Source organism: Vibrio aquaticus, assembly GCF_003970385.1.
Taxonomy (GTDB): Bacteria; Pseudomonadota; Gammaproteobacteria; order Enterobacterales; family Vibrionaceae; genus Vibrio; species Vibrio aquaticus.
Window position 1 is genome coordinate 1 of the sequence record NZ_RXZH01000013.1, and the last position, 57671, is coordinate 57671.

General features: G+C 46.1%; 57 protein-coding genes and 4 tRNA genes (1 of these 61 running past the window's edge). 20 read left to right on the top strand and 41 right to left on the bottom strand.

Translation table 11 applies throughout. The features are described from left to right. The 5 genes from EJ063_RS18415 to EJ063_RS18435 form a co-directional block, all read right to left on the bottom strand. Window positions 1-149: GTP-binding protein (locus EJ063_RS18415; RefSeq protein ID WP_238382785.1), on the bottom strand; the 149-nt coding region annotated here is incomplete at its 3' end. Window positions 150-287: 138 nt separating this feature from the next. Then, a tRNA-Thr gene (locus tag EJ063_RS18420) sits at window positions 288-363 on the bottom strand. A gap of 12 nt (window positions 364-375) precedes the next feature. After that, a tRNA-Gly gene (locus EJ063_RS18425) sits at window positions 376-450 on the bottom strand. Between the two features lie 35 nt (window positions 451-485). Continuing rightward, window positions 486-570, bottom strand: a tRNA-Tyr gene (locus EJ063_RS18430). A 45-nt stretch (window positions 571-615) separates the two neighbouring features. Further along, window positions 616-691, bottom strand: a tRNA-Thr gene (locus EJ063_RS18435). Between the two features lie 205 nt (window positions 692-896). Between EJ063_RS18435 and coaA the strand changes: the two genes are divergently transcribed. Next, entirely contained in the window at window positions 897-1820 is a 924-nt protein-coding gene (coaA, locus tag EJ063_RS18440) for a type I pantothenate kinase (RefSeq protein WP_126575771.1), read from the top strand. A gap of 50 nt (window positions 1821-1870) precedes the next feature. Here the strand turns inward: coaA and EJ063_RS18445 are convergent, their stop codons facing one another. Then, complete coding sequence (locus EJ063_RS18445; RefSeq protein WP_126575831.1) at window positions 1871-2296, bottom strand: DUF805 domain-containing protein; 426 nt, start codon at window positions 2294-2296, stop codon at window positions 1871-1873. Window positions 2297-2340: 44 nt separating this feature from the next. Then, complete coding sequence (locus tag EJ063_RS18450) at window positions 2341-2688, bottom strand: 5-carboxymethyl-2-hydroxymuconate Delta-isomerase (protein WP_126575772.1); 348 nt, start codon at window positions 2686-2688, stop codon at window positions 2341-2343. 270 nt (window positions 2689-2958) lie between these two features. On the opposite strand from EJ063_RS18450, the gene tpiA reads away from it, so the two are divergent. Together tpiA and EJ063_RS18460 are read left to right on the top strand one after the other, a co-directional pair. After that, a complete protein-coding gene (tpiA, locus tag EJ063_RS18455) occupies window positions 2959-3729 on the top strand; it encodes a triose-phosphate isomerase (protein ID WP_126575773.1) in 771 nt (256 codons plus the stop codon). A gap of 219 nt (window positions 3730-3948) precedes the next feature. Next, the gene (locus tag EJ063_RS18460; RefSeq protein ID WP_208640377.1) at window positions 3949-5295 is read left to right on the top strand and encodes an MATE family efflux transporter; all 1347 of its coding nucleotides are present in this window, start codon (window positions 3949-3951) and stop codon (window positions 5293-5295) included. Window positions 5296-5344: 49 nt separating this feature from the next. Here EJ063_RS18460 and rraA read toward each other — a convergent pair whose 3' ends face one another. From rraA to efp, 3 genes are all read right to left on the bottom strand, one after another. Continuing rightward, window positions 5345-5866 carry a ribonuclease E activity regulator RraA gene (gene rraA, locus EJ063_RS18465; protein ID WP_126575774.1) on the bottom strand — a complete coding sequence of 174 codons (522 nt, stop codon included), beginning with the start codon at window positions 5864-5866 and terminating at the stop codon, window positions 5345-5347. Window positions 5867-5942: 76 nt separating this feature from the next. Then, a complete protein-coding gene (locus EJ063_RS18470) occupies window positions 5943-6860 on the bottom strand; it encodes a 1,4-dihydroxy-2-naphthoate polyprenyltransferase (RefSeq protein ID WP_126575775.1) in 918 nt (305 codons plus the stop codon). Between the two features lie 117 nt (window positions 6861-6977). Then, window positions 6978-7544 carry an elongation factor P gene (gene efp / locus EJ063_RS18475; protein WP_126575776.1) on the bottom strand — a complete coding sequence of 189 codons (567 nt, stop codon included), beginning with the start codon at window positions 7542-7544 and terminating at the stop codon, window positions 6978-6980. Window positions 7545-7576: 32 nt separating this feature from the next. Between efp and epmB the strand changes: the two genes are divergently transcribed. The 3 genes from epmB (at window position 7577) to EJ063_RS18490 (ending at window position 10679) form a co-directional block, all read left to right on the top strand. After that, window positions 7577-8599 (top strand): EF-P beta-lysylation protein EpmB, encoded by a 1023-nt coding sequence (gene epmB / locus EJ063_RS18480; protein WP_126575777.1) that lies wholly within the window; start codon window positions 7577-7579, stop codon window positions 8597-8599. 87 nt (window positions 8600-8686) lie between these two features. Then, complete coding sequence (locus EJ063_RS18485) at window positions 8687-9181, top strand: MgtC/SapB family protein (RefSeq protein ID WP_126575778.1); 495 nt, start codon at window positions 8687-8689, stop codon at window positions 9179-9181. A gap of 172 nt (window positions 9182-9353) precedes the next feature. After that, complete coding sequence (locus EJ063_RS18490; RefSeq protein ID WP_126575779.1) at window positions 9354-10679, top strand: anaerobic C4-dicarboxylate transporter; 1326 nt, start codon at window positions 9354-9356, stop codon at window positions 10677-10679. Window positions 10680-10766: 87 nt separating this feature from the next. On the opposite strand, the gene pfkA is transcribed toward EJ063_RS18490, so the two are convergent. The 3 genes from pfkA to EJ063_RS18505 all read right to left on the bottom strand — a co-directional run bounded on the left by pfkA (window position 10767) and on the right by EJ063_RS18505 (window position 13523). Beyond that, the gene (gene pfkA, locus EJ063_RS18495) at window positions 10767-11729 is read right to left on the bottom strand and encodes a 6-phosphofructokinase (protein ID WP_126575780.1); all 963 of its coding nucleotides are present in this window, start codon (window positions 11727-11729) and stop codon (window positions 10767-10769) included. Between the two features lie 272 nt (window positions 11730-12001). Further along, entirely contained in the window at window positions 12002-12910 is a 909-nt protein-coding gene (gene fieF / locus EJ063_RS18500; RefSeq protein WP_126575781.1) for a CDF family cation-efflux transporter FieF, read from the bottom strand. A gap of 112 nt (window positions 12911-13022) precedes the next feature. Further along, a complete protein-coding gene (locus tag EJ063_RS18505) occupies window positions 13023-13523 on the bottom strand; it encodes a CpxP family protein (RefSeq protein ID WP_126575782.1) in 501 nt (166 codons plus the stop codon). A 188-nt stretch (window positions 13524-13711) separates the two neighbouring features. Here EJ063_RS18505 and EJ063_RS18510 point away from each other — a divergent pair, with 188 nt between their 5' ends. The 4 genes from EJ063_RS18510 (at window position 13712) to trmL (ending at window position 17057) form a co-directional block, all read left to right on the top strand. Next, window positions 13712-14407, top strand: coding sequence for a response regulator (locus tag EJ063_RS18510; RefSeq protein ID WP_126575783.1), 696 nt, complete (start codon window positions 13712-13714; stop codon window positions 14405-14407). Further along, a complete protein-coding gene (cpxA, locus tag EJ063_RS18515) occupies window positions 14407-15792 on the top strand; it encodes an envelope stress sensor histidine kinase CpxA (RefSeq protein WP_126575784.1) in 1386 nt (461 codons plus the stop codon). The genes EJ063_RS18510 and cpxA overlap by 1 nt, the downstream gene beginning before the upstream one ends. 73 nt (window positions 15793-15865) lie before the next feature. Beyond that, window positions 15866-16483 (top strand): superoxide dismutase, encoded by a 618-nt coding sequence (locus tag EJ063_RS18520; protein ID WP_126575785.1) that lies wholly within the window; start codon window positions 15866-15868, stop codon window positions 16481-16483. 97 nt (window positions 16484-16580) lie between these two features. Then, complete coding sequence (gene trmL, locus EJ063_RS18525; protein ID WP_126575786.1) at window positions 16581-17057, top strand: tRNA (uridine(34)/cytosine(34)/5-carboxymethylaminomethyluridine(34)-2'-O)-methyltransferase TrmL; 477 nt, start codon at window positions 16581-16583, stop codon at window positions 17055-17057. A 220-nt stretch (window positions 17058-17277) separates the two neighbouring features. On the opposite strand, the gene trpS is transcribed toward trmL, so the two are convergent. The 12 genes from trpS to pilM form a co-directional block, all read right to left on the bottom strand. Further along, window positions 17278-18315 carry a tryptophan--tRNA ligase gene (trpS, locus tag EJ063_RS18530; RefSeq protein WP_126575787.1) on the bottom strand — a complete coding sequence of 346 codons (1038 nt, stop codon included), beginning with the start codon at window positions 18313-18315 and terminating at the stop codon, window positions 17278-17280. A 125-nt stretch (window positions 18316-18440) separates the two neighbouring features. After that, on the bottom strand, window positions 18441-19127 hold the full coding sequence (locus EJ063_RS18535; RefSeq protein WP_126575788.1) for a phosphoglycolate phosphatase: 687 nt from the start codon (window positions 19125-19127) through the stop codon (window positions 18441-18443). A gap of 4 nt (window positions 19128-19131) precedes the next feature. Continuing rightward, window positions 19132-19803 carry a ribulose-phosphate 3-epimerase gene (rpe, locus tag EJ063_RS18540; protein ID WP_126575789.1) on the bottom strand — a complete coding sequence of 224 codons (672 nt, stop codon included), beginning with the start codon at window positions 19801-19803 and terminating at the stop codon, window positions 19132-19134. A gap of 105 nt (window positions 19804-19908) precedes the next feature. Beyond that, window positions 19909-20736 carry a Dam family site-specific DNA-(adenine-N6)-methyltransferase gene (locus EJ063_RS18545; protein ID WP_126575790.1) on the bottom strand — a complete coding sequence of 276 codons (828 nt, stop codon included), beginning with the start codon at window positions 20734-20736 and terminating at the stop codon, window positions 19909-19911. Window positions 20737-20829: 93 nt separating this feature from the next. Next, window positions 20830-22338, bottom strand: coding sequence for an SPOR domain-containing protein (locus EJ063_RS18550; protein WP_126575791.1), 1509 nt, complete (start codon window positions 22336-22338; stop codon window positions 20830-20832). 80 nt (window positions 22339-22418) lie between these two features. Next, window positions 22419-23507: a 3-dehydroquinate synthase gene (gene aroB, locus EJ063_RS18555; protein WP_126575792.1), complete on the bottom strand. Its 1089-nt coding sequence runs from the start codon at window positions 23505-23507 to the stop codon at window positions 22419-22421. Between the two features lie 25 nt (window positions 23508-23532). Beyond that, window positions 23533-24051 carry a shikimate kinase AroK gene (aroK, locus tag EJ063_RS18560; RefSeq protein ID WP_126575793.1) on the bottom strand — a complete coding sequence of 173 codons (519 nt, stop codon included), beginning with the start codon at window positions 24049-24051 and terminating at the stop codon, window positions 23533-23535. A 177-nt stretch (window positions 24052-24228) separates the two neighbouring features. Further along, entirely contained in the window at window positions 24229-25842 is a 1614-nt protein-coding gene (locus EJ063_RS18565; protein ID WP_439333294.1) for a type IV pilus secretin PilQ, read from the bottom strand. Between the two features lie 99 nt (window positions 25843-25941). Further along, the gene (locus EJ063_RS18570; RefSeq protein ID WP_126575795.1) at window positions 25942-26457 is read right to left on the bottom strand and encodes a pilus assembly protein PilP; all 516 of its coding nucleotides are present in this window, start codon (window positions 26455-26457) and stop codon (window positions 25942-25944) included. Continuing rightward, window positions 26447-27037, bottom strand: a complete 591-nt coding sequence (locus EJ063_RS18575) for a type IV pilus inner membrane component PilO (protein WP_126575796.1) — start codon at window positions 27035-27037, stop codon at window positions 26447-26449. The genes EJ063_RS18570 and EJ063_RS18575 overlap by 11 nt, the downstream gene beginning before the upstream one ends. A 2-nt stretch (window positions 27038-27039) precedes the next feature. After that, a complete protein-coding gene (locus tag EJ063_RS18580; protein WP_126575797.1) occupies window positions 27040-27606 on the bottom strand; it encodes a PilN domain-containing protein in 567 nt (188 codons plus the stop codon). Beyond that, on the bottom strand, window positions 27596-28588 hold the full coding sequence (gene pilM / locus EJ063_RS18585) for a type IV pilus assembly protein PilM (protein WP_126575798.1): 993 nt from the start codon (window positions 28586-28588) through the stop codon (window positions 27596-27598). Before pilM ends, EJ063_RS18580 begins: the two co-directional genes overlap by 11 nt. 138 nt (window positions 28589-28726) lie before the next feature. Between pilM and EJ063_RS18590 the strand changes: the two genes are divergently transcribed. Further along, the gene (locus tag EJ063_RS18590) at window positions 28727-31246 is read left to right on the top strand and encodes a penicillin-binding protein 1A (protein ID WP_126575799.1); all 2520 of its coding nucleotides are present in this window, start codon (window positions 28727-28729) and stop codon (window positions 31244-31246) included. Between the two features lie 76 nt (window positions 31247-31322). Here the strand turns inward: EJ063_RS18590 and oxyR are convergent, their stop codons facing one another. After that, window positions 31323-32219 (bottom strand): DNA-binding transcriptional regulator OxyR, encoded by an 897-nt coding sequence (gene oxyR, locus EJ063_RS18595; RefSeq protein WP_126575800.1) that lies wholly within the window; start codon window positions 32217-32219, stop codon window positions 31323-31325. A 160-nt stretch (window positions 32220-32379) separates the two neighbouring features. Between oxyR and EJ063_RS18600 the strand changes: the two genes are divergently transcribed. Then, the gene (locus EJ063_RS18600) at window positions 32380-33108 is read left to right on the top strand and encodes a glutathione peroxidase (protein WP_126575801.1); all 729 of its coding nucleotides are present in this window, start codon (window positions 32380-32382) and stop codon (window positions 33106-33108) included. Window positions 33109-33176: 68 nt separating this feature from the next. On the opposite strand, the gene EJ063_RS18605 is transcribed toward EJ063_RS18600, so the two are convergent. Then, window positions 33177-33524: a RidA family protein gene (locus EJ063_RS18605; protein ID WP_126575802.1), complete on the bottom strand. Its 348-nt coding sequence runs from the start codon at window positions 33522-33524 to the stop codon at window positions 33177-33179. 65 nt (window positions 33525-33589) lie between these two features. Here EJ063_RS18605 and EJ063_RS18610 point away from each other — a divergent pair, with 65 nt between their 5' ends. Next, entirely contained in the window at window positions 33590-33847 is a 258-nt protein-coding gene (locus EJ063_RS18610) for a DUF3624 domain-containing protein (protein ID WP_126575803.1), read from the top strand. A 156-nt stretch (window positions 33848-34003) separates the two neighbouring features. Here EJ063_RS18610 and argH read toward each other — a convergent pair whose 3' ends face one another. The 4 genes from argH to argC all read right to left on the bottom strand — a co-directional run bounded on the left by argH (window position 34004) and on the right by argC (window position 39273). Further along, complete coding sequence (argH, locus tag EJ063_RS18615; protein WP_126575804.1) at window positions 34004-35878, bottom strand: argininosuccinate lyase; 1875 nt, start codon at window positions 35876-35878, stop codon at window positions 34004-34006. 247 nt (window positions 35879-36125) lie between these two features. Further along, window positions 36126-37340 carry an argininosuccinate synthase gene (locus tag EJ063_RS18620; RefSeq protein WP_126575805.1) on the bottom strand — a complete coding sequence of 405 codons (1215 nt, stop codon included), beginning with the start codon at window positions 37338-37340 and terminating at the stop codon, window positions 36126-36128. A 114-nt stretch (window positions 37341-37454) separates the two neighbouring features. Then, window positions 37455-38246, bottom strand: coding sequence for an acetylglutamate kinase (argB, locus tag EJ063_RS18625; protein ID WP_126575806.1), 792 nt, complete (start codon window positions 38244-38246; stop codon window positions 37455-37457). A 22-nt stretch (window positions 38247-38268) separates the two neighbouring features. After that, on the bottom strand, window positions 38269-39273 hold the full coding sequence (gene argC / locus EJ063_RS18630) for an N-acetyl-gamma-glutamyl-phosphate reductase (protein WP_126575807.1): 1005 nt from the start codon (window positions 39271-39273) through the stop codon (window positions 38269-38271). A 152-nt stretch (window positions 39274-39425) separates the two neighbouring features. On the opposite strand from argC, the gene argE reads away from it, so the two are divergent. From argE to EJ063_RS18645, 3 genes are all read left to right on the top strand, one after another. Beyond that, entirely contained in the window at window positions 39426-40562 is a 1137-nt protein-coding gene (gene argE, locus EJ063_RS18635) for an acetylornithine deacetylase (RefSeq protein WP_126575808.1), read from the top strand. Window positions 40563-40913: 351 nt separating this feature from the next. Next, a complete protein-coding gene (gene ppc / locus EJ063_RS18640; RefSeq protein ID WP_126575809.1) occupies window positions 40914-43547 on the top strand; it encodes a phosphoenolpyruvate carboxylase in 2634 nt (877 codons plus the stop codon). A 421-nt stretch (window positions 43548-43968) separates the two neighbouring features. Then, window positions 43969-44508, top strand: a complete 540-nt coding sequence (locus EJ063_RS18645) for a PadR family transcriptional regulator (RefSeq protein ID WP_126575810.1) — start codon at window positions 43969-43971, stop codon at window positions 44506-44508. A gap of 186 nt (window positions 44509-44694) precedes the next feature. Here the strand turns inward: EJ063_RS18645 and cysE are convergent, their stop codons facing one another. From cysE to epmA, 5 genes are all read right to left on the bottom strand, one after another. Then, window positions 44695-45516, bottom strand: a complete 822-nt coding sequence (gene cysE / locus EJ063_RS18650; RefSeq protein ID WP_126575811.1) for a serine O-acetyltransferase — start codon at window positions 45514-45516, stop codon at window positions 44695-44697. A gap of 62 nt (window positions 45517-45578) precedes the next feature. Then, on the bottom strand, window positions 45579-46610 hold the full coding sequence (gene gpsA, locus EJ063_RS18655) for an NAD(P)H-dependent glycerol-3-phosphate dehydrogenase (protein WP_126575812.1): 1032 nt from the start codon (window positions 46608-46610) through the stop codon (window positions 45579-45581). 172 nt (window positions 46611-46782) lie between these two features. Further along, window positions 46783-47250, bottom strand: a complete 468-nt coding sequence (gene secB, locus EJ063_RS18660; RefSeq protein ID WP_126575813.1) for a protein-export chaperone SecB — start codon at window positions 47248-47250, stop codon at window positions 46783-46785. A gap of 158 nt (window positions 47251-47408) precedes the next feature. Beyond that, window positions 47409-47843: a rhodanese-like domain-containing protein gene (locus EJ063_RS18665; RefSeq protein WP_126575814.1), complete on the bottom strand. Its 435-nt coding sequence runs from the start codon at window positions 47841-47843 to the stop codon at window positions 47409-47411. Between the two features lie 288 nt (window positions 47844-48131). Then, window positions 48132-49103 carry an elongation factor P--(R)-beta-lysine ligase gene (gene epmA, locus EJ063_RS18670; protein ID WP_126575815.1) on the bottom strand — a complete coding sequence of 324 codons (972 nt, stop codon included), beginning with the start codon at window positions 49101-49103 and terminating at the stop codon, window positions 48132-48134. A 415-nt stretch (window positions 49104-49518) separates the two neighbouring features. Between epmA and frdA the strand changes: the two genes are divergently transcribed. Genes frdA through frdD form a run of 4 tightly spaced genes read left to right on the top strand, consistent with a single transcriptional unit; the run spans window position 49519 to window position 52875 of the window. Further along, window positions 49519-51336, top strand: coding sequence for a fumarate reductase (quinol) flavoprotein subunit (gene frdA / locus EJ063_RS18675; protein ID WP_126575816.1), 1818 nt, complete (start codon window positions 49519-49521; stop codon window positions 51334-51336). Then, on the top strand, window positions 51336-52100 hold the full coding sequence (locus tag EJ063_RS18680; RefSeq protein WP_126575817.1) for a succinate dehydrogenase/fumarate reductase iron-sulfur subunit: 765 nt from the start codon (window positions 51336-51338) through the stop codon (window positions 52098-52100). Before frdA ends, EJ063_RS18680 begins: the two co-directional genes overlap by 1 nt. A gap of 1 nt (window position 52101) precedes the next feature. Further along, on the top strand, window positions 52102-52485 hold the full coding sequence (gene frdC, locus EJ063_RS18685; RefSeq protein ID WP_126575818.1) for a fumarate reductase subunit FrdC: 384 nt from the start codon (window positions 52102-52104) through the stop codon (window positions 52483-52485). 12 nt (window positions 52486-52497) lie between these two features. Next, window positions 52498-52875 (top strand): fumarate reductase subunit FrdD, encoded by a 378-nt coding sequence (frdD, locus tag EJ063_RS18690; protein ID WP_126575819.1) that lies wholly within the window; start codon window positions 52498-52500, stop codon window positions 52873-52875. Between the two features lie 63 nt (window positions 52876-52938). On the opposite strand, the gene hslU is transcribed toward frdD, so the two are convergent. The 5 genes from hslU to priA form a co-directional block, all read right to left on the bottom strand. Then, the gene (gene hslU / locus EJ063_RS18695) at window positions 52939-54273 is read right to left on the bottom strand and encodes an ATP-dependent protease ATPase subunit HslU (RefSeq protein WP_126575820.1); all 1335 of its coding nucleotides are present in this window, start codon (window positions 54271-54273) and stop codon (window positions 52939-52941) included. Window positions 54274-54324: 51 nt separating this feature from the next. Beyond that, window positions 54325-54867, bottom strand: a complete 543-nt coding sequence (gene hslV, locus EJ063_RS18700; RefSeq protein WP_126575821.1) for an ATP-dependent protease subunit HslV — start codon at window positions 54865-54867, stop codon at window positions 54325-54327. 128 nt (window positions 54868-54995) lie between these two features. Beyond that, entirely contained in the window at window positions 54996-55544 is a 549-nt protein-coding gene (gene ftsN / locus EJ063_RS18705; protein ID WP_126575822.1) for a cell division protein FtsN, read from the bottom strand. 114 nt (window positions 55545-55658) lie between these two features. Continuing rightward, a complete protein-coding gene (gene cytR, locus EJ063_RS18710) occupies window positions 55659-56666 on the bottom strand; it encodes a DNA-binding transcriptional regulator CytR (protein WP_126575823.1) in 1008 nt (335 codons plus the stop codon). Between the two features lie 351 nt (window positions 56667-57017). Further along, window positions 57018-57671 carry the final stretch of a primosomal protein N' gene (gene priA, locus EJ063_RS18715; RefSeq protein ID WP_126575824.1) on the bottom strand. It continues 1548 nt past the right edge of the window, so only the last 654 of its 2202 coding nucleotides appear in the window; the start codon falls outside the window, past its right edge; it ends in the stop codon at window positions 57018-57020.

Genomic DNA, 57671 nt, shown 5'->3' on the forward strand with positions numbered 1-57671 from the left:
ATAGATGCGAAGTCTTTCGCAACACCGCCGTACACTTTTGCAAGTGTAGTACAGATAGCAGCAGTTAGAGTTGTTTTACCGTGGTCAACGTGGCCGATAGTACCAACGTTAACGTGCGGTTTAGTACGTTCAAATTTTTCTTTAGACATGAGTTGTCCCTCTAGGTACGGATTTAGGTGGCTTTGATGACCACGCAACCAAAAAAGTATTGGTGATATAGTTACCTTCAATCACTAAACGTAGTTTAGTCGACAGAAAGTATCAAAAGGAAAAGTGTGCTTGAGAGCTGGTGCTGATACCCAGAGTCGAACTGGGGACCTCATCCTTACCAAGGATGCGCTCTACCGCCTGAGCTATATCAGCATCACTATTGAGTGGAGCGGGCAGCGGGAATCGAACCCGCATCATCAGCTTGGAAGGCTGAGGTAATAGCCATTATACGATGCCCGCAACACGTAACTCTGTGAGCTATTTCCTTAAGAATATGGTGGAGGGGGACGGATTCGAACCATCGAAGGCAGTGCCAGCAGATTTACAGTCTGATCCCTTTGGCCACTCGGGAACCCCTCCAAATTACTTCCACTTTCGTCATCATTGCCCTAGGCAAGGTGAAAATGGTGCCGACTACCGGAATCGAACTGGTGACCTACTGATTACAAGTCAGTTGCTCTACCTACTGAGCTAAGTCGGCATAAGTGGTGCGCATTCTATTGAATGATTTTCTGCCTTGCAATAGTAAAACTAAAAAAAAATCAGTTTTCCCTAACTTTAAGCTCGTTTGATGAAAATTCACGCAATTCCATTTATAAAAAGCACGAATGTCGTATAGGTCATTTGCAATATCCGTCCGTTGTTGTATTTTCCCACCTCTATCGTAAAACCAAGTTAGGATGACTATGACCCCGTATCTCTCTTTTAATCGTCAACAATGGGCTGAATTGCGTAATTCCGTGCCAATGACGTTATCCGAGACCGATCTGGTCGAGTTGCAAGGCGTAAACGAAAGCCTAACGATGGAAGAAGTCGAAGAGATCTACTTGCCACTTGCTCGTTTACTCAACCTTTATATAGCCGCAAGACAAAACCGCAATTCGGTCTTGAATAACTTTTTGGGCAACCAAGAAACCGCACCGCCGTTTATTATCGGCATTGCGGGCAGCGTTGCAGTGGGTAAAAGTACGACAGCACGACTGCTTAAAGCGTTGCTCTCTCGTTGGGACAACCACCCTAAAGTTGAATTGGTCACCACTGACGGCTTTTTGTATCCGAAGAAGGTACTTGATGAGCGTAATATCATGCACCGCAAAGGCTTTCCTGAGTCTTATGATATTAAACGTTTGGTGCAGTTTGTCTCTGATGTGAAAGCGGCAAAGCCTAATTTAGAGGTTCCGGTCTATTCCCACATTACTTACGACATCACAGAAGAAGTAAAAACCGTAGATAGGCCCGATGTACTAATTATCGAAGGTTTGAATGTTTTACAAAGTGGTATGGACTACCCTCACGATCCTCACCGTGTGTTTGTCTCCGATTTTCTAGACTTCTCTTTATATGTCGATGCAGAAAGCAATGTCATCGAGCAATGGTATGTCGATCGCTTTTTAAAATTCCGTCAAGGAGCGTTTACCAAGCCGGGATCTTACTTCAGTCACTACACACAACTAAATGAAACCCAAGCTATCGATAAAGCTCATAGCATTTGGCAGTCGATTAATGGCGTAAACTTGGATGCGAACATTTTGCCAACGAAAGGGCGAGCTCACTTAATTTTGAAGAAAGGGCAAAGTCACCGAGTGGAAGAAGTGTTACTCAGGAAGTAGTGAGAAGAGAACAAAAGTTAAGGGTTGGTATAAATACCAACCCTTTTTATTTATTTCGGCTCCGGGCCGTACTGGTTCTGACCTGACGTTCCTTTTAAGAAACCACATTCCACCAGAATCCATGCGCCACATAGTAACGCAGCAAACGAGCTCACGGCCTGAAGCATTGTCGTATCCGTTGCCAGTGACGGGTCACCAACAGGAACCGTCATACGACCAATCACCAAAGGAACATTCAAAAGTAGCCACCAGCTCGATTTGCCTCTATCGTGCCAACGTTTAGCTGTGATCGCTAAATCAGGGATCAACACCACGATCAAAAAGACCGGAAGGATGAGGTGAGCCAGCGATGGAAACAAAACGTTCATCCCCAGCGCAAAACCGACAATCATCAAATAATAAACAGCATTCCAGATCCAATAGGTTTTTCGCCCTATTCGCCCTTGGAACGAAAACAACAGCTCTTTCATCGACATCTTAACATTACCTAAAACATGGTTACTTTTAAAAATAGAGACCGTTAATTCACGACCTTTTGAAAACATTCGGTGTCCATATCACGCATATTAACGGTTAGACTGCGGACATGACTTGCTTGTTGTTGTAGCTCCGCCATCAGTTGACGAGAGAGATCGCGTTTTTGCTCATCCGTTCGCCCAGCTAACAGCTCAAAACTAATGTGGATAAAGTCGACACTGTCACTCTCATCACCAATTAACCAATTATGAACTCGTATTGCGCGCGATTTTACGGAGCCTACATCAAACAAGCCCGATTGTAGCGCGACTTGATGTAAGTCTTCTAATAGTCCTTGCACGTTCACGCGTTCATCAACAGAGTTGGAGTATTCCATTACTAGGTTCGGCATAGTGTCCTCAGATGTAAGTGAGTTTCAGATTGAAGAAAAATCAATTCTCACTATTAACAAGTTCTATGCTGAATTCCGAGAGGATTACCCTCAATCTGCTCAATAGATCACTGATAAGCCCAATAATAACGGGAGATCTGTGCAGTGACTGCTCCAACCAATCCATCATATCCGGATAAGACATGACGGTAATCATGATCTGGTCAATTTTATCTGTTATATTCTTACGAAGATTTTTTACATTAACTGATTAAATACGGAGATATTCCTATGCGTCGTCCTGTAGTGATGGGTAACTGGAAACTTAACGGTAGCAAAGCAATGGTAACTGAGCTGCTAACTGGTCTTAATGCTGAACTTGAAGGCGTTGAAGGTGTTGACGTAGCAGTAGCTCCACCAGCACTTTACATCGATCTAGCGGAGCGTCTAATCGCTGAAGGCGGTAACAAGATCATCCTAGGTGCACAGAACACTGACCTAAACAACAGCGGTGCATTCACTGGCGACATGTCTCCAGAAATGCTGAAAGATTTCGGTGCAACTCACATCATCATCGGTCACTCTGAGCGTCGTGAATACCACAACGAATCAGACGAGTTTGTTGCTAAGAAATTCAAGTTCCTACAAGAGAACGGCCTGAAGCCCGTTTTCTGTATCGGTGAATCTGACGCTCAAAACGAAGCGGGCGAAACTGAAGCAGTATGTGCACGTCAAATCAACGCAGTTATCGACACTTACGGTGTTGAAGCTCTAAACGGCGCAATCATCGCTTACGAACCAATCTGGGCTATCGGTACTGGTAAAGCAGCAACAGCTGAAGATGCACAACGCATCCACGCTTCTATCCGTGCAATGATCGCTGAAAAAGATGCAGCAATAGCTGAGCAAGTAATCATCCAATACGGTGGTTCTGTTAAGCCTGAAAACGCTGAAGCTTACTTCGCACAACCAGACATCGATGGTGCTCTAGTTGGCGGCGCAGCTCTTAACGCAGCTGGTTTTGCGGCTATCGCTAAAGCAGCAGCTAAAGCAAAAGCATAATTTTTTCATCTTAGTTATCGTTGTAGCGTTGTTGACTGCTCTCACTCACCCCATCACATAGGAGACCTATGCTCAGGGGCTTCGTTCGCTAGTCGCCTAGCTACAACTTCTACTAATCGAAAAATATCACAGATTAAGGTCAGCTTCGGCTGGCCTTTTTTGTGTCTGGAACTTCAATCGAGTATTCTACGCACTTCCTCACCAACACAGTTGTATCGCATGCAGGATAAACACGGCCTTTTAACTGGCTCGATCCCCACTGTTTTACGTCAAATGACCGTTCCGATGACGTTCGGCATGGTCGCTATATTGATGTTTAACCTAGTGGATACGTTCTTTATCTCTCTGCTGGGTACCGAAGCGTTAGCTGCGGTGAGCTATACCTTCCCCGTCACCTTTGCGGTCAATTGCATCACAATGGGCATCGGCATGGGGCTATCGACCAATATTGGCCGACTGCTTGGTCAAGGCCATTCAAAAGACGCGGCACGCTTTTCCACTCACGGGCTTATTCTTGCAGTACTTTTGGTTATTAGCGCCTCAGCGATAGGCTTGCTTACCATAGAGCCATTGTTTTTATTTCTCGGTGCTGATGAAGCCCTGTTACCGCTTATTCATCAATACATGGACATTTGGTATCTCACCATCCCATTACTGGTGATTCCAATGGCAGGCAATGCTGCGATTCGAGCCACGGGTGACACCAAAACGCCAGCAAAAATCATGATGCTCGCAGGCCTTATTAATGGCATTCTCGACCCACTACTGATCTTTGGTTATGGCCCTTTCCCAGAGCTTGGTATTCAAGGGGCAGCTATCGCCAGTGCCTTTAGTTGGTTCGGTGCTCTGATGGGGTCACTGTATGTGTTAGCCAAACGAGAGAAGTTACTCGCTCTGCCCTGCCTTCGCACTCTCACCACTGACTGGCAACAAATACTGAAAATAGGCACTCCCGCTGCGCTTTCCAACGCGCTCACTCCCCTTTCAGGCGCACTTCTGATGATGATGCTATCCAGTCATGGGACAGCAGCCGTTGCTGCCTATGGTGCAGCGCAACGAGTCGAGTCCATTTTAATCTTGGTATTGATGTCCCTAACCTCCACACTCACACCGTTTATCGCGCAAAACATGGGAGCAAATAACCCGAATCGCAGTTTTTCCGGCCTGTTTCTGAGTATGCGTTTCTCGATGGTATTTCAGCTGGGGGTCTTTATTGCGATGGTGCCATTGAGCATTCCTTTAGCGGCCCTCTTCTCTCAGGAACAAAGTGTTAAGGATCTGCTGTGGCATTACTTATTGGTGGTGCCATTCAGCTATGGTTTCCAAGGCGTAATGATGATGTTAGTGTCTGGATTAAACGCACTGCATCAGCCTTTAAAAGCCTTTCAATGGAGCTTTATGCGTTTGTTTCTCTTTACGTTGCCATGCGCCTGGCTAGGTAGCCAACTCTACGATATTGAAGGGCTATTTATTGGTATTGCGGTGGGGAATATCTTAGGTGGCACATTAGGGTACCTCTATGCCCTGAGGCTAAGAAAGCAGTATCTTGAGCTAAACGAGCAATGACGCGTCGCAAATAGCAAAACACCGACATCTCTGTCGGTGTTTTTAAATTCTACTCGGTAATCACGATTTCTTCTTCGTCCACTTCTAAATCAACGTCTAGTGGCTCTTGAGAAAGAATAACTCCGGTATTGTCTGCATAAAGGTAGTCTTCAGGGAGGAAAGTCACACCGCCGAAGTTCACCGGCACATCCACTTCACCAATACCTTGTGACGTTGCTCCGACGGGAATTGAAGCCAACGCTTGAATACCAATGCTCATGTCTTCTAGTTCATCAACTTCACGAACGCAGCCATAGGCAACAATGCCTTCCCATTCGTTCTCTTCGGCCAATGTAGCGAGTTCAGCATCAATCAAAGCGCGTCTTAGTGAGCCGCCTCCATCAATCAACAGCACTCGGCCTAGGCCATCTTGTTCCAAGATTTCGCGGATAAGACCATTGTCTTCGAAACACTTTACAGTGGTGACTTGGCCGGCAAAGGAAGCGCTACCGCCAAAGTTACTGAACATGGGTTCAACCACATCCACTTGCTCTAAGTAGATGTCACATAAGGCAGAAGTGTTGTATTCCATAGTATTCCTTCCTATACCGTAGGTCTCTTCAATCGAGTATAAAGGCTGAGTAAGTCATTGCAATGACATGCATCATTTAACTGACCAGAGTTTGAGCTATAACCACACCAGCAAACAACAGGTTAGTCACCATTGAACATTTTACAATGACGGGCATCATTGGCGCGATTTGAGCCGGCTTATCTGCGAGCCATACTGCTCGGCCATGTTTGTATGTCACAAGTAAACTCAGCAAAAATGGCAAGCTGATCCAGACTGGTGAAGGCTGATGAATGAGATACACAGCAAACGCGAGGACAGCACCAGACAGTAAGAAAAAGTGGTACTGCTTAGCACGCTTTTGCCCAAGGCGAACAGCCACGGTTTTCTTACCACACACGGCATCATTTTCAATGTCACGCATGTTGTTGATGTTCAATACCGCCACCGCTAATAAACCACATCCGATGGCCGGTAAAATTAATTGCGGAGCGACAATACCAGTATGCAAAAAGTAAGTACCTGCAACGCCTAATAAACCAAAGAAGATAAACACAGAGATGTCCCCAAGGCCAACATAACCGTAAGGCTTATTGCCCACGGTATAGGCGATCGCAGCAATGATGGCCAATACGCCTAAGCCAATAAAGGCCAAAATACTTTGTAGACTCTCAAGCGCATACATCACTAGAATCAGACCCGACGCCATGGTCAAAACCACGTTAATGATCATAGCTCGCTTCATATCTTTCTGCGTCACTGCTCCAGACTGGATTGCACGCATCGGCCCTAGGCGATTTTCGTTGTCAGTGCCTTTAACCGCATCACCATAATCATTGGCTAAGTTCGACAATATTTGTAGTAGCGTTGCGGTTAAGAATGCCAGCAAAGCAACAACAAACGAGAACTGATGGGTAGAGTACGCCAACACACTACCGGTTAAGATAGAGACCAATGCCAATGGCAAAGTTTTAGGGCGAGCGGCATCAAGCCAAATTCTAAGAGACTGTTTCATGGATAGTAGTGTAGTTACCTATGGCCAAAGTAAAATTGTGGCACATCAATACATGCAGTGAAAAACAAAAAAAGGCCACCGAAGTGACCTTTTTCCAAAACTTGACATAAATCGAGCTTATTTCACACGACCTACGTATTCACCAGTACGAGTGTCAACTTTGATCACTTCGCCAATTGAGATGAATAGAGGAACACGTACTACTGCGCCAGTAGAGAGAGTTGCTGGTTTACCACCTGTACCCTGAGTGTCACCTTTTAGGCCAGGATCAGTGTCAGTAACTTCTAGCTCAACGAAGTTTGGCGGCGTAACGGCAATTGGATTATCGTTCCAAAGCGTTAGCATACATGTGTTGTTTTCTACCAACCATTTCGCATTGTCACCGACCGCTTTAGCATCTGCAGCGATCTGTTCAAATGTTTCATTGTTCATAAAGTGGTAGAATTCGCCGTCGTTATATAGATAATCTAGGTCGGTATCCATTACGTCTGCAACTTCAAAAGATTCACCAGACTTAAAGGTTTTCTCTAGCACTTTACCAGAAAGAAGTTTACGAATTTTTACGCGGTTGAATGCTTGGCCTTTACCTGGCTTAACGTATTCGTTTTCCAAGATAACGCAAGGCTCGCTATCAAGCATTAGTTTTAGACCGCCTTTAAATTCATTGGTGCTAACAGTAGCCATTTTTTCCTCTTACATTCTTAGAGCTAAATTCAATGCCGCACATCATAACCCGAAAAGTTGTTTCTGTTGAGCAAAACTGGCTCAAACAGCTAGCGAATGGGATCTCTGATCCTGCAAAATTGCTAAAGGAGCTAGAAATTGATCCTACTCCTTGGCAAAACGGGTTTGACGCTCGTAAGCTTTTTGCGCAGCGTGTGCCGCAAAGTTTTGTCGATAGAATGGAAAAAGGCAATCCCTTTGATCCGCTTTTACGTCAAGTCTTACCGCTGAGTGAAGAATTTGAAATTCACGAAGGATACTCTAACGATCCTTTAGAAGAGCAGAACAATTCGGTTCCTGGACTGCTGCACAAATACCACAATCGCGCCTTGATGATTGTGAAGGGTGGCTGTGCCATAAACTGTCGTTACTGCTTTAGGCGTCACTTCCCATACGATGACAATAAAGGTTCGAAAACGGTTTGGCAGCAAAGTTTAGACTACGTACAGACGCATCCTGAGATCGACGAGATCATTCTCTCTGGTGGCGATCCTTTAATGGCCAAAGACAGCGAGCTAACGTGGCTCATTGATCGCATTGCTGACATACCTCATGTCAAAAGACTGCGCATCCACTCAAGGCTGCCCGTCGTGATTCCCGCACGCATTACCAATGAATTAGTCGATGTATTGGATCGCACTCGGCTTCAAGCGATTTTGGTCACGCATATCAACCATGCTCAAGAGATCAATCAAGAATTGCGAGAGAGTCTAACGAAGCTAAAAAGTATTGGTGTGACTCTTTTAAATCAGGGGGTTATGCTCAAAGGGGTAAACGACAGTGTTGATGCACAAGTTGCTCTTAGCCAATCCCTTTTTGATGCTGGAGTTTTACCTTATTACCTACACGTGCTCGATAAAGTACAAGGCGCGGCGCATTTTAACATCTCCGATCAACAAGCTAAACAGATCATGGCCGGCGTGATGGAGAAAGTGTCCGGCTACCTTGTGCCTAAGTTGACGCGCGAAATTGGTGGCAGAACCAGCAAGACCCCATTAGATCTTCATCTAGAGTAAATATCAGCAAGTTAATCCTCAAGACAAAAATCTTTTGTTCGATAGCAAGGTCTATTCTATGCATACTCCGCACTTTTGGAGCTCACTATGCAACCAACTATCGAACAACTTCTCGACCTTGGTCCATTTACTTGGGCCGGTCTTCTTTGCTGCGCCATCAATGGTATTTTGGTTGGTGTTGAGCGCCAAACTCGCGGTAAACCCGTAGGTATTCGTACCTCTATTTTGGTGATATCCGGCACTTACTTTTTTATGTCGATGGCGGTATCCCTATCACCGAACACACTCGACCAAGCTCGCGTACTCGGACAGATCATTACGGGTGTCGGCTTCTTAGGGGCCGGTGTCATGATGACGCTCGATGGTAAAATTCATGGCGTGACGTCTGCTGCGGTCATCTGGGTATTAGCTGCACTCGGTATGATGATTGGGCTTGGCTACTTACAGCAATCTGTCGTCATCACTGCCTTGGTGTTAACGGTGCTGCTCGGTGTCGATAAGGCGGAGAATCGCATCAAATCATTGCGCCGCGGTGTCCACCAAAAATTTCAAAGCCGAAAAACCCCTCGTCCAAAAGCTTGAGCTATGCGGCGAAATCGACACAAGTTTATCGATACAGCGCCGCATCTTGATGAAAAACAAAGAAGCGTTCGAAAACAAAAGCATCAAGCGATATAGGCATCGCGCCTCACATTAACCCCTACCACTTTTGGGTAGTGTACAGAGAGTCTCATTACCATTGTAGGGTTTAGTTATGTTTTACGTGCATATGCTCCTGCTTCTTACGGTGATATTTATCGGTATCCGCCACGGAGGCATTGCTTTTGGTCTACTTGGAGGCTTGGGCGTTTCCGTCCTCGCCTTTGTCTTTGGTATCGCACCAGGCTCTCCACCAATCAGCGTCATGTTGATTATTCTTGCGGTGGTTGCTGCATCTGCAACTTTAGAAGCGACGGGTGGCCTGAAACTACTGGTTAAGTTCGCCGAACGTTTATTACGTAAACACCCAAGCCAAATTGTTTTCCTCGGCCCACTGTGTACCTACTCTTTAACGGTACTTGTCGGGACGGGTCACTCTGTTTATCCACTCCTACCTGTCATTTACGATGTGGCCTATAAGAAAGGCATTCGCCCAGAACGTCCAATGGCGATGGCCACGGTTGCCTCACAAATGGGCATTACAGCAAGCCCGATCGCAGCTGCAGCTGCGGTAGTGATGGCAACAGCGGCAGATAACAACTTGGATATTGGACTCGTCAATGTACTTCTCGTCACCATTCCTGCGACACTGATTGGCGTGTTAGTCGGCTGTCTATGGAGTCTGAAACGCGGTAAAGAATTGGATCAAGACCAAGCCTTTATTGAACGTTGCCAAGATCCTGAGTTTAAGGCTCAGCTGATTGATGCCAGCAGCGATGACGACGATGATCAGGCTCATGAAGGCGTCGCGAAGAAAGGGTTAACTATCTTCCTTGCTGGTATCGCTACGGTTATTTTTGTCGCGATGTTTGGTAAAGATCTGGGCCTGCTACCAGAAGGCGTGAAAATGTCAGTGGCGATTCAGTTCTTGATGCTTTCGGTTGGTGCTTTAATTCTGTTAACCACTAAGGTTGAGCCGAAGAAGATCGTCCACAGCAACGTCTTTATTGCCGGTATGACGGCCGTGATCATCATCTTCGGTATCGCTTGGATGAGTGACACCATCATTGGCTTCCATAAGCCCTACTTGATCAGCTTAGTCAGTGATCTTGTTGCCGCTCACCCATGGACCTTTGCCATTGCGATGTTCGTGGTGTCAGTATTCTTGAAAAGCCAAGCAGCAGTGCTAACCATCATGCTCCCACTGGGTTTTGCGATGGGGATTCCTGCCCCAGTGCTGATTGGTGTATTACCAGCGTGCTATGCCTACTTCTTCTTCCCGTTCTACCCAAGCGACCTTGCAGCGATTACCTTTGACCGCTCAGGGACAACGCAGATTGGTAAGTATGTACTCAACCACAGTTTCTTGTTGCCAGGTTTTATCGGTGTCATCACTGCAACAACCGTGGGTTATGTCCTCTCAACCATGCTAGTTAACTGACAAAATAAAACGAAACACGAACCAAAACGAAAAAAGCCAGTTGGGAATCCAACTGGCTTTTTATTGATATCGATTTCGCAAGCTTGCTTAGAATAGCTCTTCAGCAACTTTGAATAGATCGTTGCGAACTGGACGCTTCATGTTCTCAATCGCATCGATGATGTCATGGTGAACAAGTTGCTCTTTCTGAATACCAACACAACGACCACCTTGGCCTTCCATTAGTAGGTGAACAGCGTAGTTGCCCATGCGAGAAGCCAGAACGCGGTCAAATGCCGTTGGACGGCCACCACGTTGAATATGACCAAGAACCGTTGCACGAGTTTCACGACCTGTTGCCGTTTCAATCTCTTTTGCTAGCTCGTTCGCATCCATCATTAGCTCAGTTAGAGCGATGATCGCATGCTTCTTACCTTTCGCAATCCCATCTTGGATGTTGCTGATAAGCTTTTCTTTATCTAGGCCCGTTTCTGGAGTGATGATGTACTCACAACCACCTGCAATTGCAGACATTAGCGTTAGGTCACCACAGTGGCGGCCCATGATCTCAACAATAGAGATTCGCTGGTGAGATGATGAAGTATCACGTAGACGGTCAATCGCATCGATAACTGTGTTTAATGCTGTTAGGTAACCGATCGTGTAGTCAGTACCTGCGATATCGTTATCGATAGTGCCTGGAAGACCGATACAAGGGTAACCCATTTCAGTCAGTTTCTTAGCACCCATGTAAGAACCGTCACCGCCCACTACTACTAGTGCTTCAATGCCGTGTTTCTGTAGGTTCTCGATCGCTTTCTGGCGCACTTCCACTTCTTTGAATTCAGGGAAACGTGCAGAACCTAGGAAAGTACCGCCCTTGTTGATCACATCAGAAACGCTTGAACGATCTAGTTTCTCGATACGGTCTTCGTAAAGGCCTAGGTAGCCATCAAATACACCGTAAACTTCTAAACCTTCAGATAGTGCTGTACGTACCACGCCACGAACTGCTGCGTTCATACCTGGTGCGTCACCGCCACTAGTCAAGACACCGATCTTCTTAATCATGCTCACCCTCGATTTTTGGGAATCTTATTTCAATTTTTACGTCAGCCACTTTCAATGCCAGTCACTGACTTAATTCCTTTAACTGTGCAATATGTTACCTTTCCTAATCAGGAATACTACTTTTATTTGCACGAAATTATGTAACTTTTCTACTTATGTAAGAGTATTACAGCTTTGTGAATTCACTTAATTGATACACATCAGAATCACCGCAAAAAGTCATCTCGCTGAAAAGATAGTCAATAAGTGATGATTTGTCTCGCTCCGTGAATTTACCAATCTTGAGACTTCTGGGCTTTTTCTTCACTCAACACCACTGAGTAAGGATCTTGGTGAATCAATACATCCGATTCAGGGAAGAGTTCAAGCAGTTTAGCTTCTACTTCATCAGAGATTCGATGGGCTTCAATTAATGCCAGCTGATCTTCCAACTCTAAATGCAATTGAATAAAGCGAGTTGGCCCCGACACACGCGTTCGAAGTTGGTGCACTCCTAGAACGCCCGGTACTTTGACACACACATCTCGAATCGCACTGAGCTCATCGTCTGGCAATTTACGATCGAGCAAGGTTTGCGTTGCTTCTTGGACCATCTTGAAGGCACTGTACAAAATAAACACGCCAATCCCGACAGCAAACACCGCATCGGCCTGAGTAATACCAAACCAGCTTAAGCCTAACGCCAACATGATCGCTGCGTTCATATACAGATCAGACTGGTAATGGAGTGAGTCAGCAGCAATGGCCTGACTGCCGGTTTTCTTCACTACATGCTTTTGGAATCGCACCAGCGCAAAGGTCACAAAGATAGCAAATAGGCTGACATACACACCGTATTCTGGCGATTGGAGAGCATGAGGTCTAAAGAAACGCTCAATACCATTTAGAATCAAAAAGACCGCCGAGCCCGAGATAAACATCGCTTGTGCTAAAGCGGCTAAAGATTCGGCTTTACCATGTCCAAACGTATGCTCACGGTCAGCAGGCTGCAATGAGTATCGAACCACCACCAAGTTGACTAACGAAGCGGCGATATCAAGCATAGAGTCAATCAGCGAAGCAAGTAGACTCACGGAACCGGTTACCCACCAAGCTCCGACTTTTACCACTAATAATAAGGTCGCCACGATGGTTGCAGTCCAAGCGGCCATCGTGACTAAACGTGCGTACTCGTGTTTCATAACTCTCTGAACAATAAAACAACATAGCTTTAGTATAATGATAAAAGCATTGAATAACAGTGACACAAAAAAGGCGACCGTTTTGGTCGCCTGAGTTCATGGAGTGAAATTGTTAGTCAGCTAGTCGCTTTTGCATTTTTTCAGCGCACTTTTCAGCACGTTCAGACTGCAGCTCAACGAACTTAGTTTTCTGCTCTGGTGTTAAAACGCTCAGCATCTTGTGTTGCTTCTCTAGCATCTTCACTTTACGTTCTGTCTGCTTCTCAACCATTGCTTTCGCTAGCTCATTTGCCGCTGCTTGGTCGAAGTTATCCGCTAGTACCAACTCTTGCACTTTTGCTTTGTGCGCTTGCATCTCAGCGTGGTGAACTTCGAAGTTGTCTTTAAACTTCGCTTTCATTTCTGTCTTACCTGCTTCACGCATTTCTTTCAGCTGGTCTTTCTGAGCGTCAGTTAAATCAAGTTTACGCATAATGCCACGGTCAAAACCACCACCACATTCACCGTGGCCACCTTTTTTATGGTCCTTACCACCGAAAGCGAAGGCACTTGCAGTACCAAGAGTTAGAGGAACAACAACTGCCGCTAATACTAATTTCTTTGCTAATTTCATAATCGTACCTTTCACTTAATCTATTGGATTGTGCTGCGGTTCTCTGCAGCGCTTGAGTGTAGAATACGATCTGCTGTGTAAAGTGACGTCTAGAGAGCGTAAAGAATCGTAAAGAGCAATCTTGACGCTAAATATCGCCCCAAATTCGCAGTAAGATAACCCCATACCGACTATTTAGAGATTTAGCTATGCCACATATCTTGTTGATTGATGACGATACTGAACTGACAAGCCTATTGAAAGAGGTGCTCTCATTTGAAGGCTTTGAAGTCTCTGAAGCCAATAACGGTGAAGAGGGTTTAGAGAAACTCAGTGATGAGATCGATCTGATTCTGCTTGATGTCATGATGCCAAAGCTCAATGGAATGGAAACGTTAAAGCGCTTACGTGAAAACTGGGAAACCCCAGTGTTAATGCTGACTGCGAAAGGGGAAGAGATCGACCGAGTGATTGGTTTGGAACTCGGCGCAGATGACTACCTGCCAAAACCGTTCAGCGACCGAGAGTTGATGGCACGTATTCGCGCAATCTTACGTCGTACTCAAACGACCTCTGCACCAAAGAGCAGCAAAAACTCGGACTGTATCGAATACCAAGATATTCAGGTCTATCCGGGAAAACAGGAAGCGTACTGTCAAGGTGCTCTCATTGATCTCACCACCACGGAGTTCGCTCTGTTAACCCACTTCGTACAAAACCCAGGGGCAACGCTAACCAAAGAAGCCCTGAGTTTGGATGTACTCGGTAAGCGTTTGGCTGCGTTCGATCGCGCGATTGATATGCACGTTTCTAACCTACGTAAAAAGCTCCCTGAGCGCAGCGACGGTAAATCACGTATTAAAACGCTGCGCGGTCGTGGCTACTTACTGATTGAGGAAGATTAATGCGCTTACCTAAAATCACCAGCTTATATGGCCGTATCTTTGCCATTTTCTGGTTCACCATGTTTCTTGTCTTGGTGGCGGTATTGTCACTACCCCACCTTGATCCAAGAAAAGCGCGCGATATCCCTGCTGAGCATTACAAGCGTTTAATCGACATCACTCAGAACATTGAGAACAAATACGCCGATGCCGATAACTTAGCCAAAGTTTTATTCAAGCTAGAAGGTCCAAAGCGTTCACCAAAAGATCCTCGACCTCGTTTCTTTGTGACTGATCTTGAAGGCAATATCCTAACCACCCAGGAACGTAAGAACTACCGTATCCGAGCTCTGCAAAACTTCATCACCAGTGTTGAAGTGCCAGGGCAGCCTAAACAAAAGCTTTATGGTCACTACATGGTCGCAGGCCCGTTACCTGTCACCCTAGCAAAACAAGATTTGCTCCTCTACATCGGAGTGAAGTGGAATGAACCACCACCGTTTTTGCTGCGCATGTTTGATAAGCCATTCCAACTGCTGTTTGCGGTAATGGTGGTTAGTACACCGCTGCTACTGTGGTTAGCTTGGGCACTCAGCCAGCCTGCACGAAAGTTAGAGCGCGCGGCTAAGCGAGTGGCGAAAGGGGAATTTGAAGTCGATCCAGAACTCGAAAAAGGCACCAGTGAGTTTCGCCAAGCGGGCGCAAGCTTTAACCAAATGGTTGAGGCCGTGAATCAAATGATTTCAGGCCAGCAGCGTTTACTGTCTGACATTTCACACGAACTGCGCTCGCCACTCACTCGCTTGCGCATGGCTAACGCCTTAGCAACGCGTAAACAAGGCGAAAGTGCCGAATTGACGCGTATTGACACCGAAGCTCAGCGCTTGGAACAAATGATCGGTGAACTTCTTGAGTTATCACGCATGCAAGTTGATAGTCACTTAACGCGAGAAGAGCAACCTATGGCGAGTCTATGGGAAGCCATCTTAGCAGACGCACAATTTGAAGCAGAGCAGATGGACAAAACGCTCACCTTCAATGACATCCCTGAGCGAGTTATTTCAGGTAATCCGAAATTGCTCATGAGTGCATTAGACAACATCATCCGCAATGCCATCTACTATGGTAAGGATCAGATAGAAGTGAACTTCACTGAGTCACACCAGCAGATTATGATTTCGGTCGATGACAATGGTGAAGGCGTTCCAGAACAAGAGTTGGATGCGATTTTCCGCCCGTTCTACCGTGTCTCTACCGCGAGAGATAGACACAGTGGCGGCACCGGTCTTGGTTTAACCATTACCGAAAGTGCCATTCGACAGCACAGTGGCTCAATCGTAGCCAAGCGCAGTCAATTGGGGGGATTAAGAGTCGAGATAACACTGCCTACTGGAACAGAGAAATAACCCCACAATTAGTTAGTTGATAATAGATCTCATTATCATTTATAGTAAGTCCTTCAATTATGGAGGATTTACTATGTCTCATACTTTCCCAGAACTGCCCTACGCTTACGACTCTCTTGAGCCTTACATCGATGCGAAAACCATGGAAGTGCATTACAGCAAACACCATCGCACCTACTTTGACAAGTTCATGACCGCAGTCAAAGGCAGCGAGCTTGAAACCACCAGCTTAGTCGATATTTTTTCCGGTGTATCTCAGCACTCTCCTGCCGTTCGCAATAATGGCGGCGGTTATTACAATCACATTCTGTATTGGAATTGCATGACACCAAATGGTGGCGGAGCGCCAGAAGGCACATTGGCTGAAGCGATCGTGAAGACATTTGGCAGCTTCAAACAGTTTCAAGAGTTGTTTGCACAAGCAGCAATCAATACCTTTGGCTCTGGTTTCGCTTGGCTTATTGTCAAAGATGGAGAGCTGCACATTACCTCAACGACTAATCAAGACAACCCTTTGATGGACGTCGCTGAGGCACAAGGTGAACCGATCTTGGCTCTCGATGTTTGGGAACATGCCTATTACATCAGTTACCAAAATCGTCGCCCGGAATACATTGATGCTTGGTGGAATGTGGTGAATTGGGACGCCGTAAGTGAGAACTATGCCGTGGCTCTCGCACAAGGGAAGTAATGCCCTCGGATATAAAAACTCACAACGTCAGGCTTGGCGGTTGTTCTATGTCGCCTTATACTTTCCGGTCTAAATCCCATAGTGCAAGAATGACAGTATGTTTGATATCGCCCTTTACGAGCCAGAGATCGCCCCTAACACGGGTAACATTATCCGCCTATGTGCCAATTGCGGCGCTAACCTTCATCTAATTGAGCCACTGGGTTTTGATTTAGAAGAGAAAAAAGTGCGCCGAGCGGGCCTGGATTACCACGACCTTGCTCGTGTGACTCGTCATAAAAACTACCAAGCGTTTGTTGAGTTCCTAGAGAAAGAGCGTGGGGATTACCGCATTTTTGCCTGCACGACCAAAACGACTGGCCACCATGTGGACGCAAATTTCCAAAAAGGCGATGTCCTGCTATTTGGTCCAGAAACACGCGGGTTACCCGCAGAGCTGATTGAAAGCATGCCTATGGAGCAGCGTATTCGCATTCCAATGATGCCGGATGCGCGCAGCTTGAACCTGTCAAATGCCGTCGCAATTATTGCTTTTGAAGCTTGGCGACAAATGGGTTTTGATGGCGCTCAGTAACAAGTATCTGAATCTGAAAGGGCTGGCGTTTTCGCCAGCCCTTTTTTCTTCTGCCATCCTCAAGAGTGAGGAACGAACGAATTGGGGATCTCTTCAAGTAATCACAAACCTTAAAAGATTCCCTACTCTCTCCTTCGTCGTTCTAGGGAAGGACAAATTTAGATGTAAAAAAACGGACTCTGATGAGTCCGTTTTTTATGTTTATCGAAAACAGATAGGTCTATGGACGAGCCACAAAACCAACGGCTTCGTATGCTTTCTTCAGCGTTTCTGCTGCGCGAGCTGAGGCTTTCTCTGCACCCTGCTTCATCACTTGATCCATATAAGCGCGATCAGCGCGGATACGGTGGTATTCAGATTGAATTGGCTCAAGCATTGCAACCAAGGCTTCACCAACGTCTTTCTTAAACGGACCATACATTTCAACGCCTTGGTATTTCGCTTCAATCTCTTCGAAGCTCATGCCTGTTGCTGCTGAGTACAGACCCATTAGGTTAGAGATGCCCGCTTTGTTATCCCAGTCATGTGCGATACGTGGTGGCGTTTCTGCATCTGTCTGAGCTTTGTTGATCTTCTTGATGATTGATTTCGGCTCTTCAAGCAGAGTAATCACGTTCTTACGGTTATCGTCAGACTTAGACATCTTCTTCGTTGCATCTTGTAGGCTCATTACACGTGCATTCACAGTTGGAATATACGGCTCAGGCACCTGGAAGATTGGCTGCTCAGGCGAGTAGATATTGTTAAAGCGGTTAGCGATATCACGCGCGAGCTCTAGGTGTTGCTTCTGGTCACTACCTACTGGCACTTGATGCGCACCGTAAAGCAGAATGTCTGCAGCCATAAGCACTGGGTAATCAAACAGACCCACGTTTACGTCACCAAATTGGCTCGATGAGTCTTTTGAGTAACGTGCAGACTTGTCTTTAAACTGAGTCATACGGCCCAGCTCGCCCATTTGCGTGTAACAGTTAAGAAGCCAACCAAGTTGAGCATGCTCTGGTACGTGTGACTGAACAAATAACGTGCTCTTTTGTGGATCAACACCAACCGCGAGACAGATTGCTAATGCATCCAATGTTGCTTCATGCAACGCTTTCGGATCTTGGCGAACCGTAATCGCGTGCAGGTCTACAACACAGTATTGGCAATCGTAATCGTCTTGCATCTGCTGCCATTGACGTAGAGCACCCAGGTAGTTACCGATACTTAGTTCACCTGATGGTTGAACACCACTCAATACAATGGGCTTGCTCATGGGAATAATTCCTTTGACTTCTTATTACGAATAAATGAAAAAAACCGTGTAATCTCAGGTAGTCATTACCTCATCACACGGTTTACTCAGTGTACTCATTAACGAGTATTTTTAAAGATCTTTTATTAGGCTTCAGTACAAACTGATACGGCTTCTAACAATTCTGCGATGGTGTCAGCGACATAATCAGGGGTTGATGCCGAAATAGGTTCACCGTGGTTGTAGCCGTAAGTCAAACCGAACGAATGGCAACCCGCATTTTTCGCGGCTTTGATGTCATTGCTTGAGTCACCGACCATCATCATTTCATCAGCTTGGCAGTTGTGTTTCTCTAGCAGCCAGTTCAGCGCCATCGGGTTCGGCTTTTTCTCAGGGAAAGTATCACCACCAATCACATCAACAAAGTACTTATCAATGCCATGTTTCGCCAGCACTTCTGGTACAAACTTCGATGGCTTGTTGGTGACCAGCGCCATCGTAAAGCCCGCTTTGTGCAGCTCAGCTAGCGTCTCTTTTACCGCAGGGTAAAGATGACTAAGCTTATGACCACTTTTCTCATAGTAATCATCAAATAACACACGAGCTTTAGCATGCAATTCAGGGTCAAGATCCGGTGACAACGTTAAGCTGCGGCTCAATGCACGGCCAATTAAGATGTCTGCGCCATTGCCCACATAATCGCGTACCTGTTCTTCAGTCACTGACGGGTAACCTAACGCTTGTACTGCTTGGTCAGCAGCGACCGCTAAATCTGGCACACTGTCTAATAGCGTACCGTCTAAATCGAAAGCGATTAATTTAATATTACTCATTGAATCAGTTAACCTTTGCTAGCTCAGCGCGCATTTGGTCGAACACTTCTTTGTAATCTGGTTGGTTAAAGATTGCAGAACCTGCGACAAACATATCCGCGCCCGCTTCAGCAATCTCTTTGATGTTATCAACCTTAACACCACCGTCGATTTCTAGGCGAATGTCACGACCTGATTCGTCAATCATCTTACGTACTGCACGAAGCTTATCTAACGTGTTCGGGATGAATGATTGACCGCCAAAGCCTGGGTTCACAGACATCAGCAGAATCATGTCCACTTTGTCCATGATGTATTCAAGATGAGAGAGTGGCGTTGCAGGGTTTAGTACCACGCCCGCTTTACAACCGTGCTCTTTGATCAGTTGAAGTGTGCGGTCAACGTGCTCCGAAGCTTCAATGTGGAAAGTGATCATGGAAGCGCCAGCTTTAGCAAAGTCAGGAATGATGCGATCAACAGGCTTAACCATTAGGTGTACATCAATCGGTGCCGTGATGCCGTAGTCACGCAGTGCCTGACAGATAGGTGCGCCAAAAGTTAGGTTAGGTACGTAGTGGTTATCCATTACGTCAAAGTGAACGACATCAGCCCCTGCTGCGAGCACTTTTTCTACGTCTTCGCCTAGGCGAGCCATATCCGCAGACAGAATTGATGGAGCGATAAGGAAATCTTTCATACCTGACCTCTAGTATTAATTGGCATCATTGCACACTGAAGAAACTTTGCGCGCAATTCTACCTAAGCTAAAGGTCAGAAGATAGGGAAGCTTAATGAAATGTGACTATTTGCCTTCAACCGGTCGGAAAAGCGCAAGAAGTTCATCAACTTTGTTGCGACCTGCTCCATTGCGGCTAATGGTACGTTTCACCTTCACCACATTAAGCTCAGCACCATGATACAAACGGCGTGTCAATGTGGTGTCGTGGTTTGAGATAAGCACGGGAATACCACGTTCTGTCGCGGCCCTTTCTGCAACATCGGCCAGTGCAGCTTGGTCATCCAAGGTGAAACCATTACCTGCATAGGAAGTGAAGTTAGCGGTACTAGAAAGCGGCGCATACGGTGGATCACAATAAACCACACTGCCCTTGCGCGCGCGTTTAAAGGTTTCTGTGTAACCTTCACAAACGAACGTTGCTTTCTTGGCTTTCTCTGCAAAAAACTCCAACTCGGCTTCAGGGAAATACGGTTTCTTGTACGAGCCAAACGGTACATTAAAACCGCCTTTTTTGTTGTAACGGCACAGACCATTAAAGCCAAAGCGATTCATGTAAAGGAACGCAAGCGAACGGTACATCACATCATCGGTAGCATTAAACTGCGCACGAACATCAAGATACGCTTCTTTGCGGTTGTTCTCTGGGCAGAACCAACGCTTCGCTTCAGAAATATACGCTTGTGGGTTCTCTTTGAGCAGGTTGTAGAGGTTGATCAGATCTGGGTTGATATCCGCCAGTAGGTACTGCTCATAGTCAGTATTCAGAAAGACAGAACCAGCACCAACGAACGGCTCTACCAGTTTACGAGCCTCAGGCAAGTGACGCTGGATATCTTCGACAAGTCCGTATTTTCCACCTGCCCATTTCAGGAAGGCACGCTGCTTCTTCATCTACTGCTCTATCTATCAACCACAAATTAAGGCTGCGGAATGTAACATATTTTGCAATTAATCTCAGACTATTTTCTGGCTAAAGTGCGGTTTCTAGTTGTCTCGTTCAACGCGTTCAATTTCACGTTGAACCTGGGTAAGAGATTTTGCCCAAGGTTCTAAGTTTTGCAGCTCTTCGGAAAGGCTTTGCACTGCATCACGAGCCACTTGGATCGTTGGGAAGTTATCGTAAGTGATGATGTACCAATCAACATCATTTCGAATCGTTGGATAGATAAAGACCTGATTCGCTAAATCGTATTGATCGATAAACTTTTGTACTTCTTCCAGTGAATTAACGGCGGCGAGCTGTAAGGTATAGCTACGAGGAGAAAAGCTCTTAAGCTCATCTTTAGTGAAAGAGAATTTAATCACAGTAGGTGCAGGCTGCTCAGCTTGAGTTGCCGCCGCTTGCTCTACAGGTACGTCAACCGTTGTAGCAGGAGCCTCTTCTGTTGGAATTGACTGCTCAACCACTTGCTCAATTGGTTTGGTATCGACACTTTCTGGTTTGTTTTCCAGCAAGGCATCAACCACATCAGAGGTAATTATCACACGTTGGTGGTCATCATCTGCATTGCCCACACTCGAGATTTGCTCTGTGACATCAGGTGGCAATGATAGTGAATCATCTTCAGCGGATGCCAAAGTAGGATCAACTACAGTCTCAGGCTCAATTACTTCACCATCGATAGCGGTATCCGGAACGTCTTCAGGTAAGGTAGGAATCACTGTTTGTTCGATACTGCTTGTGATCTGTTGTGCTTTGTCATCGGGAGTCGGTTGAGACATCATCCACCAATAGCCTCCCCCAATCAGTAACAATAACACCAACACCAATAATGCAATGTTTATTGGTGAGCCTACGATAGAGCGGATAACAATCCTTTTTTCCACTTTGTGTTCCCCTAATGCCATAAGTTCGCCCGGACGGCGAGCAACGGTACGATATGCATTACGCACTCGTTTTTCCATGTCATCTTCGACATGGCGAATCACCAAATGTTCAAAAAAGCGGTCAGCTTCTTGTTGCGATAACGTATCAATTTCCAAATCGATCGGCTTGTGCTCTTGGCCATAACTCAAACGCGTCAACAAGGCGTCCAAATTTTTCGGCAAAGTGAACAGCAAAACATTCACCGTCCAACCCGGATTCATTTGTGCTTCAAGTACTAGCATCCACAACTCGGAAATGAACGATTCATTCAAGAGATGTGCATCATCAATGACGATCACCACATCGCACGTTTCACCGTCCATTAAACGGCGGAAGGATTCTGTAATCGAGTCGGCTGGATTAAAAAGCGGTTCAGAGATGAGCTGCGTTAAGATGGTAGACCGACGTTGGTCATCATCTTGGTTTGGAAAACACATCAGCAGAGACTGATTCTTCTCTTGAGCCCAAGACTCCAAATAGTACTGAGCCAGCCAAGTTTTCCCGGCCCCTTTTGCCCCCGCAATGGTGACAAGATTGGAACCAAAATTGGTCAGCAGCTGTAATCGCTCTAACAGCTCAATTTGTGAGTCTAACTCCAACACACGTGGATCATGCGCCAAGCTCATTTCAAAACCCTAAAGAATCGATGCAGCAGCATCAACCGACACACGAGTACGCGCTCAGCTGATACTACAAACAAGAAGATTTAAACGTTGCGTGCAAAGTCGATGGCTTGCTCTATGATCGACTCAGGCACACCTTTTACCACTTCGGCCGTGCCGATACTGGTTGGTAATACTAGACGAAGCTCTCCTGCCAACACCTTTTTATCGCGCATCATATGCTTCATAAAGTCAGCAAATGACATCTGCTCTGGTGTGTGTACCGGTAGCTTTGCTCTTTTCAGTATAGAGAGGATTCGCTCAACTTGCTCTTCGCTGATAAGACCTTGAAGCTGCGCCGTTTTAGCCGCCATTACCGTACCAGAAGAGACCGCTTCACCATGTAGCCAGTTACCATAACCCAGTTCAGCTTCAATCGCATGACCAAATGTATGACCTAGGTTCAGCAATGCACGAATACCTGACTCTTTCTCATCTTTTGCCACGACTTCTGCCTTAATTTGGCAGCAGCGCGCAATCGCATAAGTCAGAGCTTGCTCATCAAGCTGATACAGTTTGTCTAGGTTCTCTTCTAACCAAACAAAGAAATCGGGATCGTAAATAATGCCGTATTTGATCACTTCAGCAATACCAGCGGCAAACTCTCGTTCAGGCAGAGTCTTCAAACAGTCGGTATCGATCACCACCGCTTTGGGTTGGTAAAACGCACCAATCATGTTTTTACCAAGTGGGTGATTCACTGCGGTTTTTCCACCGACTGACGAGTCCACTTGGGACAACAGTGTGGTTGGAATTTGAATGAAGTCGACGCCACGTTGATAACAAGCCGAAGAAAATCCAACCAAATCACCGATCACACCGCCGCCAAGCGCAATAACAACCACATCACGAGCAAAGTTACCTTCAAGCAGGTAGCTCATTACGGTGTTAAACGTATCGAGTGACTTGTACTGCTCGCCATCAGGCAGTTCAAGAAGAGAAGCGTCACAACCAAGGTGCTGTAACTGAGATAGGATTTTATCGGCGTAAAGTGGAGCCACTGTGATATTCGATATCACGACCACTTTTTGTTTTGCTGATAAGAAAGAAAGGTGGGCCGGATCATTAAATAATCCGGCGCCAATTGAGATTGGATAGCTACGCTCACCTAAGCTGACCGTAATCCGTTCCATGGGTATTCTCCAATTGCTAAAAGTCTTAACGTTCTTCTAGCATTTTTACGATCTGGTTGGCTACCACTTTTGCACTTTGATCGTCTGTACGTACTGTGTAATCCGCAATTTCTTCATAAAGTGGGTTACGTTCTCCAGCTAGAGACACTAACACTTCACGTGGATCATCAGTTTGTAGTAATGGGCGCTTCTTGTCGCGGTTAGTACGAGCAAGTTGCTTTTCAATTGTTGTTTCTAGGTATACAACAATACCGCGCGCAGAAAGACGGTTACGGTTTTCTTTGCTCTTAATTGAACCACCACCCGTCGCAAGAACAATGCCTTGCTCATCGGTGAGGTCATTAATCACAGATTCTTCGCGTTTGCGGAAGCCGTCTTCGCCTTCAACATCAAATACCCAAGCGATATCTGCGCCAGTGCGTTCTTCAATAACGGTATCAGAATCAACAAACTCCATGTGAAGTTGTTGAGCTAGGTGTCTACCGATTGTGCTCTTGCCGGCACCCATAGGGCCAACAAGGAAAATATTGCGTTTCTCAGCCATGTTTAGCAGTAATTTACAACGTTAATTCAATGACATCGCCACAAGGAAAGCCAGTTTATAACTAGCAGTAAAAATGCTTGTGGCACCTATTCCTCACAGATAATTCGTGATAAGACCCGAAATTATCTAGATAAGGTGCCCTTAATGCAAACTTTATTTTTTCACCTGAACCAATTCTTATTGAATTACGACTTTCGGCGTGACGAAAATAAGCAGCTCACTTTTGCCCATTTGTTGATACGTTCGGCGGAAAAGCGCACCAAGTACGGGTAAGTCACCCAGCAGTGGCACCTTATCAACCGCATCAGTCACACTGTGTTGGAAAATACCACCCAGTACGACTGTCTCACCATTTTCAACCAACACTTGCGTACCAATACGCTGAGTATTGATCGCGACCGCTTCACCTGTTCCTGTTTTAACTATGTCACCTGGTCTATCTTGAGTGACGCTCAGATCAAGCACCAGTCGGTTGTCAGGCGTGATTTGAGGGGTAACCTTGAGGCTAAGTACCGCTTTTTTAAAGGCAACGCTGGTCGCGCCGCTAGAAGAAGACTCAAGGTAAGGGATTTCTGTACCTTGCTCAATATAAGCCGGTTTTTTGTTGGTAGTAATAAGGCGAGGACTTGAGATTACTTCCGCTTTCGATTCACGTTGAAGTGCAGAGAGTTCCAAATCCAACAACATATCAGAGCCAAGCTTAGCGACTTGGAATGCCAGTGTGGATGCATTAGCTGAAGTGGCCGCTAAATTGACGTTGAGCATGTCATCAATCGGCACCACACCAAAAACGTTATCTTCAATGCTGCCACCAATTGAGGTGCTGCCGTTGGTGTTGCTGTATCCCCAACGAACGCCAAGCTCATCAAGGTTACCCTCGTTCACCGTCACAATACGTGCTTCAATTTGAACTTGTTTCACAGGAATATCGAGCGAACTGACAATCTCTCGAATCACATCAATATTTTCTTGAAGGTCGCGAATGAGTAGCGCATTGGTACGCTCATCAACACTTAATGAACCTCTCTCAGAGAGCATGCTAATCGCGCCGTCACCATCGATCATTTCAGCAATTTCTGACGCTTTAGCGAAGTTTACTTTAACAATTTCTGAGGTCAGGTCGCCTAATTCTTCTTCTAGGCGAGCCTTCTCTAAGATTTGGCGCTCACGAGCATCCAGTTCCGCTTTGGGCGCAATAAGGACAACATTGCCATCGACACGCTTATCTAGGCCTTTGACTTGAAGGATAATGTCTAATACTTGCTGCCAAGGGACACCGTCTAGACGCAAGGTTAAGTTACCGCTTACCGAATCAGAAACCACTAAGTTAAAGTCGTTGTAATCAGCGATGAGCTGCAATACGTTTCGAACAGGGATATCTTGGAAGTTGATGGAGATCTTCTTACCCTCTTGCTCAAGAATGCTTTTTTGTTTTGGCTTTTCGGCTTCTTTAACCTCTTTAACCACCACTTCTAGGTAGTTGCCATTTAGGCTGTAGTCGTAGCTGTAATTACCGTTAATCGACGCCACCAGCAATGCACTCGGTTGTTTACGAAACACTTCAATTGATTCAACGTTAGTCGCGAAGTCTTTCACATCCACAAGGTAGAGCTTATCGTCTGGTACTTGAGTATTGAGTAGTTCGATGCTTAAGCCCTGCTCTGACTTTTGTAAATCAACCGCGACTTGTGGGTTAGCCAACTGGACAATAATTTTGGCATGCTTCTCGTCATCCACTCTAAAATCGATGCCTTTAAGTAAGTTCTCTCCACCATCCTGAGCGATACTCATGGCGGAAAAACTCGCCAGACACATCAGCCACATGACTCTCATGTAGCGAAAATAATTCTGCTTAAATCCGTTTATCATTTTTATACTAACCTTTGACATCTACTTGAGCGCTAACTTGACGTTACGCTTATTCCAACACCCTAAACCATCCGGTAAGGTTTCATTAATCTGTAAGTATTTCGCGGTCACTCGAGTGACTTTGCCGTTGTTCACGCCGATGTACTGGCCTGCATTGACCTTGACGACACTGCCTGCAGGAGTTTGCACCAAGGCTGAGACGCGACCATTGCTGCTCATGACTCCCTTTAAACGAAGTTTCGAAAGTGGGTACCTTTCTAGCTCTCCACTTTTTCTGCGTTTGCTGGGCTGCCAACAGTTTTTCTTCACGGTCGGTTGGTTGAGGACTAAGGCTTCTTGAGGCAGGACAAATGGCTCTCGACTTTGGTGAGCCACGTACTTTGAAATTTTAAAGTCGATCACTGGTGCGAGATCGATGACATCTTGTCGAGCCTGACTTTCTACTTTGGCAATATGGTCATCCAGAGAGTCTTCATTCGCCTGACAGCCCGTAAGAAGGGTCAGCAAAGCAAGAGAGAGTAACGTTCTACTTTTCATCTTTGACCTCCGGCTTGAACTGGTAGGTATAGGCGCGAACACGAAAATGAAGTGTGCTACTTTCTTGACTCACTCGCTGCCAATAGACATCGTCAAAGTTGATGATTCTTGGTAGTTCGGCAATCGCTAGGGTGAAGTCGCCAATATTGTGGAAGTCGCCCGTTAATTCGATATTGAGTGGTAGGCGATAGAGAAATTCTTGGTTCTGTTTCTGGCCCCAATCGATACGAGTAAAGGTCAATGAGTTTTTCAGACCGACTTCGTTGACAGAGGCAAGCATGCTCGCGAGCTCTTTTTGCACAGGCAGTTGACGAGACAGGTAGTCATATCGTTCCGATAACTCATCAAGCTGAGCCTGTAACTTAGGTAAGGTCGCGACTTTATTCGCCTTAATCGCTACTGTTGTTTTCAGTGTCTGTTCTTTCGTTTTCAGCCCATCAATATGCTCTACCTGAGGCTTCAAATAGAACCAATAGCCAAAGCCTTGAATAATGGCCACCAGCAATAGAATTAAGATCCCTTGCGGTAATAAAGGCCAATCGGCAATCTCTTCAATATCCAAATCAGAATAATTGGCCATCGTTAAGCTCCTTTATCTGAAGGACTGGAGTTAAAAGAAAAAGAGACATTGAACGTTTGGAATTTCTTACCAAAACGCGCTTTACCATGCACGATTGAGTGCATCTCCACATTACTGAGTAAGGCTGATTTCTCTAAATTATCGAGCATTGTCGCAAGGCGTGAAGTGGTATCACTGATGCCAGAGATTTGAATTTGCTGACCGTTCATCTTGATTTTGTCGACATAGACCCCTTCAGGAATCAGGGTCGGAATCGCATTCATAAAGTCAGTGGTTTTGTTTCTTAAGGTTTGCAGCTGTTCAACAACTTCAAGGCGAGTCAATAACGCTTTGTGCTCTTGTTCCACTTCTTTTAACGCATTGATACGTTTATCCAGTTGAGCAATATAAGACGTCAGGTAATTGAGGCGAGCTTGCTGAGCTTGGGCTTGTGTTTTCAGATAACTCCCCATTCCCCACTGGGCTAGAACAGCCACCATGACAGCACCAAGTAGCATTAAGACAAATCGTTTTTTGTGACGCAGACGCTGCTCATCACGCCATGGAAGTAAGTTGACGTTATGCAGCATGTCTGTGCTCCAACCAATCAATACCACGCAGCGCTAATCCGACCGCTGTGGCATACGCATAACCATTAGAAAGCTCAGCTTGCGAACGGATCTTCTTACCATCAAACAGAGAAAGCGGATTGAAAAGCTCACATGGAATATGAAGATGACGAGTAATCTCTTCAGCCAACATTGGGGTCATTGCCCCGCCACCACATAACCAGATCCCTTCAACATTCGTGCTATGAAGTGACGCAAGTAACTGAACATTGCGCTGGATCTTTTCAATCAATGCGCGAGTGAAACGCTCCGTGTTGCTATGGACCAGATCATCTATGCCGTTGAGATTCTCGATACTCTGTGTACCCAAGGGGATATCTTTGCAAAAGGGGGCTTTATCAAAGAAGTCGATGCAAAGGGAGGATTGAGTAAGCCCGACATCCAGCATTAACCATTTTGACTGCTGATGTGCACGCGAAGCCAGTTGCCACATCTGTGTTAAGGCATGCGCTTGAACATCCATCAATACAGGCTTATAGCCCGCTTTAGCGACGGCGTCGACTCGGCTCTCTACCACCTCTTTTTTGGTCGCATAGACTTGATAACTGCTCGTTTGAGTTGAGCCTGTTTTCTCTAGCTGAACAAAATCTAGGTTGAGTTCCTCAACGGGAAAAGGCGACTGATGAGAAAAAGCCTGAAATATGGCGAACTCTCTTTCTTGCGCTTCCAAATCACTATCTATTTGTAATACTTTACTAATTACAGCGTTATCTGGGACTGCAAGTGAAACTTTATGGCTAAATCTTGGTAAAGACTTCCTTAGTTCTTTGAGTTTCTTTACAATTTTCTGATAATTTAACATGTGATTATCAGAGAATATGTCAGCGTCGATTGGCAGCTCTTGATAACCTACCAGCGCAAATGTGCCTTTGTAGGGCTTGAGGACCACAGCTTTTATACTGTGATGGCCAATATCAATGCCTGTAACTAATGATTTACCCATTCAGCTTAGCTCCGTACTTTGCTTAGCTCTGATGCTTAAATTGGTGGTTAAATAAACACATAAAATAATTGAGCTAACTTTTTAGCTTAAAGTACAAGGGTTTGCATAAAGTGAACCCTACTAATCAGGGAATATCCGGTGAAGTTCATAAAGCGACTGTTTATATTCACATTGATTTGCATAATTCTTGGAGTCGGTACAATTTTTGGCTTCTATCTTTATGTCAAACCAGAGCTACCCGATGTAGCAACATTGAAAGATGTAGAACTGCAAACACCAATGCAGGTATTTAGCCAAGATGGGAAGCTGATTTCTCAGTTTGGTGAAAAGCGCCGTATTCCTGTTGCCTACGATGACATTCCTCAGCACCTCATTGAGGCTCTGATCGCGACAGAAGACAGCCGCTTCTATGATCACCCAGGTATCGACCCGATTGGTATTACTCGTGCAGCCGTGGTCGTGGCCATGTCAGGCTCGGCTAAGCAAGGTGCAAGTACCATCACTCAGCAGCTTGCGCGTAACTTCTTCCTTTCAAACGAAAAGAAGATCATGCGTAAGATTAAAGAGATCTTTATTGCGATCCATATTGAGCAGCTTCTCTCTAAAGAAGAGATCATGGAGCTGTACGTCAATAAGATCTTCTTAGGCTACCGCTCATATGGTTTTGGTGCTGCGGCACAAACTTACTTTGGTAAAGAACTCAAAAACCTCACACTGAGTGAAATGGCAACATTAGCCGGTATGCCAAAAGCCCCTTCAACCATGAACCCTATTCACTCACTAGAACGTGCAACGCATCGCCGTAATGTTGTTCTCCTTCGAATGCTCGATGAAAAATACATCACGCAAGCAGAGTATGACCAAGCACGTTCTGAAGTGATCACTTCTCGCTACCACGGTGCAGAAATCGAACTCAGCGCGCCGTATGTCGCAGAGCTTGCTCGCGCTTGGATGGTGAAACGCTATGGTGAAGAGGCATACACCTCTGGTATGAACATCTACACCACTGTCGATTCAAAACTGCAACAGGCAGCGAATGAAGCTGCCATTAACAACCTTTTGGCTTACGACGAGCGACACGGCTACCGTGGTGCAGAGAAAGTGTTATGGAAGCAAGGTGAAGCCGCATTTGAGTTTGATAAAATAGAGAAAACACTGCGTCGTGTTCCGACTTACGGAAAGCTTGTTCCTGCGGTCGTAACAGAAGTCAGCAACAAGCAAGCTACCGTGATTATCAAAGGGGAAGGCGAACAAATTCTCTCTTGGGATGGCGTAAAGTGGGCACGTAAGTTCCTAACCGATGACCGTCAAGGCCCTGCCCCTAAACGTATCCAAGATGTTTTAGAAGTAGGTGAACAAGTTTGGGTTCGCCAAGTGAGTATCAGCAGTGATAATGAAGAAAGCACCGCTGAATGGCACTTAAGCCAAGTACCAAACGCCAATACCGCCTTTGTTTCAATGAACCCTGAAAATGGCGCTGTGCTATCACTTGTTGGCGGTTTCAACTTCATCCACAACAAATTTAACCGCGCGACTCAGTCAGTGCGTCAGGTCGGTTCAAGTATTAAACCATTTATCTATTCTGCTGCCGTCGATCAAGGGTTAACCCTAGCAACACTGATCAACGATGCACCAATCAACCAATGGGACAAGAGCCAAGGTACGGCGTGGAGACCAAAGAACTCACCACCGACTTACACTGGCCCTACACGTCTTCGCATTGGTTTAGCGCAGTCTAAAAACGTAATGGCTGTTCGTGTATTACGTGAAGTTGGCTTAGAAGAGACTCGTCAATACCTAGCGCGTTTCGGCTTTGACGTTGACCAAGTGCCACGTTCTGAAACCATTGCCTTAGGTGCGGGTAGTTTGACGCCAATGAAGATGGCTCAAGGTTACTCTGTCTTTGCAAACGGTGGTTACTACGTTGAACCTTTCTACATCAGTAAAGTAGAAGGCCCTTATGGCGATCTCGAATTCGAGGCAACACCAAAAACTATCTGTACACAGGATTGTGAAACGAACCCAGTGATTGACACTGAGTTCAACGAACAAGACGTGGTCGAAGATGAAGCTCAGACTGTGCAATACGCACCTCAAGTGATCACAGAGCAGACGGCTTTCCTTGTTCGTGAAATGATGTACAGCAACGTCTGGGGCGGAGGCAACTGGCGTGACGGTACTGGCTGGAACGGTACAGGTTGGCGAGCACAAAAACTTGAGCGCCGTGACATCGGTGGTAAAACCGGTACAACCAACGACTCTAAAGACGCTTGGTATAATGGTTATGGTCCAGGAATGGTTGCGGTTGCTTGGGTTGGTTTTGATGATCACAACCGTAAGCTAGGTCGCACTAAACCAAACAGCAACCTAGACAGCAAGTCACAAATTTCTGGTGCAGAAGCTGGAGCTAAGACAGCGCAGCCTGCATGGGTAGACTTCATGCATACCGCTCTGGAAGGTGTCCCTCAGCAACAAAAAGAGATCCCGGAGGATATCGTTCGCGTTCGTATCGACCGTGATTCAGGGCTGCTGACCAACAAGTTTGATTCAAGTTCGATGTTTGAGTATTTCGTCAAAGGTACTGAACCAACCGAGTACATCACAAACGAGCTGACAGACAGCATCTACACCTCTGAGGGTGGCGAAGAGCTATTCTAAAAACGCTTGTAAAAACAGAAAGAGAAATAGAAAGGGGCTGATGCATCACATCAGCCCCTTTTTTTGTTTTTCCCTATCACTCTGCTGGAGCGCTAAGTCGTAGCTGAATTGCCTCTGCGAGTTGTTCGAAGCGAGCTCTTAACGGAGAGCCTGGTCGATACGCGAGTACGATACTGCGTGATGGAACAGGGTTCACGGCACGTAAATAGCAAACTCCGTCTTTTTTCTTTTCTTTTGGTAATGACAGCTCAGGTAGCAAAGTGATCCCCGCACCTGCTGCAACCATATTGCGCAGAGTTTCTAGACTTGTCGCTTTAAAGCGTTCGTCATCTTTCGCGCCTGCTGCGAAGCAAAAGCCTAATGCCTGATCACGTAAGCAATGCCCATCACCCAATGCTAGAACCGTTCTGCCGTTAAGATCCAACATGTCGACCTCTGTCAGATCAGCCCATTCATGATCACAAGGTACCGCGACACTCATAGGCTCGTTGTAAATCTCAATCTCTTTAAATGCAGCGGTTTCATCAACAGCGGCTAGCACTAAACAATCTAGCTTTCCGTCTTCAAGCTGACGGACAAGTTGGTGTGTTTGTGCTTCATGCAGGTAAAGTTCTAATTGAGGGAACGTCTCTTTGAGCATCGGGACAATCTTGGGTAATAGATAAGGCCCTACCGTCGGAATAAAGCCGATGTGCAATGGGCCAACCATTTCACCCGCTTGCCCACTGGCCATGTCTTTGAATGTCTTCACTTCTGTCAAAATACGCTTGGCTTGATCGACCAACTGCAGACCCGAATCTGTAAAGAGCACTCGGCGACTGCTACGCTCTAGCAATGCCGTTCCTAGCTCATCTTCCAGTTTTCGAATTTGACCACTCAGAGTAGGTTGGCTAACAAAACAGGCTTCCGCTGCTTTACGAAAGTGTTTATGCTCAGCTAAGGCCACTAGGTATTCAAAATCTCTGATATTCATTTCTGCCCTCTTAAGGTAGATAGAAGAAAACTATCAAAACCATAGCATTAAACGATTAGAACTATCAAAGATTTTCTTTAATAATAGCTCCATCAAACGAGCACAGCCAATGGCTAACAAGACTCCAATACAGTTAAACAAGATGACACAGGAAATAATTATGTTTGTATCGAAAGAAGGTCAAAACGTCCCACAGGTTACTTTTCCAACACGCCAAGGTGATGCTTGGGTTAACGTAACAACCGATGAACTATTTAAAGACAAAACGGTTATCGTGTTTAGTCTACCAGGTGCTTTTACACCAACATGTTCATCAAGCCACCTGCCACGTTATAACGAGTTATTCCCTGTTTTCAAAGAGCACGGTGTTGATGAGATTGTGTGTGTTTCAGTGAACGATACGTTCGTTATGAACGCTTGGAAAGCAGACCAAGAAGCAGAAAACATCACATTCATTCCTGATGGTAATGGTGAGTTCACTGATGGCATGGGCATGTTAGTCGATAAGAATGAGATCGGCTTTGGCAAACGCTCATGGCGCTACAGCATGCTAGTTAAAAATGGCGTTGTAGAGAAGATGTTCATTGAGCCAAACGAGCCAGGCGACCCGTTCAAAGTATCTGACGCAGATACCATGCTTAAGCACATTGCACCAACTTACAAGACTCAAGAATCGATCACTGTCTTTACTAAGCCTGGCTGCCCATTCTGTATGAAGGCAAAACAGAACCTAATCGACCATGACCTGCAATATGAAGAAGTGGTACTAGGTAAAGATGCGACATCAGTAAGTCTACGTGCAATTACTGGCCGCTCAACAGTTCCTCAAGTATTCATTGGTGGTAAGCACATTGGTGGCAGCGAAGAGTTAGAAGCTTACTTAGGCTAAACTTTCAGTTGTTACTTTAATAATAAAAAACGAACCTCAGGGTTCGTTTTTTATTATCTTGCTAGTAGTTACTTTTCTGCCGCTATCACTGAGATTTCCACCAGCAACGCTTCACGAGCCATATCACCAGTTACACAAGCACGCGCAGGCGCATGACCTTCAGGCACCCATGCATCCCAAACTGCATTCATCGCTTGGAAATCTGCCATATCTTTTAGATAAATCGTTGCTGACAGCATGTGTTCTTTATCGCTTCCAGCTTCAACAAGCAGTTGCTCAACTTTATCTAGCATGGTTTGAGTTTGCTCAGTAATGTCTTTCGTTGCATCAGCACAAACTTGTCCACATAGGTAAATCGTCCCATTGTGTTTAACGATACGACTCATGCGCTGTTTCGTGTGTTGGCGTTCAATCATTTTTGTCACTTTCTCTTTGTATTGCGATATTCTTAGGCAACTAATGTTACCTAAATAGACTCATCATGACATGTCCATACTGCAAAAATAGCGATTGGTTTTGGAAAAAGATTGGCCGATGTAAGCGCTGCATGGATCAGCTCACCGTACTGTCGGTGTTGTGCTGGATAGTGTGGTGGTTTCTGTTCAAAGACGATCCGAAAAGTATCGAGTCTATTGCTTTACTCATCGCAGGGTTTGCGTTTAATGGTTTGCTGGCTTTGCACTTATGGATGCGCTTTGTCATCTTGCCGTGGCGAAAACGAAACGGCGGCAAAGAGTAGAAAGAAAAAAGCCCCAAAACCAATTATGGTTTGGGGCCTTCTTAGATTCTTCTAAGAAAAAGCAGTGGTACTTTAATAGACCCTGCCCTTTCTCTTTAGTTCCAAAGACATTCGATCTTTTTTGATCTTTTTTTGGACACCTTAGCAATCAGTAAGTTATGCAACATTAACACGTGCAATTGATTTCTCAACTAAGTTCACTTCCAGTGCGACTTCATCACAAGCATGCTGACGAGGACACTGATCGCAATCTTTTAGCACTTTCTCAGGCAACAGCGATTTCGATGTTGGCAAGAACGACTGCTTCATAAAGAACTCTGGCGTACGAGTCAGAACAAACACTTTCTTGATTGCCATCTGGCGAGCTTTATCCACTAAGTATTGCACTATCGCACTGCCCTGCCCTTGACCCTGCCAGCCAGCTTCGATACCTAGCGAACGAATTTCAGCGAGACCAGAATCGTAAACGTACAATGACGCACAACCTGTTACTTCACCGTGATGCTCAGCAACCGCAAATGATCCGATATCACGCACTAGCTCACTGCGAGAACGAGGTAAGTTTTCCCCCATATTCGCCCAGTAAGTCACCATGCCTTCTAACGATTCAATATCAGTTAGGCGTGCAGGGCGCACTTTCACCGCAGACGTATCGCGCTGGGTCAAACGACCTTCGGCTTGCTCAACGGCATGTGCTACCTGCTTAGGTGATACGCCGCCTAAGGCGCTGCGTTTCTCTAGACATGATTCAATGGTTAGAATGTCGTACACATCGGCTTCAATCACCTCTGAGAACTCTTTTAATTCCGCAATAGAAAGCTCTTCAAGTGCACAGCCTTTTGCGATGGCACTGACGACCGCAACACCCACAATATGGTGAGCTTCACGGAACGGAATGCCTTTCGCCACTAGGTAGTCAGCAAGCTCAGTTGAGTTAGCATAGCCTTGCTTCGCCGCTTCTAGAGTACGTTCACCGTTCACCTTGATGCCGTCAAAACAGAGCGCTGCCATTTCCATACAGTCGTTCCACGTATCTAGCGCATCGAACAGACCTTCTTTGTCTTCCTGCATATCTTTGTTGTAGGCAAGTGGTAGTGCTTTTACTGTCATCATCATGCCAGCTAAAGAACCATAGACACGGCCTGTCTTACCACGGATAAGCTCTAGTGCATCTGGGTTTTTCTTCTGTGGCATCAAAGATGAACCTGACGTCACAGTATCAGCCAGCTCAATGAAGTTAGATTCACCAGAATTGTAGAAAATCATATCTTCTGCAAGACGAGAAAGGTGCAACATAGAGATCGAAGCAATCGACATCAGCTCCATCACATGGTCACGGTCAGAAACTGAGTCTAACGAGTTACGCGTTGCACGGCGAAACCCTAAATTGTGAGCCAATTGCTCACGATCCATTGGGTAGGCCGTACCAGCCAGCGCACCTGAACCTAATGGGCAAGTATCTAAACGGTGGATTGCATCATGCAGACGAGAGTAATCACGTTCGAACATTTCAACGTAGGCAAGACACCAGTGAGCAAACGTCACAGGCTGAGCACGTTGCAGGTGAGTATAACCAGGAAGAACCGTACCTTGATGCTCTTTAGCAACAGATACCATTTGAGCTTGTAGGCGATCCAGTGCCATTAATAACTGTTGACCTTGTTGACGACACCAAAGTTTAAGGTCTGTCGCCACCTGATCGTTACGCGAACGACCAGTATGAAGTTTCTTACCTAGGTCACCAACTTTGCTGATCAGTTGCTGCTCAACCCAAGAGTGAATATCTTCAGCATCAGAACGTAAGATTTGATGCGGGTCTTCCATCACTTCAAGCTTTAACTCATTGAGAGCTAGTTCAAGCTTCTGTTGCTCTTCTTCCGTTAATACATCAACGGAAAGTAAGGCTTTTGACCAAGCAATCGAACCTACGATATCTTGTTCAGCTAGTCGGTAATCGAAACGCAATGAGTCGTTAAAATCTTTGAATCTCGTATCTGCCGCTTGGGTAAATCTTCCGCCCCATAATGCCATTGCGTTTCTCCTGATTACCTACGCTCACTATAAATAGTGAATTGCTGTTATTGCTTAGATTGACTCTGAATCGTATTCAGTATTTTATGATGGTTCAAAGTTACGGCAAATCAAAACAAAAATAAAGTATTAATTCACTTTTTTAACATATTTATTCACGAGTGATTTTTGTGTTCTTATCCTTTGAGAATGAAAAAAGCCCGCTTGCTTTCACAAACGGGCTTTCGTTAATTCAATCTAGATATGATTATTTTTTCTGGCTGTTCAGCGCACGAATGCGGCTTGATAGAGAGTAAAGGCGGATAAAGCCTTCAGCGTGGCTTTGGTCATACACTTCATCTTCACCAAAGGTTGCAAACTCTTCACAGTACAAGCTGTTATCTGAGCGCTTCTGCGTGACGATTGCATGGCCTTTGTATAGCTTAACAACCACTTCACCATTAACATCTTGAGCCAGCTCTTCTGACGCTGCTAGGATAGATTTACATAGCGGAGTGAACCAACGACCATCGTAAACGAGGTGAGAGGCTTTCACACCTAGCTCTTCACGGAATTCAAACGCTGTTTTATCCAGAACGAGCTGCTCTACTGCACGCAGTGCTTCCATCATGATGGTGCCCCCTGGAGTTTCGTAACAGCCACGAGATTTCATACCCACTAGACGGTTCTCAACGATATCAATACGACCAACACCGTGTTTCACACCTTTCTCATTCAGGTACACAAGCGCGTTGTATGGCGTCATTGTCTCACCATCGACCGCAACCACTGCGCCTTTTTCAACTTTCAGCGTTACGTATTCCGCTTCGTTTGGTGCTTGCTCAGGGTCAACCGTCCACGCCCAACAATCATCGTTTGGCGCATTCCAAGTATCTTCAAGAACACCACCTTCAGTAGAAATATGCCACGCGTTCGCATCACGCGAGTAAATCTTAGTTAAAGATGCAGTACATGGAATGTTACGCTCTGCGAGGTAATCTAGACACTCTTCACGGCTCACTAGATCCCATTCACGCCATGGGGCAATTACGTGCAGGTCAGGAGCTAGTGCTGCAAACGCACCTTCGAAACGTACTTGGTCATTACCTTTACCAGTACAGCCATGGCATAAAGCGTCTGCGCCCACTTTACGTGCCACTTCTACTTGAGCCTTCGCAATGATTGGACGCGCCATTGAAGTACCTAGCAGGTATTTACCTTCGTAGTAAGCACCTGTTTTTAGCGTTGGGTAGATGTAATCAGCAACCATCTCTTCTTTCAGGTCAGCGATGTAGCACTCAGAAGCACCTGACGCTTTGGCTTTTTCTTCGATGCCTGCTAGCTCTTCTTCGCCTTGGCCAACATCAGCCACAAACGCAACTACTTCACAATCATAGTTCTCTTTTAGCCATGGAATGATCACTGATGTATCCAGACCGCCAGAGTATGCGACAACTACTTTATTTACTTGAACTTTGCTCATTTTACTTCTCCAAATTCCCGGCGCTGCGCTTGGCGGTCAGTGCTACGGGTTACTTCCTGTTAATTCTATTATGTTCAACGCCTTAGCGATGAGTTTCAATTCTTTCGTATTTGCTTACTGAGGTAGAAACTGGGTACCAATGCTTTGACCAGCAAATAGGTCAGTGAGCTTTTCTGGGTAGCGCCAAGTTGCAACTTCAATTGGTCGACCAAGGTCGTTAGCGGCTTCGAGTGCAGCTTGAACCTTAACGATCATGCCGTCAGTGATAACGTGGCCATCAATCAAGCTTTGGGCTTGTTTCTCATCGAGGCTTTTAATCAGATGACCTTTGCCATCCAATACACCGCTCACATCTGAAAGCAGGACTAATTCCGCATCAAGGCTACCCGCTACTGCTACCGCAGCTTGATCAGCATTAACGTTCATCATCTGGCCTTGCTCAGTCAAACCAATCGAACTAATGATTGGCAATGCACCTGCAGCTAATACTGCTTGAAGTATCGATGAATCACCGGGGGTCGCTTTGCCAACCGCACCTAGCTCTGGATCAAGCTCTTTGATATGACATAGGCCACCATCCGCAAGGCTTAAACCAACAGCATTAAGGCCATCTTTAATCGCTTGCCCTTGCAGCATTTTATTTGCCGTACCAGCCAATGCACCTGCAATCACAGGGATCTGCTCGTAAGGGGTCACTCGTAAACCATTTTTCTTAACGGTTTCCAGTTGTAGCTTCGCCATAAGATCGTCCACTAGATAACCTCCACCATGGACGATCACAATTCGTCGCTGAGCTTGTTGTTGGTAGTTGGCAATCGCCACAAATACCTGGCTTAACGTCTCAGTACACGACAGTGCAGCACCGCCTAATTTGATCACTAATGGAGTTTGTTTGTTATCTGTCATCACTTATTCCTTCCCTGCCCAATTAAACAAGAGCAGTCAGCTCTGGAAATCCGTAGTGGATGTTTACACACTGCATCGCTTGACTTGATGCACCTTTAAGTAAGTTATCAATCGCTGAAACAACAATGATATGCTCACCCTGAACCTTCCAACCGATATCGCAGAAAGGCGTATTCTCTACATTCTTGAGTGTTGGCAATGTGGACTCTGTCAGTCTCACTGCCGGTTTTTTTTGGTAAGCCGACGTAAATGCATCAGCGATCTGAGCTTCCGTTACGCCTGCTTTGAGTTTCATTGTGATGGTGGCCAAAATGCCACGCTTAAAGTTGCCAAGGTGGGGAGTAAAAATCACATCCGTACCAAGGTGAGAAGCAATCTCTGGCTGATGGCGGTGATTAAACACACCATAAGCTTGCAGACTCACTTCACAGAAACTGTTGGTCATTGAGGCCTTTCTACCTGCACCTGACACACCGCTCGTCGCATTAATCACTGGCCATTGGTTGGTATCGACCAAAGCTTCATCCAGTAACGGTTTGATCGCTAACTGAGAAGCGGTCGGGTAACAACCAGGAACCGCAATCAACTGGCTCTGCTTAATCCCTTCCGCATTCCACTCAGCAAGCCCGTATACCGAGTTGTCTAGCCACGCTTCATGCTGATGCGCAAAACCATAGAACTCATCGTAAAAGCCTTCCTTCTTCACGCGGAACGCACCGGATAAGTCGAACACTTGGCAACCCTCAGCTAAAAAGATTGGCGCTAAATCATGACTGACTTCATGAGCAGTGGCTAAAAACACCACATCACTCTGCTTGGCGACTTCAGCCGGATCTTTTAACGGCTCTACTGAATGACTAATAATGCCCGCTAGCTTGCCGTGCAGCTCAGCGATGCTCTTACCAGCATCTAGACTATTGGCGGAAACATATAAACCTGTTAGCGTAAGCTCTGGGTGTTTGTGCACCATTAACGCTAACTCTGCTCCGGTATAACCGCTTGCGCCTATAATTGTGGTTTTTAGCATCTCAGACATCCATTTCGACTTAAAACCGCCACTCAATAGTGACTATTAATTTAATTTATTTTGCTTTTATTGGTTTTTTATTCAATAAAAGTGATTTAATATGTGTTTTACCTTCTTAACCCAAATCTGTCAACAGGGAAAGTAAACTAATTATGCAATTACCAAGTTTTCTAGAGGTCTATAGTGGCCTAATCTCCACCTCTTCAATTAGCTCGACAGATCCAAGTTGGGATGAAGGTAATGCCAAAGTCATTGAAAAGCTGGCAACTTGGCTTAAAGACATCGGTTTTGAAGTCAACCTTGAGGAAGTCGAAGCAGGAAAATTCAACTTAATTGCGAAGAAAGGAACGGGTGAAGGCGGCCTACTGCTTGCAGGGCACAGTGATACGGTGCCATTTGATGAAGGTCGTTGGAATTACGAACCTCATGCTTTGACAGAAGCCAATAATCGTTTTTATGGTTTAGGCACGGCCGATATGAAGGGCTTTTTTGCTTTTATCATTGAAGCGGTAAAGAAGGTCGATTGGAGCAAGCAGACCAAGCCGCTCTATATACTTGCAACCTGTGACGAAGAGACCACTATGCTTGGCGCTCGCCATTTCACAGAAAATGCCCCTTTCAAACCTGACTACTGCATTATTGGTGAACCAACCAGTCTGGTTCCGGTGCGTGGCCATAAAGGTCACGTAGCTAATGCGGTACGGGTTACAGGTAAATCAGGCCACTCTTCTGACCCAGCTTTAGGCGTTAACGCGATTGAGATCATGCATGAAGTTCTATTTGCTCTGATGCAGCTACGTGACAAGCTGATCAAAGAGTACCACCACCCTGGGTTTGCGATTCCTAGCCCTACTCTTAACCTTGGGCATATTCATGGCGGCGACAGTGCCAACCGAATTTGTGGCTGTTGTGAGCTGCACTATGATGTGCGACCGCTGCCGGGCATCAGTTTAGACGGCCTCGATAACATGCTGCGTGGTGCGCTGAAAGAAGTCGAAGCAAAATGGCCGGGGCGTATTGCGATTACCCCACTGCACGAACCGATTCCAGGTTACGAATGTCAACACGACCACCCATTCATTGGTGGTGTAGAAGAAATCTGTGGTGTGGACTCAGAAACCGTCAACTACTGTACTGAAGCGCCGTTCTTGCAACAGCTATGTCCAACATTGGTACTCGGCCCAGGTTCAATTGACCAAGCCCACCAGCCCGATGAGTTCTTGGCATTTGACTTTATCGATCCAACTATCGATGTTCTTTCAAAAGCGATGCATAAGTATTGCTTCTAGTGTCTGACTTTTTAAGAAAAGGGTTGGTGGCTTACACCAACCCTTTTTTGTTTGTCATCCTCAAGAGTGAGGAACGAACGAGTTGGGGATCTCTTGGAGAGAACCGAAGACTTTATGAGATTCCTTACTCGGTCATTCTTCTCTCTAAGGAATGACAGAATACAGATACGTCCAATTCTGTAATAAATTTTCAACATAATTAATCAATCGCATAGCTCGCATTGGGTTACATTCACTTGCACAATATTTGCAAACTTAGCCTACAGTAATTGACTCCGAGCGACATTTTTCGCTAGATTGTTTACCTTACAAGGAACATTGAATGTAATTTTTTTACAAGGCAGGATGACAATGAACGAGAAATACTCTGCTCTCAGAAGCAATGTGAGCATGCTAGGACACTTGCTCGGCAACACCATCAAGGACGCACATGGTGACGTACTTCTAGAGAAAGTAGAAACCATTCGTAAACTTTCAAAGTCCGCCCTCGCAGGCAATCAACAAGATCGCGACAGCTTGATCGAAGAGATTAAAAGCCTGCCAAATGAACAACTCACTCCCGTTGCTCACGCATTCAACCAATTTCTAAACCTAACCAACATGGCCGAGCAGTACCATACTATCTCTCGCCACTGTGACGCTCACGTTTGCGAGCCAGATGCGATCAACTCGCTATTCTCTAAACTGGCACAAAATGACATCAGTAAGCTAGATACCGCGCAAGCCGTTCGTGATCTCAACATTGAGCTGGTATTGACCGCTCACCCAACTGAAATCACTCGCCGCACCATGATCAACAAGTTGGTCAAAATCAATGAGTGTCTCTCTAAGCTTGAGCTTGGCGAGCTGTCGGTTAAAGAGCGTGCGAAAACAGAACGCCGCCTAGAACAACTTATCGCCCAGAGCTGGCACTCTGATACCATTCGTCAACAGCGCCCAACGCCACTTGATGAAGCAAAATGGGGCTTTGCCGTTGTTGAAAACTCGCTTTGGGAAGCGGTACCAGACTTTTTACGCGAGCTCGATCAGCGCCTAGAAGGTTACCTTGGTGAAGGCCTACCAATCGATGCACGCCCTGTGCACTTCTCTTCTTGGATGGGTGGCGACCGCGATGGTAACCCATTTGTGACTCATACTATTACGCGTGAAGTATTACTGCTCTCTCGCTGGAAAGCGGCAGACCTTTACCTTGGTGACATTAACGAGCTAATCAGTGAACTGTCGATGACGCAGTGTAACGACGCAGTTCGCGCATTGGCCGGTGATGATGAACACGAACCATACCGTGCAGTGCTTAAAGAGCTTCGCGCACTACTTAACGAAACCAAAGAAATTCTGGATGCTAAGATTCACGGTCAAAAGCTGGCAGTGAAAGCGCCACTACAACGCATTGAACAACTGTGGGAACCGCTATACGCGTGTTACCAGTCACTGCATGAGTGTGGCATGGGCATCATCGCTGATGGTTCACTGCTTGATACGCTGCGCCGCATTAAAGCCTTTGGTGTTCACCTAGTTCGTCTCGACGTTCGTCAAGAAAGTACACGCCATTCAGATGTCCTGTCAGAGCTAACTCGCTACCTAGGCATTGGAGATTACGATCAGTGGAGCGAGCAAGATAAAGTAGCCTTCCTGACTAATGAACTTGCTTCTAAGCGTCCACTTCTTCCACGTGACTGGGAACCTTCAGAAGCCGTTAAAGAAGTGCTTGATACCTGTAAGATAGTTGCAGCGCAGCCACGTGAAGCGTTTGGTGCTTACGTTATCTCAATGGCGCGTACTGCGTCTGATGTATTAGCGGTTCACCTACTGCTACAAGAATCAGGCTGCCCTTACCGCATGGACGTGTGCCCGCTGTTCGAAACGCTAGACGACTTGAACAACGCAGAAGCCGTAATTAAACAGCTGATGGGTATCGACTTATACCGCGGCTTCATCCAGAACCATCAGATGGTCATGATCGGCTACTCTGACTCAGCAAAAGATGCGGGCGTAATGTCGGCAGGTTGGGCGCAATACCATGCGATGGATTCACTGGTTAAAGTGGCCGAAGAAGAAGGCGTAGAACTGACGCTATTCCACGGCCGCGGCGGTACAATTGGTCGTGGTGGTGCGCCAGCACATGCAGCACTGCTTTCTCAGCCACCGAAGAGCCTCAAAGGCGGTCTACGTGTGACAGAGCAAGGCGAGATGATCCGCTTTAAGCTTGGCCTACCAGACGTTGCCGTAAACAGCTTCAACTTGTACGCAAGTGCGATTCTAGAAGCAAACCTGCTGCCACCACCAGAGCCTAAGCAAGAGTGGCGCGATCTGATGGACGTTCTATCAGAAGTGAGCTGTGAAGCTTACCGCAGCGTCGTTCGTGGCGAGCCGGATTTTGTTCCTTACTTCCGTCAAACTACACCTGAACTTGAGCTTGGCAAACTGCCACTGGGTTCTCGTCCAGCGAAACGTAATCCAAATGGCGGCGTTGAAAGCTTACGTGCGATTCCATGGATTTTCTCATGGAGCCAAAACCGTTTAGTACTCCCTGCATGGCTTGGGGCTGGTGAAGCGATTCAATACTCCATTGATAAAGGTCATCAAGCCCTGTTAGAAGAGATGTGTCGTGAGTGGCCGTTCTTCTCGACTCGCTTGGGCATGCTAGAAATGGTTTACACCAAGTGTAACCTAGAGATTTCTCGCTACTACGATGAACGTCTTGTAGAAACTCCGCTATTACCACTGGGTGATCGCTTACGTGACCAACTGCAGAAAGACATCAAAGCAGTACTTAACGTAGAAAACAACGAGAACTTGATGCAGAGTGACCCTTGGGGCTTAGAGTCCATTCGCCTACGCAACATCTACGTTGAGCCATTGAACATGCTTCAGGCTGAACTGTTGTACCGCACTCGTCAGAACGAAGAGTCAGCACCAGAGCTTGAAGAAGCATTAATGGTGACTATCGCAGGTATCGCTGCTGGTATGCGTAACACAGGTTAATTTACAGATAATACCCCTTGAGGCTGACGTCTTTACGTCAGCCTTTTTTAATACCATTCACAAAAAGATAAAATATTCATACAAAAACTAAGACAATTTACCGCCACTCACAGGATTATTATCCACCCAAATCTTGTTATTGAGATTTTTGTCAGTTTTTTGGGTTATTTTGTCCTTCTATTCCACTTTATGCTTATTATTTAGATATAATACTCAGCCGCTGTAACATAATATAAAATCTACACGCTACAGCTCTTCGATAATTCATTTATCGATCCTAGGTGATAAACGGCTTTTCAAGGTGACATGACCAACGCAGTAAGTTGGTGCTGCTTTCTGATACTGATGATGAGTGCCTCAAGAAGCACGACAGAGATTAAGCAGTTGTATTTAGAGTTTATTGACCATTTGGATTGAAGACATGTCATTACCACACGTAATCTTAACCGTTCTAAGCACACGCGACGCAACTGGATACGACATCACTAAAGAGTTTTCTGCAACTATCGGCTACTTTTGGAAAGCGAGCCACCAGCAAGTTTACCGCGAGCTAAACAAAATGGCGCAGAACAACTTAGTGACTTGTGTACTTGAGCCCCAAGAAGGCAAACCAGACCGCAAAGTTTACTCAATCACAGATTCAGGCCGTATTGCCCTAGGCGAATGGTTCGACCAACCAACTGCACACCCAACGGTACGTGATGAGTTCTCAGCTAAGCTAATGGCTTGTGCTGTTCAACCGTCAACGCCTTACCGTCAGCAGCTTGCTGAATTGGTTGAAGAGTCTCGTAAGCTAGTTGCTCATTACCAAGAAATTGAAAATGCCTACTACCCAGTATCAGCAAATCTAGACAAACAGCAACGTCTTGAGCGCTTAACACTGCGTAGAAACCTACTACTTCGCCAAGCTTGGATTGAGTGGGCAGAAGAAGTTCTCACTGAGCTAAATGAGCTCGGTTAAGCGAGAAGCGGAATAATTAAAAGGCTTGGTGCATGCACCAAGCCTTTTTTCTTCACGGTCATCCTCAAGAACGAGGTACGAGTGAGTTAGGGATCTCTGACAACGAGTGGAAACTAATAAAGATTCCCTACTCGCTCCTTCGTCACTCTATGGAATGACAAATTTTCCTGCCGAAACACATTCTTCTTAAATGCCGTCCCCACCAATAAAACTCTGCGAGCGACCGTTAAACTGTTGATCCATGTCCAGCGAAGGTTTATCCGTCTTAGGTCGACCAACAATCTTAGCAGGCACGCCAGCAACGGTTGTGTGCGCCGGAACAGGCTGAAGCACGACTGAACACGAGCCAATCTTAGCCCCTTCGCCCACTTCAATATTGCCAAGAATTTTTGCCCCAGCACCGATCATCACACCTTCACGGATTTTCGGGTGACGATCTCCGCACTCCTTGCCGGTACCGCCTAAGGTTACGTCCTGCAGGATAGAAACATCGTTCTCAACCACTGCCGTTTCACCAATCACAATACCTGTCGCATGGTCGAGCATGATGGCGCGACCAATTTTGGCCGCTGGGTGAATGTCTACCTGACACGCGACTGAAATCTGATTTTGTAGATAAGTCGCCAGAGCAATGCGGCCTTGCTTCCACAGCCAGTTCGCCACGCGGTAGCCTTGCAGGGCATGGTAACCTTTTAGGTATAACAAAGGCATTGAATACATTGCGACCGCTGGATCTCGATTGACCGTAGCGCAGATATCACAAGCCGCCGCTTCTGTAATGCTTGGATCCGCATTAAATGCCTCTTCGACAACCTCTCGTACTGCCATCGCTGGCATTGACGCGGTATTAAGCTTGTTGGCAAGAATATAACTCAATGCAGAAGCCAAACTATCATGCTTAATAATGGTCGCATGGTAGAAGCTCGCTAGCATCGGTTCTTGTTCAGATAAGTCTCTCGCCTCTTGAACAATGGCTTGCCAGACTTTCTGTTTTTCGCAATGTTTCATGGGTTTTCCTAGTATCCTATCCCTGTTTCTAGATACACAGTTCATTCAATCCTACGGGAAAATTATGCTTCTGCTTTCTTATCTCGAGCAAGCAGATCTTTTGCCGCTAAGTGTGCATCTTTCCCTTGATACAATACTTGATAAATTTGGTCAACAATTGGCATCTCTACACCCATGCGCTCTGCCAGTAAAAAGACCTCTTTGGTGTTGCGGTAGCCTTCAACAACCTGACCAATTTCGTCTTGCGCGGTATCGACATCTTTGCCTTGACCCAGAGCCAAACCAAAACGGCGGTTACGTGATTGGTTATCGGTACACGTTAGAACAAGATCGCCTAAACCTGCCATGCCCATAAAGGTTTCTGGTTGAGCACCAAGCGCAGCGCCTAAGCGCGTCATTTCCGCTAAGCCACGGGTAATTAATGCAGTACGAGCATTGGCACCAAAACCAATACCATCAGACATGCCTGCGCCAATCGCAATCACGTTCTTCACCGCACCGCCAAGCTGCATACCAATGAAGTCACTGTTTGCGTAAACACGGAATGTTTTGCTGCAATGAATCTTCTCCTGCAGGTCAGCAACAAAGTCAGCGTCTGGCGAAGCCACAGAGATAGCTGTTGGCATACCCATCGCAAGCTCTTTGGCGAACGTAGGGCCAGACAAAACCGCCAAAGAATACCCTTCGCCGATAGTATCGAACGCCACTTCTTTAAGAAGACGACCAGTTTCAGGCTCAAGCCCTTTGGTTGCCCAACAAATGCGTGAATCTTCACGCAGGTGCGGTTTAACGCTCTCAAGCACAATACCAAAAACGTGGCTAGGCACGACAACCAATAGGTCACGGCTCGCTTGAACGGCTTTTTCCAGATCAGATTCAACGATTAGAGATTCAGGAAAGTCGATATTCGGTAAGAAGGCATGATTAGCACGATCCGCTTCTAGCTGAGCCATGTGCTCAGGATCGTGACCCCAGATTACTACATTCGCACCATTACGTGCCAAAGAGATAGCAAGAGAAGTACCGTATGAACCAGCACCCAGTACTGTCATTGAAATCTCTTTTCCATAGGCATTGTTGGTCTTATCTGTCATTGTTCCGCCTGATTATCATTAGGTAACTAGAATCTTATGGTTCGACTCTCTGTGCTGAGAAAGGTGAATCATAAAGTCCTAGCTATAGAGTTAAAACAAAAAATGCACATCGCGCCGCATTGGGACACTCTGTGCATTTTATACCGTTCCTCTGTGTGTCAGAGGAAATTAATTACGCTTCAGCTTGGCCTTCTTCCTGCGCTTGCTGCTGTAGGTAGTTCATAAACAGAGCATCAAAGTTAACTGGTGCTAGGTTTAGTTGTGGGAACGTACCTTTAACCACTAGACTTGAGATAGTCTCACGAGCGTATGGGAATAGGATGTTCGGGCAGAATGCACCTAGACAATGTGCTAGTTGACCTGCTTCCATCTTATCTGCTGTGAAAATACCACCTTGCTGAACTTCACATAGGAATGCTGTTTCTTCTGCATTCTTAACAGTCACAGTCAGGCGAAGAACCACTTCGTATACACCTTCGCCTAGTTCACGGCTTTGCGTATCTAGATCCAGTTTAACATCTGGGTTCCATTCTTTTTGGAACATGTCTGGAGAGTTAGGCGCTTCAAAAGAGACGTCTTTTAGGAAGATACGTTGAATTGCGAAGTTTTGTGCTTCTTGTTGTGGTGCTGCTTCAGCCATTTTAAAAATCCTTTAATCCTGCGATGAATAGTCTGACTTGAGACTAACCGAGAGACGTTGCCATGACTAGGCTTGAGGTGAAATTCGTGGAACTTCTCACATCTCTCTAAAACAAACGCCGATTTTTCAATCAGCGTTTTGGGTATTCAGTGTCGGAGTTACTTTTTGCCTTTAACTAAAGGCATGTTTGCTTCGCTCCAAGCAATCAAACCGCTTTTCAGCAAGCTCACGTTTTCAAAGCCTGCTTTTGCAAGAAGGTTCGCACTCTCTTGAGCCGTTTGACCAGTCTTACATACCACAATGATTGGGTCTGATTTATGGTTTTCAAGGCTACCGAAGTTACCCGCTTTAATATCTGACGGCAAAATGTGAACTGCATCGGTAATGTGACCTTTGCGGAACTCATCTTTACTACGGATATCAACCACAACACCGTTTTCACGGTTCATAAGTTGTGTTGTTTGCGCCGCGGTGATCTCTTTATAAGCCGCTGTAGAAGACTTAACGATGTTCATGATTAAGGCGATAACAAGACCGGCCCAAACCACAGATAGAATCATGTTCTCTTGAAAAAATGCGATGTACTCTTGCATGTCCTGTGCTCTTTGATGATAGAACCGCAGCTTCCAATAAAAGGTTGAATGCCCAAAATAGTTGGAGCTACAGCTAGGCGACAAGTCAATTCGCCCCTACTAGCATAGACCTTCTATGTGATTAGGGCGGCCCGGCGATCCGGTGAATTGACGCCGTCAACAACGCTGTCGCTTCAAATATGAAGGGAATTGCGGCTCTAGGCTAAAAATTCAGTCTCGAAGTATAGCGAGGATAAGATGCCTAAGCGAGTCAATTACACACAGAATAGGAATCTATTACACATTTCTCTAGGCTCTTGGAAACGGAAACGCCGTGACTTGATCGATATGATCACAACCGATCGCCAACATAATTAAGCGATCAATGCCCAATGCGACCCCTGCACATTCTGGTAGTCCTGATTCTAACGCGGCAATAAGGTGATGATCGATCGGTTGAGGAGATAATCCCATCTCGATACGTTTCGCATTGTCTGATTCAAAACGTTTCAATTGCTCTTGTGGGTTATCAAGCTCGTGGAAACCGTTCGCCAACTCAATCCCTTTAAAGTACACCTCGAAACGATCCGCGACTCGCGGGTCAGCTTGGTTCATCTTCGCTAGCGCAGCTTGAGAAGCAGGAAAGTCATACACAAACGCTGGGCTTTGCTGACCTATTTTGCCTTCTATGCCTATGCTAAAGAGCAACTGCAATAAGGTATCGCGATCTTCTTCAGGCTCAGCGATATCACTTAACCCAAGCGTACCCGCTACCACTTTCAACTCGTCCATCGAACCTTCAAGCGGACACACTCCAAGCACATTAATAAACGCTTGCTGATACGTCATACGCTCAGCCTCGTTACATTCAAGTACGAGTTGCAAAAGTTGGTTCATTTCATCCATCAACGCGTGGTGGTCGAATCCAACTCGATACCATTCAAGCATGGTGAACTCTGGGTTGTGATAGCGGCCATTCTCTTCATTACGAAACGCTTTGTTAATCTGATAAATACAACCGCTGCCAGCGGCAAGTAGGCGCTTCATGTGAAACTCAGGGCTAGTCATAAAGTACAGCTTACTGCCATCCGCATACCCTGGGCCGACAAACTCAGTTTGAAAGGTATGTAGGTGAATGTCTGTCACTGTGGCATGGCTCATGGCTGGTGTGTCGACTTCCAACACATCACGCTGTGCAAAGAACTGGCGGATTGTCGCCATAATATCGGCACGTTGACGAAGCTGTTCAACCGATGCGGTTGGCTTCCAATGACTCGTCATATTTGAAAATCTCATCTCTTAAACTGGCGGGAAAAATATCAAGTTTGCGGGCATTTGCCTAGCGGAATTCTCCCTCTGACTAAAGCCCGTAATGCCGTCCTTATTGAAGCAAGCATTCTACGTTACACAGTACAAAAAACATCCTTTACTCAGTTTAATATCAATGCGGCTAATAGGCCTTAACAGCGACTTAACAATCCAAGCTGAGCACTTTGGAACGAATCATTCCTTGCCGTGATTGCAGTCACATAACCTATAAATTTTATGCTCTTTGATGCATTACCGGAGCAAAAACCTAAATAAATCAATTTTTCGAAAAATTAGCTCTTCTACACTAACCCTACCACTTTTGGGGTGTTCCCCATTTTTATTATAACAAGCGGACAATTCCGCAATTTCACACTGGAGGATAACTGTGCAAATTATCACCACAGATATCGCAGTGATCGGCGCAGGCGGCGCTGGTCTTCGCACTGCTATTGCAGCAGCTGAAGCAAACCCTGACTTAGAAGTTGCTCTAATTTCTAAAGTTTATCCAATGCGTTCTCATACAGTTGCAGCGGAAGGCGGTTCAGCAGCAGTTATCAAGGATGAAGATAGCCTAGACAACCATTTCAACGATACCGTTGGCGGTGGTGACTGGCTTTGTGAACAGGATGTGGTTGAGTACTTCGTAGAGAATGCTACTCGTGAAATGATTCAGATGGAACAGTGGGGCTGTCCATGGAGCCGTAAAGAAAACGGTGAAGTGAACGTGCGCCGTTTCGGTGGTATGAAAGTCGAGCGTACTTGGTTCGCTGCCGATAAAACTGGCTTCCACATGCTTCACACCCTATTCCAGACGTCAATGAAGTACGACAACATCAAACGTTTTGATGAGTACTTTGTAGTGGATCTGCTTGTTGATGAAGGTGAGGTCCAAGGCCTGATCGCGATCCACATGTCAGAAGGTGAATTAGTTACCATCAAAGCAAAATCAGTTGTATTGGCAACGGGTGGTGCAGGTCGTGTTTACCACTGCAACACTAACGGCGGTATCGTAACGGGTGACGGCATGGCGATGGCTTACCGTCATGGTGTGCCTCTACGCGATATGGAGTTCGTTCAATATCACCCAACGGGTCTTCCTGGTACCGGCATCTTGATGACTGAAGGTTGTCGTGGTGAAGGCGGTATCATCGTCAACAAGAACGGCTACCGTTACCTACAAGACTACGGCATGGGCCCTGAAACACCAGTGGGCGAGCCGAAAAACAAATACATGGAACTGGGTCCACGTGACAAAGTTTCCCAAGCTTTCTGGCACGAACAGCAGAAAGGCAACACCATTAAGCACCCTCTTGGTGACGTGGTGCATCTAGACCTTCGCCACCTAGGTGAAGAGTACCTGCAAGAGCGTCTACCGTTTATCTGTGAACTTGCAAAAGCGTACGTAAACGTTGACCCTGCAAAAGAGCCGATTCCAATTCGTCCAACGGTTCACTACACCATGGGTGGTATTGAAACTAACGGTGAATGTGAAACACGCATTAAAGGTCTATTCGCTGTCGGTGAGTGTGCTTCTGTTGGCCTTCACGGTGCTAACCGTCTCGGTTCTAACTCGCTGGCTGAGTTCGTAGTATTTGGCCGCGTAGCAGGTGAACAAGCCGTGAAACGCGTAGCAGAATTTAAAGGCTGGAACGAAGAGTCAATCGCGGCTCAAGTGAAAGCAGTTGAAGCACGCATCGCTGCACTGATGAACCAAGAAGGTGATGAAAACTGGGCTGATATCCGCACTGAAATGGGTCACACCATGGAAGCGGGTTGTGGTATCTACCGCCAAGAAGATCTGATGCAAGCAACGATCGATAAGATCACTGAACTAAAAGCACGTTACAAAAAGATCAGCATCAAAGACAAAGGTAAAGTCTTCAACACTGACCTTCTTTACGCTATCGAAGTGGGTTATGGCTTAGAAGTTGCTGAAGCGATGGTTCACTCTGCGATTCTACGTAAAGAGTCTCGTGGTGCGCACCAACGTCTTGATGACAACTGCACTGAGCGTGATGACGTGAACTTCCTGAAACACTCTCTGGCCTTCTTCAAAGAAGATTCAGCACCAAGTATCGACTACAGCAATGTGAAGATCACTAAGTCGCAACCTAAAGCGCGTCTATACGGTGAAGCGGCAGAGAAAGCAGCAGCCGAAGAAGCGGCGAAAGCGGCAGAGAAGAAAGCAGAGGAGCAAGCATAATGTCAGCGAATCGCATCCAAAAAATAGAAGTTCTACGTTATGACCCAGAGAAAGACGCAGAGCCACATTTTCAAGCCTTCGAAGTGCCGTTTGATGAAACCATGTCAACGCTTGACGCGCTTGGCTACATCAAAGATAACCTAGACAAAGACCTGTCTTACCGTTGGTCTTGTCGTATGGCGATCTGTGGTTCGTGCGGCATCATGGTTAACGGCGTACCAAAACTGGCGTGTAAGAGCTTCTTACGTGATTACCCAAATGGCGTGAAGATCGAGCCACTAGCAAACTTCCCAATTGAGAAAGACTTAATCGTTGATATGACGCCGTTTATCGAGCGCCTAGAAGCGATCAAGCCTTACATTATTGGTAACGACCGTAAACCTGAAGATGGTGCAAACCTGCAAACACCTGAGCAGATGGCGAAATACAAACAGTTCGCTGGCTGTATCAACTGTGGTTTGTGTTACGCGGCATGTCCACAGTTCGGCTTGAACCCTGAGTTTATCGGCCCTGCTGCTCTGACGCTTGCTCACCGCTACAACTTAGATAGCCGTGATAACGGTAAAGCTGAGCGTATGTCACTGATCAATGGTGAAAACGGCGCTTGGGGTTGTACGTTCGTTGGTTACTGTTCTGACGTTTGTCCGAAGAACGTAGACCCAGCAGCGGCAGTAAACCAAGGTAAAGTTGAGTCTTCAATGGACTTCGTTATCTCAATGTTCAAGCCTGATGGCACACCAACAAAAACTGCAGAGGAGGCGTAAGATGAGTAACCGTAAACCTTACGTTCGTGAAGTTAAACGTACTTGGTGGAAGAACCATCCGTTTTACCGCTTCTACATGCTGCGTGAAGCAACGGTACTGCCACTGATCCTATTCACTCTATTCCTAACGTTCGGTTTAGGTTCTTTAGTGAAAGGCCCAGAAGCTTGGCAAACTTGGTTAGGCTTTATGGCCAACCCAGTTGTGATTGCGATTAACATCGTTGCGCTACTTGGTAGCCTGCTGCATGCACAAACTTTCTTCAGCATGATGCCTCAAGTAATGCCAATTCGCCTTAAAGGTAAGCCAGTAGATAAGAAAATCATTGTTCTTACTCAGTGGGCTGCCGTGGCATTTATTTCACTGATTGTGCTTGTCGTTGTTTAAGGAGCTATGACTATGAAACCGAATTATTCTGTAGATAGAGCTCCGAAACGTTCTGATGAGCCAATCTGGTGGGGCCTATTTGGCGCTGGCGGTACTTGGTTTGCGATGATCACACCAATCACTATCTTAGTGCTTGGCGTGCTCGCGCCACTGGGCGTGATTAACGCAGAAGCGCTTAGCTACGAACGTGTGTCTGAGTTTGCCACCAGCATCATTGGTGCCTTGTTTATCATTGGTACGCTAGCATTGCCAATGTGGCATGCCATGCACCGTGTTCACCATGGTATGCATGACCTTAAGTTTCACACGGGTCTCGTAGGTAAAATAGCTTGTTATGCTTTTGCAGGTTTAATCTCTGCATTGGCTGTTGTTTTTATCTTCATGATTTAATCAACGATAGATAAAACAAAGCCCGCTCAGTTGATGAGCGGGCTTTTTCGTTTCTGTGCAAACCTACAGAATGAAGCGGCTTAGATCTTCATCTTCAATCGTATCGCCTAGTTTCGCTCTCACGTACTCGGCATCGATAGTCAACTTAGCGCCCGCTTTGTCTGTCGCTTCGAATGAGATCTCATCCATCAAACGCTCCATAACAGTATGCAGACGACGAGCACCGATGTTTTCAGTGGTTTCGTTGACTGTCCATGCTGCTTCTGCGATTTGAGTAATACCGTCTTCTGTGAACTCAACGTCGACGTCTTCTGTCTTCATCAAAGCAACGTACTGCTCAGTCAGAGACGCTTTTGGCTCAGTCAGAATACGTTTGAAATCATTGCTTGATAGCGCTTCTAGCTCAACACGAATTGGCAGACGGCCTTGCAGTTCAGGGATTAAATCCGATGGTTTCGCGACTTGGAATGCACCAGACGCAACAAACAAGATGTGGTCTGTTTTCACCATGCCGTGCTTAGTCGACACTGTGCTACCTTCAATCAAAGGTAGAAGATCGCGCTGAACACCTTCACGAGATACGTCAGGGCCAGAGCTTTCACCACGCTTACAAATCTTGTCGATCTCATCGATGAATACGATGCCGTTGTTTTCAACGTTAAAGATCGCCTGCTCTTTGAGCTCTTCTTGATTGACCAGCTTCGCCGCTTCTTCTTCAGTCAGTGCTTTAAACGCTTCTTTGATTTTCAGCTTGCGCTTCTTCTTGGTGTCACCAGCTAAGTTTTGGAACATGCCTTGTAGCTGGTTGGTCATCTCTTCCATCCCAGGAGGCGCCATGATTTCCACGCCCATTTGCGGCGCAGCAACATCAATTTCGATCTCTTTGTCGTCTAATTTGCCTTCACGTAATTTCTTACGGAAGATTTGGCGAGTATTCGATGCGCTTTCATCTTGCTGTTCGTTTTGCCCCCAAGCATCACGAGCAGGTGGAAGTAGCGCGTCTAAGATACGCTCTTCAGCTTGCTCTTCCGCGCGGAATTTCACTTTTTCCATCGCCTGCTGATGAGTCATTTTAATCGCAACGTCTGTCAGGTCACGGATGATGGTTTCCACTTCCTTACCTACGTAGCCCACTTCCGTAAACTTAGTCGCTTCTACCTTAATGAAAGGTGCATTCGCTAGTTTAGCTAGACGACGAGCAATCTCCGTTTTACCCACACCCGTAGGACCAATCATTAGGATGTTCTTTGGTGTCACTTCTACACGCAAGCTCTCTTCAAGCTGCATACGGCGCCAGCGGTTACGTAGCGCGATCGCTACCGAACGCTTTGCATTTTCTTGGCCAATGATGTGGCGGTTAAGCTCATGAACAATTTCGCGAGGTGTCATTTCAGACATAATCAATTTTCCTTAAATTCTCTTAGCACTATCTTTGCTTATTCAGCTTTATTACTCAGATTGAGTAGCTGGGATTTCTAGTTCTTCGATAGTGTGATGATGGTTAGTGAACACACAGATATCACCAGCAATTTTCAGTGATTTTTCTGCAACTTCACGTGCATCCAATTCGGTATTTTCAAGCAGTGCGGTTGCTGCCGCTTGAGCAAAGTTACCACCTGAACCAATCGCAATCAGATCGTTCTCTGGTTGAACAACATCACCGTTACCCGTGATGATCAGTGATGCCGTTTCATCAGCTACGGCTAATAGTGCTTCAAGCTTGCGTAGCGCTCGGTCACTACGCCAATCTTTCGCTAACTCTACTGCGGCCTTCGTTAGGTGGCCTTGGTGCATTTGCAGCTTGCTCTCAAACTTTTCAAATAGAGTGAAAGCATCAGCCGTACCACCAGCAAAGCCTGCTAGAACTTTGTTGTTGTAAAGGCGACGCACTTTGCGCGCATTGCCCTTCATTACTGTGTTACCCAGAGAGACTTGTCCATCACCAGCGATGACGACTTTGTTATTACGACGTACAGATACAATGGTAGTCACGAGTAGGGCCTCATAGTTGTTTTAATCTCAGTGTTAAAAACTATATGAGGTTATGGATAGAGGAATTCAAGGGAATAGAGCAGAGATAGAAACGAAAAACGAACCCCGAAAGGTTCGTTTTGTTGTTCTTATTGCGTTTCTTTCCAAATCGCACACGGCTCAATTTTCGCTCGTTGCAATTTGTGCTTATCACGCTCGGCATCTCGCTTAAATTTATATGGCCCTAGCACCACTCGGTACCAGCTGCTGCCCTCTTTCTTGCGAATTTTGCTGTTGATACCTTGGAAGGCAATATCCAGCTTGCGAGCTTCTGCCTGCTGAGCATTTTTGTAAGCGCCACACTGCATGATATATGGGATCTCTGACACCACTTGCTCTTTCGCTTTCACTTCCACTTCACGGCTTGGCAAGCTTTCCACGTAATCCCATTTTTCTTCTGGTGGTGGAGGTAATTTCGCTTGAGGTTTAGGCTTTGGCTTCGGTTTTACAGGCTCTGCCACAGGCGCAGGCGGCTCAGGGTCAGTGCTAAGCAAATATAGGCCATACCCAAAAAGGCTCACCAACAACACGGCAAGCAGTCCACTGCGCCAAGGTTTGCGGCGAGGTGAATTTTTCTTCTTGGCTGGCTTGCGGTTATTCCCGCCACGGCCTCTTTTTACGTAATCTCTATTTGCCACAACTAAACATCAATTAAATTGGTTACTACTGTCGCTATGTTAATCCAGAATGCCTAGAGATAACAGAGTAGAAATGGAAGCGGCGCATCAGATTGCGCCGCTTAAAAGTCCTGTTTATAGCACTCTTGGGGGAGCTGCACTTTCTCTGACAACCAAGTTGGTTTCCAGGAGTCGAGACCCCGCTCGAACATCATGCCCACGCAGCAGTTCTAGCATCATTAGCATAGCCTGGCGGCCAATTTCGTAACGAGGCTGAGAGATCGTCGTCAGCGGTGGATCGCAGTACTGGGCGAAATGAATATCATCGAAGCCCACAACCGAAAGGTCTTGAGGAACGCGTAAACCGAGCTTTTTCGCTTCTTGAATAGCACCAATAGCCATTGCGTCATTGTGTGAGAACACCGCTGTTGGTGGCTCAGGTAACGCTAACAATTGACGAATCGCTTTTGCACCAGACTCAAACGAGAAGTCACCATAGGTGCAGTAACTCGTCGTCATGGTGATCCCAGCACGACGCAACGCCTGTTGGTAACCTTGATGACGGAACTGACATAATGCCGCTGACTCTGGCCCTGAAATTTGTGCAACTCGTTTGTGGCCCATTTGGGTTAGGTAGTTAACCGCTTCAAAGGCCGAAGTGAGGTTATCGATATGGACAGTAGGAAGCTCAAGCTCTGGTGCGAATTCACACGCCATCACCATTGGCGGCAAATTCTTTTGTTCCGGCTTGCTCACATCAAATGGTAAGTCAGTCCCAAGCAGTAACATGCCATCGGCTTGTTTGGTAAACACTAAGTTTACGAATGAGCTCTCACGTTTTTTCTGCTGACCACTATCACCAAGTAGAACAATGTAGCCATGCTCCATCGCAGCATCTTCGATACCACGAATGATCTCGGTATAGTATGGGTCACAAATATCTGGAATGATTGCGATGATTGTTTTGGACTCATTACGACGCAAGTTGCGCGCAAGTGAGTTAGGTGAATAACCAGCTTCTAGAACCGCATCTTCAACTCTTTTCCGTGTTGCTGATGAGACTTTTTCTGGATTCATAAGCGCACGTGAAACCGTCGCTGTTGAAACTCCCGCAAGCTGGGCAACATCCTTCATTGTCGCCATATCTTCTTAACCCTCTTAAATTTCCTAATTTAGTAGCCTATTGCCACCTAAACCTAATGAATTGCATCGTATCGACCAAGTAGGACAATTGGATGTTGTGTAGGCTATTGGCCTATCTTCTCTATTATCTTCTGCGCGCAAACGTTTAACTTCAAAACAATCGTCTAAATTAAGCGACTTGCACATCACCTAGTGTATTCATTTCAACGAGTAAAGTTACGGGAGATTTAACAAAACAGGCAGCCAAATAGAGATCTCAATCACAAATAAATGAAAAAAGTCTGCATATTGACCGCCATCAAAGCCAAGGATGTGGCGTTTAGAAAAGAAAGAAGCGAGCAAATGATCCAGTTAGCTTAAATCTTGCGGTTCGATATCCAGCGTCCAACGCACCTTTTTCGCATGAGGCAACATCTGAATCACCGGCTTAGCACTCGACAACAGTTTTTGCATCGTAGGGCGACTTTGCGTTTGCAATAAGAGTTGCCAACGATACTTCCCTGCTCGCTTGGCTAAAGGGGCCGGCGTTGGCCCTAATACCAGACAGTAATCATCAAAGAGAGGATGAAACTCTAATGTATGACGAACCTGTCGAAGGAACTCTTCCACCACTTCTGATTGGTTCGCCTCTGCTCTAAACAGAGTCAAAAAGCTGTATGGCGGTAACTGGGCCAGTTTACGTTCTTCTAATGCTGTGTCAGCAAAATGGCGATAACTCTTCGTCAGTAGAGCTTGCAACAAACTGTGTTCAGGATGGTGGGTTTGTAATACCACTTCACCTGGTTTACTTGCGCGACCTGCTCGCCCAGCCACCTGAATAAACAGCTGAGCCAAGCGTTCCGATGCACGGAAATCACTACTGTAGAGCGAACCGTCGACATCCAATAAAGCCACCAGCGTAACATCTGGAAAGTGGTGACCTTTCGCCAGCATTTGCGTACCAATAAGAATTTGGTATTCACCATTGCGAATCGCGCCTAAAGCGCTCTCTAAGCTGCCTTTACG

Bases quoted from the DNA above. Each gene is read 5' to 3' on its own strand.
- coaA (WP_126575771.1), top strand. From the start codon at position 897: ATGACCCCGTATCTCTCTTTTAATCGTCAACAATGGGCTGAATTGCGT.
- EJ063_RS18445 (WP_126575831.1), bottom strand. From the start codon at position 2,296: ATGTCGATGAAAGAGCTGTTGTTTTCGTTCCAAGGGCGAATAGGGCGA.
- EJ063_RS18450 (WP_126575772.1), bottom strand. From the start codon at position 2,688: ATGCCGAACCTAGTAATGGAATACTCCAACTCTGTTGATGAACGCGTG.
- tpiA (WP_126575773.1), top strand. From the start codon at position 2,959: ATGCGTCGTCCTGTAGTGATGGGTAACTGGAAACTTAACGGTAGCAAA.
- EJ063_RS18460 (WP_208640377.1), top strand. From the start codon at position 3,949: ATGCAGGATAAACACGGCCTTTTAACTGGCTCGATCCCCACTGTTTTA.
- rraA (WP_126575774.1), bottom strand. From the start codon at position 5,866: ATGGAATACAACACTTCTGCCTTATGTGACATCTACTTAGAGCAAGTG.
- EJ063_RS18470 (WP_126575775.1), bottom strand. From the start codon at position 6,860: ATGAAACAGTCTCTTAGAATTTGGCTTGATGCCGCTCGCCCTAAAACT.
- efp (WP_126575776.1), bottom strand. From the start codon at position 7,544: ATGGCTACTGTTAGCACCAATGAATTTAAAGGCGGTCTAAAACTAATG.
- epmB (WP_126575777.1), top strand. From the start codon at position 7,577: ATGCCGCACATCATAACCCGAAAAGTTGTTTCTGTTGAGCAAAACTGG.
- EJ063_RS18485 (WP_126575778.1), top strand. From the start codon at position 8,687: ATGCAACCAACTATCGAACAACTTCTCGACCTTGGTCCATTTACTTGG.
- EJ063_RS18490 (WP_126575779.1), top strand. From the start codon at position 9,354: ATGTTTTACGTGCATATGCTCCTGCTTCTTACGGTGATATTTATCGGT.
- pfkA (WP_126575780.1), bottom strand. From the start codon at position 11,729: ATGATTAAGAAGATCGGTGTCTTGACTAGTGGCGGTGACGCACCAGGT.
- fieF (WP_126575781.1), bottom strand. From the start codon at position 12,910: ATGAAACACGAGTACGCACGTTTAGTCACGATGGCCGCTTGGACTGCA.
- EJ063_RS18505 (WP_126575782.1), bottom strand. From the start codon at position 13,523: ATGAAATTAGCAAAGAAATTAGTATTAGCGGCAGTTGTTGTTCCTCTA.
- EJ063_RS18510 (WP_126575783.1), top strand. From the start codon at position 13,712: ATGCCACATATCTTGTTGATTGATGACGATACTGAACTGACAAGCCTA.
- cpxA (WP_126575784.1), top strand. From the start codon at position 14,407: ATGCGCTTACCTAAAATCACCAGCTTATATGGCCGTATCTTTGCCATT.
- EJ063_RS18520 (WP_126575785.1), top strand. From the start codon at position 15,866: ATGTCTCATACTTTCCCAGAACTGCCCTACGCTTACGACTCTCTTGAG.
- trmL (WP_126575786.1), top strand. From the start codon at position 16,581: ATGTTTGATATCGCCCTTTACGAGCCAGAGATCGCCCCTAACACGGGT.
- trpS (WP_126575787.1), bottom strand. From the start codon at position 18,315: ATGAGCAAGCCCATTGTATTGAGTGGTGTTCAACCATCAGGTGAACTA.
- EJ063_RS18535 (WP_126575788.1), bottom strand. From the start codon at position 19,127: ATGAGTAATATTAAATTAATCGCTTTCGATTTAGACGGTACGCTATTA.
- rpe (WP_126575789.1), bottom strand. From the start codon at position 19,803: ATGAAAGATTTCCTTATCGCTCCATCAATTCTGTCTGCGGATATGGCT.
- EJ063_RS18545 (WP_126575790.1), bottom strand. From the start codon at position 20,736: ATGAAGAAGCAGCGTGCCTTCCTGAAATGGGCAGGTGGAAAATACGGA.
- EJ063_RS18550 (WP_126575791.1), bottom strand. From the start codon at position 22,338: ATGAGCTTGGCGCATGATCCACGTGTGTTGGAGTTAGACTCACAAATT.
- aroB (WP_126575792.1), bottom strand. From the start codon at position 23,507: ATGGAACGGATTACGGTCAGCTTAGGTGAGCGTAGCTATCCAATCTCA.
- aroK (WP_126575793.1), bottom strand. From the start codon at position 24,051: ATGGCTGAGAAACGCAATATTTTCCTTGTTGGCCCTATGGGTGCCGGC.
- EJ063_RS18565 (WP_439333294.1), bottom strand. From the start codon at position 25,842: ATGAGTATCGCTCAGGATGGTGGAGAGAACTTACTTAAAGGCATCGAT.
- EJ063_RS18570 (WP_126575795.1), bottom strand. From the start codon at position 26,457: ATGAAAAGTAGAACGTTACTCTCTCTTGCTTTGCTGACCCTTCTTACG.
- EJ063_RS18575 (WP_126575796.1), bottom strand. From the start codon at position 27,037: ATGGCCAATTATTCTGATTTGGATATTGAAGAGATTGCCGATTGGCCT.
- EJ063_RS18580 (WP_126575797.1), bottom strand. From the start codon at position 27,606: ATGCTGCATAACGTCAACTTACTTCCATGGCGTGATGAGCAGCGTCTG.
- pilM (WP_126575798.1), bottom strand. From the start codon at position 28,588: ATGGGTAAATCATTAGTTACAGGCATTGATATTGGCCATCACAGTATA.
- oxyR (WP_126575800.1), bottom strand. From the start codon at position 32,219: ATGAATATCAGAGATTTTGAATACCTAGTGGCCTTAGCTGAGCATAAA.
- EJ063_RS18600 (WP_126575801.1), top strand. From the start codon at position 32,380: ATGTTTGTATCGAAAGAAGGTCAAAACGTCCCACAGGTTACTTTTCCA.
- EJ063_RS18605 (WP_126575802.1), bottom strand. From the start codon at position 33,524: ATGATTGAACGCCAACACACGAAACAGCGCATGAGTCGTATCGTTAAA.
- EJ063_RS18610 (WP_126575803.1), top strand. From the start codon at position 33,590: ATGACATGTCCATACTGCAAAAATAGCGATTGGTTTTGGAAAAAGATT.
- argH (WP_126575804.1), bottom strand. From the start codon at position 35,878: ATGGCATTATGGGGCGGAAGATTTACCCAAGCGGCAGATACGAGATTC.
- EJ063_RS18620 (WP_126575805.1), bottom strand. From the start codon at position 37,340: ATGAGCAAAGTTCAAGTAAATAAAGTAGTTGTCGCATACTCTGGCGGT.
- argB (WP_126575806.1), bottom strand. From the start codon at position 38,246: ATGACAGATAACAAACAAACTCCATTAGTGATCAAATTAGGCGGTGCT.
- argC (WP_126575807.1), bottom strand. From the start codon at position 39,273: ATGCTAAAAACCACAATTATAGGCGCAAGCGGTTATACCGGAGCAGAG.
- argE (WP_126575808.1), top strand. From the start codon at position 39,426: ATGCAATTACCAAGTTTTCTAGAGGTCTATAGTGGCCTAATCTCCACC.
- ppc (WP_126575809.1), top strand. From the start codon at position 40,914: ATGAACGAGAAATACTCTGCTCTCAGAAGCAATGTGAGCATGCTAGGA.
- EJ063_RS18645 (WP_126575810.1), top strand. From the start codon at position 43,969: ATGTCATTACCACACGTAATCTTAACCGTTCTAAGCACACGCGACGCA.
- cysE (WP_126575811.1), bottom strand. From the start codon at position 45,516: ATGAAACATTGCGAAAAACAGAAAGTCTGGCAAGCCATTGTTCAAGAG.
- gpsA (WP_126575812.1), bottom strand. From the start codon at position 46,610: ATGACAGATAAGACCAACAATGCCTATGGAAAAGAGATTTCAATGACA.
- secB (WP_126575813.1), bottom strand. From the start codon at position 47,250: ATGGCTGAAGCAGCACCACAACAAGAAGCACAAAACTTCGCAATTCAA.
- EJ063_RS18665 (WP_126575814.1), bottom strand. From the start codon at position 47,843: ATGCAAGAGTACATCGCATTTTTTCAAGAGAACATGATTCTATCTGTG.
- epmA (WP_126575815.1), bottom strand. From the start codon at position 49,103: ATGACGAGTCATTGGAAGCCAACCGCATCGGTTGAACAGCTTCGTCAA.
- EJ063_RS18680 (WP_126575817.1), top strand. From the start codon at position 51,336: ATGTCAGCGAATCGCATCCAAAAAATAGAAGTTCTACGTTATGACCCA.
- frdC (WP_126575818.1), top strand. From the start codon at position 52,102: ATGAGTAACCGTAAACCTTACGTTCGTGAAGTTAAACGTACTTGGTGG.
- frdD (WP_126575819.1), top strand. From the start codon at position 52,498: ATGAAACCGAATTATTCTGTAGATAGAGCTCCGAAACGTTCTGATGAG.
- hslU (WP_126575820.1), bottom strand. From the start codon at position 54,273: ATGTCTGAAATGACACCTCGCGAAATTGTTCATGAGCTTAACCGCCAC.
- cytR (WP_126575823.1), bottom strand. From the start codon at position 56,666: ATGGCGACAATGAAGGATGTTGCCCAGCTTGCGGGAGTTTCAACAGCG.